The organism is Gordonia westfalica (genome assembly GCF_900105725.1).
GTDB lineage: Bacteria > Actinomycetota > Actinomycetes > Mycobacteriales > Mycobacteriaceae > Gordonia > Gordonia westfalica.
The window spans coordinates 1094591-1152261 of sequence record NZ_FNLM01000034.1 but is presented as its reverse complement, the minus strand read 5'-3'; the positions used below and the strand labels follow the sequence as shown (position 1 = coordinate 1152261).

Here is a 57671-nt window from a genome sequence, read left to right as displayed (position 1 = left end):
ACGGCGTCGCGCATGGGCGTCAGCCCTCCCTCGGGTGGCGGCACCAGGTCGCGGATGCTGTGCTCCGACGCCGTCATCGAATGGTTCAGCGACGTCACGAGTTCCTCGGTGAGCGACGCCGGCACCGGCACGAACATTCCGCCCAGCCGTCCGGCGAGGCGGGTGCTCACCCGAAGACCGGCAGCCGCAGACGTGGGAAGCGGACCGCGGAGATGTACTCGTGCAGGATCGAGATGTAGCGCGCGTGGTCGGGTCCGGAGATGTCGTATTCGCCTGGCGGAAGCGAGGATTCACACGCGGCGACGAGGTAGTGGATGGCGTCGCGGATGGAGATCGGGTCCATCTCGTTGGTGATCCAGTCGGGTTCGGGGATCACCGGCAGGCGGTCGGCCATGTAGCGGATGATCTCGAACGACGTCGACCCGGCGCCGATGATCACGGCCGCGCGCAGCCAGACGAGTTCCGGCCCGTCGTCGACGACGAGCCCCTCGGCGACGTCGGCCCGGCTCTGTAGGTGCGACGAGAGTTCCGCGTCGCCGGGAACGAAACCGCCCAGGTAGATGATGCGCCCGACGTCGGCATCGCGAGCGGCCTCGGCCACGTTGCGTGCCGCGTCGCGATCGGCGTTGGCGAAGCCGGCCTGACCGATTCCGTGGACCAGGTAGTAGATCGCGTCGAGCCGGCCGGCATCGGCCATCGCCTTCTTGACCGAGATCGGGTCGTCGGCGTCCATGGCCACCTTCGTGACGTCCGACGACCAACCGAACCGGTCGAGTTTGCGGGTGTCCCGGGACGTGACCACGACCTCGTGGCCCTTCCTCAGCAATGCGCATACGAGCCGGGAACCCACGTACCCGGTCGCCCCCGTGATGAGTAACCTCATGCTCTCGACCGTAGAGAAGAATCAGCGATTCGGTTGGATGGGCAGGTCAGTGCGGTCAGGACGGGCCGGTCATCGCTCGTCGATAGCGTTCGGCGACCTGGTCGTGATAGTCCGCGACCGCGGCCAGTTCGACGCGGAGTTCGTCGGGTTCGAGGACGGTGAAGTCGGCCCCGAAGGCGTGCATCCAGCGCGCGATCGACGTCATCGACGTGCTGTAGACGGTCACTTCGCAGGTGTGCTCGTCACCGGATTCCAGCGTGCCCCAGGACTGGTGGATCATCGCCGCGACCTCGTCGAGCGGCAGGTGGATGCGAACCCGCGCGGTCGCCCGCTTCTGCAGTGCGCCGAGGCCGCGGGCGACGAAGGCCGCCGCGCCGCCCTCGGGAGGCTCACGCTGGGTGAATCGCGGACCGGTCGGGATCTTCGGTTCCATGCGGTCGACGCGGAACGAACGCCAGTCGGCGCGGGCGAGGTCGAAACCGACCAGGTACCAGCGGTTCCCGTTGCGGACCAGGCGGTACGGTTCGACCTCGCGGCGGCTCTCCTCGCCGTCATTGCGCCGGTAGTCGAAGCGCAGACGCTCGTGGCGATGGCAGGCCGTGGCGATCTCGGTGAGGCGTTCGGCCGGGACTGCGCTCGCCGGTGCCTCCCGGGGGATGGCCTCGATCCTGAGCGCGTCGAGCCGGTGCTGGAGCCGCGACGGCATGACCTGACGCAGTTTCGCGAGCGCACCGGCCGAGGCCTCGGCCATGTCGGCGACCGCGCCCGTCGTCACCGCGTCGAGCCCCAGCGCGACGGCGAGCACTTCCTGATCGTCGAGCAGCAGCGGCGGCATCTCGGCGCCGGCCCCGAGCCGATACCCGCCGCGCGCACCGACATTCGCGTCGACGGGATAGCCGAGCTCGCGGAGCTTGTCGATGTCACGACGCACCGTGCGGGTCGTGATGTCGAGGCGCTCGGCCAGTTCTCTGCCCGACCATTCCCGCCGCGTCTGCAGCAGCGACAGCAGGGCGAGCAGCCGGGCCGAGGTTTCCAACATGCACTCATGTTGCCTCAATAGGCGGACAGGTTCTGTCCTTGTTCGTTGGAGTGGCGGCGAGGCGCGGATTGTCAGTCGAGCTCGACGGAGGGTCTGCCCCGCTAAGGTTGGTGCCGGTCCGGATCTCGCCGGGCGCACGATCGCAAGGAGTTCGACATGCCCACGACCATCCTGCCGCTCGCCGAGGTCACCGAAGGCCTGATCGCCCAGTGGAGCGCGATCGCCGACGTCGCGGCCGGACTCACCGACGAACAGTGGTCGGGGCCGTCGGTGCTGCCCGGATGGACCAACGCCGACGTCGTCGCGCACATCATCGGCACCGAGAGCATGCTCGACGGCCGCGACGTGGAGGCCACCCGCACCGTGAGCGCTCTCGACCACGTGCGGAACCCGATCGGCGAACTGAACGAGAAGTGGGTCGACCACTATCGCCCGAAGCCGCGCGCCGAGGTTCTCGCCGCGCTCGAAGAGATCGTCGCGGTCCGCACCGCTGCGCTGAAGGCCATGACGCAGGAGCAGTTCGAGGCTCCGTCGATGACCCCGGCCGGCGCAGACACCTACGGACGCTTCATGCGCATCCGCATCTTCGACTGCTGGGTTCACGAGATCGACCTGCGCGACAGCGCCGATGGTTCGGCGGTCGCCGATCCCGTCCCGGCGTCGTGGGCGCTCGACGAGATCGGGGCGTCGCTGCCGTTCGTCGTCGGCAAGCGGGCCGACGCCCCCAAGGGGAGCAAGGTGCTCTTCGACATCACCGGCCTGTCGCCCCGGACCGTCCGGATCGACGTCGGCGACCGTGCGTCGCTCGTCGAGGAGTTCGAGGGAGGGGACGCCTCGGCCGATGTGCGGCTGCGGATCGATGCGGCGAACCTGGCGCGGTGCGCCGGCGGACGTCGCGACGCCGACCCGAACGAAGTGGAGATCGAGGGCGATCAGACGCTGGGACAGGCGATCCTCACGCGGATGAACTACGTGATCTGACCCTTCGAGGCTCGCTTCGCTCGCACCTCAGGGAGCGGAGGGGGAGTGCGGTATGGCTGCCGGAAAGCGGCACTGACAACGCACTCTGGCGCGGCGCTACCCGCCGACCGTCGCCTTCTGGATGAGTAGGTTCTGGTTCGGCGGTCCCGACTGCGCACCGGGCTTGGCGGGGGTGAACCCGCCCGCGACGACCTTGTCCAGCACGGCGAGTCCGGCGGGGTCCATGGTGCCGACGACCGAGTACGTGAGCGGCAGATCGGTGTCGTCGGCGAGCATGAAGAACGTCGTCGAGCCGGTGGCACCCTCGTCGTCGGGGAGATCGAGGATGCCGACGGTACCGCGCGGGTAGGTGACCTGCGGAATCCCGTTGGTGTCGGTGCCGGCCGACGGTAGGTTCTCGGGCAGTTCATCGGGGCTGGTCCATCCGGGGTTGGTGCCCTCCTTGCCGCCCGACGACCCGCAGATCAGATATTTCGCCGACGCACGGTGGCATTTGCTGCCGTCGTAGAACCCGGACTTGATCAGCGAGACCATGGCGGCGACGTTGCACGGCGCCTCGGCCCGGTTGAGCGTCATGGTGATGGTGCCCTGCGCGGCGATCGGGATCTGCGCGTCCACGGTGCCGGTGTTCGGCTGGGTCGACGCCGGCGGCGGCTGGGTGATGCCGCCGACCACCGTGCGCGCCGGGTAGTCACAGGCGACCGTGCCCGCGGGCATCGCCTGCGACGAGGTGCCGGGTTCCGGCGGATCGTCTCCACCGCCCGACAGCGCGACGACGATGCCGGTGACCGCAAGGGCGATCACCGCGACGCCGGCGCCGATGGCGATCCCGATGTTGCGTCCCGTCTTCGACTTCCGGGGTGGCGGGGTCGGGGTACCCCACTGGTTGGGCCCTGAGTACGACTGGGGACCCGAATACGACTGTGGCCCTGAATACGCCTGGGGACCTGAGTACGACTGGGGACCCGAATAGGACTGCGGACCTGAGTACGACTGTGGCCCTGAATAGGACTGGGGACCCGAATGCGACTGGGGCCCGGAATGACCTGGGGGAGAGCCGTATCCACCACCCGGGCCGGGGGAATGTTGCGGGCCGGGGACGGTCGGACCCGAACTCAGGCCGCGAACCATCGTCGGGTCCGAGGCCGTGGAGCCGCCGGGGGTCGGATGTGCCGCCGGCTGCTGGGGCGGTCGCGGCGCATAGGTGGGCGGGGTCATGCTCGACGGTGGGAGCGGCTGGGGTACGACGGTGGGCGGCGCCTGCGCGGCCGGCGGTGGCTGCGAACGGCCCGCCGCCGCGGCGTTGCCCGACACGGCGTCGGCGGCCGCGCGGATGAGTTCGCGCGCGCTGGGATAGCGCTGTGCCGGGTCCTTGGCGAGGCCGCGCGTGATCACCGGGTCGAGCGGTCCGCCCGTCTGCGGTGGCGGTTTGGTGATGTGCGCGGTCATCAGACCCTGATCGGTCTTCGCCGGGAACGGGGTCCGGCCGGTGACGCTCTCGTAGAGAACGCAGGCGAGGGCGTAGTTGTCCGATCCCGGGCCGGCCGGCTCGTCGCCGAACCGTTCCGGTGCCATGTAGGCCAGCGTGCCGAGCGCGGTCCCGACCTGCGTCAGACGGCTGTCGGTGGTGCCCTGCGCGATGCCGAAGTCCACGAGGTAGGCGAAGTCGTCGGCGTCGACGAGGATGTTGTCCGGTTTGATGTCGCGGTGGACCAGACCGTCGCGGTGCGCCGCGTCGAGTGCCGCCGCGACCTGGCCCAGGATGCGAACCGCCCGGTCGGGTGCCAGCGGACCGGAGTTGAGGAGCTTACGCAGGTCCTGGCCGTCGACGAGGCGCATGTCGATGAACAGGACGCCGTCCTTCTCACCCCAGTCGTGGATCGGGATGACGTGCGGATCGGAGAGTTTGGCCGCCGTCTTCGACTCGCGTTCGAATCGTTCGCGGAAATCGTTGTCGTGGACCAGATGTGGCGGGAGAACCTTCAGGGCGACTCGACGTTCCCGGACGGTGTCGTAGGCCTCGTACACCTCGCCCATGCCGCCGCGACCCAGCAGTCTGTCGATGCGATACGGGCCCAGGGTGGTGCCCGCTCTCGACGATGGATCGGTCACGTCATCCTCGGTTCCTCGATCGTCAGATCCTCAGCCGGCGGTCGAAACCACCCTAACGAGTGTCGAGCACGTTCGTACATCGACCGGCGCGGCGACGGTCACGACCGGTCCGGCACGACGTCGGCGTCCGCCAGTCCCGGACCGCGCGCGAAGTCGCGGGCCTTGGCACCCGAGAGGATCTGCGCGGGTAGCGGATCGCTCAGCAGGGTGCGGACCAGGGTCGCCGACGCGTCGAGCGGGGCGTCGCTGCCGACGATGACGATGTTGCCGGTGCGACGACCCTTGAACATCGCGGCGTCGGCGATGAGCAGGAGGTGCTCGAAGACCGACGCGACGGTCGCGGCTTCGGCGCGAGCTCCCGCCAGATCTCGACTGTCGCCGCAGTTGGCGAGATACAGTCCGCCCGGTACGAGTACGTCGCGGACGGCGGCGGTGAACTCGCGGGTCGTCAGATGGGCCGGCGTGCGGTCCCCGGCGAAGGCGTCGCGCACGATCACCTCGCGCGTGCCCGGCTGCAGCGATGTCACCACCTCCCGCGCGTCGCCGACCCGGATCCGCAGCCTGGGGGCGCGGGGGAGGTCGAACCACTCGCGCACGAGTCGGGCGAGTTCGCCGTCGACCTCGACGGCCACCTGACGCGCATCGGGGTACCGGTGGTCGAGGTAGCGGGCGAGCGCGCAGGCGGCGCCGCCCAGGTGGAGAACCCGCAGTCGATCCGACGCGGGATGGCGTTCGGCGATGACGGCGGCCATCTGGCGCAGGTACTCGAAGTCGAGCACGGTCGGGTCGTCGGGGTCGATGTGCGAACTGTGGGCCCCGTTGACGGTCAGCAACCACCCGCCGGCGATGGTGTCGCGCGCGAGTTCGGCGACGCCGGTGTCGATGACGTGCCGCCCGGGCGACGGTTCCGCGGATGACCTGGCCACGGGGTCGAGTCTTCCACGAGGGGAGTCGATACCATCGCGCGGTGCCCCTGACCCGTGAACAGCGAAACCGGCCCACCCGACGGGCCCTGTCGACCGCGGCCGGACTCGTCGCGGGCTTCCTCCTCGACGAGGCGCTGGGTGACCCGTCCCGGGGGCATCCGGTCGCCGGTTTCGGCCGCCTGACGTCCGCACTCGAACGCCGCATGTACCGCGACTCGCGCGCGGCGGGCGCCGGTCTGGTCGCGGTGGCCGCCGGCGGTGTGGTGGGAGCGGGACTTGTCGTATCGGCGGGGCGTCGGGCGCCGGCGACGGTGGCGCTGACCGCGGCGTCGACGTGGATCGCGCTCGGCGGGACCACGCTGTGCCGGGTGGGCGACGCGGTCGCCGACGCGCTCGAATCCGACGACATCGACGCCGCACGAGCCCTGATCCCGAGCCTCTGCGGTCGCGATCCCGGGTCGCTCGACGAGGCCGGGATCTGTCGGGCGGCGCTGGAGTCGATCGCCGAGAACACCTCTGACGCGACCGTCGGACCGCTGTTCTGGGGTGCGGTCGCCGGTGTCCCCGGAATCCTCGGCTACCGCGCGATCAACACCCTCGACGCCATGGTCGGGTACCGCAACGAGCGTTATCGCGACTTCGGCTGGGCGGCCGCGCGACTCGACGACGTCGTCAACATCCTGCCCGCACGACTCGCGGGCGCGTTGATCGTCGGTGTCTCCGGAGCACCCCGATGCGCCGCCGAGGCCTGGCGTCGCGACAGCCACGCACATCCGAGCCCCAACGCGGGGGTCGTCGAAGCTGCGTTCGCCGGTGCCCTCGGGGTACAGCTCGGGGGCCGGACCGTGTACCCGCACGGCGTCGAACAACGGCCGACGCTGGGCCGGGGGCCGGCGCCGCGGCCCGCCGACCTACGAGCCGCCGTCGAGCTCTCGCGGAGGGTTCAGCGTGCGACGCTGGCCGCAGGCGTGGCGGGTTGTCTGATCCGGGTCGCGGTCAGCCGCCGTAGCGCCGGCTGAGCTTGTCCCGCACCTCGCCGTCCTGACTCCGGGGATCCGGCGTCGCGTCGCGGACGTCGCCGACGGTGTCCTCGGCGACCGGCCCGTGGCCGATGCGTCCGACATTGTGGACCACCGTGGTGCCGCTTGCGGCGCGCAGTTCCTCACGCATCTGCCGGCGGCGTTCGGCGCGGGAAGCAGAGGCACTCGCCTCCGCGGCCGGCGTGGACTCGGCGACGACGGCGCCACCGGTCCCGGCGGAGTCCTCCGCCGCGGCCGCGACCTTTGCGGCGGAGGCGCGCCGGCGAGTACGGATCTCGGAGATCAGGAAGTACAGGACACCGAGGGGTGCCATGACCCCGAACGCGAGCCACTGCAGGCCGTACGACAGGTACGGGCCGGTGTCGAGCTGGGGGAGCGGGATCTCGCCCAGGGCACCCGGCTGGTCCGGGGACAGCTGGAGGTAGAAGTCGTCCATCGGCGTCGACGTCGCCGTCGCCACCACACCGGGGTTGATCGACGGCACCGTCAGCACGCCGTTGTCGGCGCGGAAGCCGCGGTCGGCGCTGACGCCCTCCGCGGCGCGGATCCGGCCCTCGATGGTCTGCTCACCGGCGGGTGGTGACGGGACGTCGGGGACACCGCCCTCCACCGGGCGGACGAAGCCGCGGTTGATCAGGATCACACGATCCGAACCGTTCACCGCGAACGGGGTGAGCACCACCACGGCCGGGCGTTCCTGGATGTTGCGCAACCGCACCAGGGCCTGCCGGTCCTCGAGATAGCGGCCCGTCACCTCGACCTCGCGCCACTCCGTGGACGGATCGAGCGTCGACGTCGGGGCGATCTCGGCCAGCGGGACGGTCTCCAGCGAGGTCGCGGCACGGATCAGGTCGTTGCGGTGTTCGGTGTCGGAGTTCTTCCCGAGCTGCCATGGCGCGAGGAGCGTGAAACAGGCCACTGCGAACGCCGCGACCACGACGCCGAGGGCGATCCACCCAGGACGCAGGATTGTTCGCAGTACGTGCACAGCACCCAGGTTACCGAGCACGGGTAGCGTGATCGAAATGCGAGACTTCATCTGCTTGAACTGCGGCCAGCGTCTCTCCTTCGAAAACAGTCTCTGCCTGAACTGCAAGAGTGCACTCGGCTTCTGGATCGAGTCGCGCTCCATCCACGTCCTCGACGACAAGGGTCGTGCCGAGGTCGACGGCGTCCTGCTCGAGCGGTGCGCCAACACCAAGGTCGCGCAATGCAACTGGCTGGTGAAGTGGGCCGGCAACCCGGAGCTGTGCCGGTCGTGCCGATTGACACGCACACGTCCGGGCGACGACGACCCCGATGCGTTGGTCGCGTTCGGCCAGGCCGAGACCGCCAAGCGGCGTCTCGTGCTCGAACTCGTCGAGCTCGGGCTGCCGATCGAGAACCGCGACGACAACCCGGAGACAGGACTCGCCTTCGACCTGCTCTCCAGCGCTCAGCAGAATGTCATCACCGGTCACGCCAACGGCGTCATCACGCTGGACCTCGCCGAAGGCGACGACGTCCACCGCGAACAGATGCGCGTCGAACTCGACGAGCCGTATCGCACGGTCCTCGGACACTTCCGGCATGAGATCGGTCACTACTACCAACTCGTGCTGATCACCGACGCTCGTCGGGAGGGTTTCGAGGAGCTGTTCGGCAACCCCGACGACGACTACCAGGCGGCGCTGGATCGTCACTATAACGAGGGTGCCCCCGAAGGATGGCGGAAGAACTACGTCTCCTCCTACGCCACGATGCACCCGGCCGAGGACTTCGCCGAGACCTTCGCGCACTACCTGCACATCCGCGACACCCTCGACACCGCCGCCGCGTTCGCGATGGCGCCGTCGGGTACGACACTGGACAGCGTGCCGCCGGGTGACGTGGGTTTCGACCGCATCATCGGCGAATGGCTACCGCTGACGTGGGCGCTGAACCAGATCAACCGGTCGATGGGTCACCCGGACCTCTACCCGTTCGTGCTGCCGGCACCGGTACTCGACAAGATCCGCTTCGTGCACAACCTGGTGGCGCCCGTCGGCTGAGACCGCGTCACGGGCCGGGCGTGGTCGTCAGGCCACGCCCAGCTGTATGCGCACCCAGTCGAGGAGTCCGGGGACGGCACTCTCGATCTGTTCGCGGGTGGCGACGAAGTCCTCGGTGCCGCCGTAGTACGGGTCGAGCAGGGCGGGGTCGTCGGCGGGAGCCGACGGGTCGAACGACCGCAGCAGTCGCGTCCGGTCACCGAGCCGCTTGCGCTCGAGTTCCCGGACGTGGCCGCCGTCCATCGCCAGGAAGAGATCGGCGTCGAAGTGTTCGGGTCCGAGTAGCGCTGCCACATGCGCGTCGGAATAGCCGTGGGCCAGCAATTCGGTACGGGCGCGGTTGTCTGCCGGTTCCCCGACGTGGAATCCGGTGATCCCGCAACTGGTGACGCGCACCTTGCCCCCAGGCCGGCATCGTCCAGCGCCGTCCGGAAGATGTTCTGCGCCATCGGCGAACGGCAGATGTTGCCGGTGCACACGAAACAGATGTGTAGTTCTTCAGCCACTGGTGTCTACCTCAGCTCGACGTGCCGACGCGCTCGATGGTCGAGGGCGTCGGTCACATACCCAAGACGCCGCGCAACTCGGCTGTGGACTCAACCGCCCAGGCTGCGTCCTGTTCCTCCCCGTGCAGAGAGTAACCCCATCTGACGAGGATCGCTGAGATGCCGAAAGCCGCGGCGCCGTGCACATCGTGGCTGCGGTCGCCGATCATCACCACCGGGGCGGTGACGTGACCGGTGTCGGCGTCGAGGGGAAGTCCCAGTTCGGCGACCGCATGGGCGATGACGTCGGACTTGTGGCGGCGCGAACCGTCGTCGCTGGCGCCGGCGATGTACCGGAAATGGTCGGCGAGGCCGAAGTGCTCGAGGATCCTGCGGGCCGTAGTCTGGTTCTTCGACGTCGCGACCGCGATCGTGCGGCCCGACGAGGCGAGATCCGCCACGACCTCGGCCATCCCGTCGTAGACGGCGTTCTCCCGCCAGCCGATCTCGGTGTAGCGCTCCCGGTAGGCGCGCATCGCCTCGTCGGCGACCTCGGGTGCGAGCCCCAGACCGTTCAGGGTGTCGATCATCGGCGGTCCGACGATGCCCGCGACGACCTCGGGATCGGGCTCGGGCGCGCCGACGGCGGCGAGGGCGTGCCGGAAGCTGTTGGCGATACCGGCGAAGCTGTCGGTGATGGTGCCGTCGAGGTCGAGGAGCAGCACGGTGTCGGGATGGCGGGGATCTGGCGGGGTCGGATCTGGCGGGGTCAACACGCGTCCATCGTGCACGTAAGGTCAATAGACATGACAGCTGGGTATGGCGTGGTGCCCACCGCCGACCTGTCCGATCCGGACCGGCACGGCGATCAGGATGCGGCGCCCGGGCTGGTGGACTTCGCCGTCAATGTGCGTGGCACCCCACCGCCTTTCGTTCTCGAAGCCATCACGCGCGGCCTCGCCGACCTGGCCCGGTATCCCGGCCTCGACGACGAGCGGCGCGCGGTCGACGCCATCGCGGCCACCCACGGGCGCTCGCCCGACGAGGTGCTGCTGCTGTCCGGTGCGGCCGACGGGTTCGAGATGCTGCCGCGCCTCGGCGTGCGACACGCGGCGCTCATGCAGCCGTCGTTCACCGAACCGGAGATCGCGTTGCGGGCCGCCGGGGTACCGATCACGCAGGTGACACTCGACGAGCCGTGGCGGCTCTCGGCGGCCGGGGTGCCGGACAATGCCGACCTGGTGATCCTGGGCAACCCCACCAATCCGACGTCGGTGCTGCACCCGCGGGAGGCGATCGGGGCACTGCGGCGTCCGGGGCGCATCATCGTCGTCGACGAGGCCTTCGCCGATCTCACGCTCGGCGCCGACGGAGTTCTCGAACCGCAGTCGCTGGCCTCGGTCGACTGGCCCGACCTCATCGTGATCCGCAGCGTGACAAAGACATTCGGTCTCGCCGGGCTGCGGGCCGGCTATCTGCTCGCCGCACCCGCGATCCTCGCTCGCCTGCGTGCGGGGCGTCGGCCGTGGGCGCTGTCCACACCGGCACTGGCCGCGTTGACCGCGTGCCTCGGCGACGAGGGACACCGCTACTGCGCAGAGCAGGCGAACCGGGTCGCGGCCGAACGCGCCGAGATGGTCGACGAACTGACCCGGGTCGGGCTCGTCGTCGTGGCGGCACCGACCGCGCCGTTCGTGCTGGTCGAGGTGCCGCGGGCGACGGAGGTCAAGCGGCGTCTCGTCGACCACGGGTTCGCGGTGCGCAGTTGCGCCAACTTCGTCGGACTCGGCGACGACCACCTGCGTCTGGCCGTCCGCCCGCCGGAGCAGGTCCGTGCGCTCACCGCGGCGATCGAGCGGGTACGAGAGGAGATGAGGGATGGGAACGGTGTCGACGCCTGAGGGAGTGACGGTCGGCGGTGTGGTCGACGTCGTCGAACGCGCGTATCCGCCGGCGCTCGCCGAGTCCTGGGACGCCGTCGGACTGGTGTGCGGCGACCGCTCCGAACCGGTGCGTCGTGTGCTGGCGTGTGTCGATGTGACGGACGCCGTGGTCGACGCCGCCGTCGCCGCACGGGCCGACATGGTGATCGCCCATCACCCGTTGCTGATGCGGGGCGTCACGTCGGTGGCCGCCGACACCCCCAAGGGACGCATCGTGCACCGACTGATCCGCAACGGCATCGCGCTGCTGTCGGCCCACACCAACGCCGACAGTGCGCGGCCGGGTGTGTCCGACGCCCTCGCCGACCTCCTCGGGGTGGTCGACACCGCGCCCATCGAACCCAAATCCGCTGCACCACTGGACAAATGGGTGGTGATGGTGCCCGAGGGCAACGTCGAACAGGTCAGTGAGGCCATGTTCGCCGCCGGCGCGGGTGCGATCGGGGACTACCGCGACTGTTCGTGGACGGTCGTGGGCACCGGGCAGTTCGAGGCCCGGGAAGACGCGACGCCGACGATCGGCGAGATCGGCACCCGCACGCACGTCGACGAGGCGCGGGTGGAGATGGTCGCCGCACGATCGATCCGCGGATCGGTGCTCGCGGCGCTGCGCAACGCCCACCCGTACGAGGAACCGGCGTTCGACGTCTTCGAGCTCGCCGACCTCGGCAGTGGTCTGGGCCTCGGTCGGGTCGGTTCGCTCGTCGAGCCGATGACACTGCGCGACTTCACCGCGGTCGCCGCGCGGGCCCTGCGTGCGCCGTCGGGGATTCGGGCGGCCGGTGATCCGGATGCGCTGGTGCGCACGGTCGCGGTGTGCGGCGGTGCGGGCGACTCGCTCCTCGACCGCGTGCGCGGGCTGGGCGTCGACGTCTACGTGACCGGCGACCTGCGGCATCATCCCGCCGACGAGAGCCTGCGCGACGGTGGGCCCGCACTCGTCGACGCCGGGCACTGGGCGACCGAGTTCCCGTGGTGCGCCCAGGTCGCGCAACTGCTGCGCGACGAACTCGACGTGGCGGTGACCGTGTTCGACATCCCCACCGACCCGTTCGGACTGCACAGCTTCGGCTGACGCCCGGAGGAACGCCTGACCAAAGCCCATCCGCCCGCCGAGACGCCGCGACCACCCGCGTACGGTAGGGGAACTTCAGAACTGCAGAGACAGGAGGCCGCAATGAAAGTCGACGCCGGTGTGCAGCGACTGCTGCTCGATCTCGCGGACTCCGATGCCGAGATCAATCGACTCGAGCATCGCCGCAAGAACTTGCCCGAGAACACCGAGATCGCCGAACACGAGAAGGCGATCGATGCTGCCCGTGACGATCTGGTGCGTGCGGAGATCTCCGCCGAGGACCTGGGCCGCGAGTACCGCCGCATCGAGTCCGAGGTGACCGGGATGACCAATCGCGAGGCCAAGGATTCGGCGCTTCTCGCCGCCGGTGGGCTGGCGCCCAAGGCGCTGTCGGAACTCCAGCACGAACTCGCCGGGCTCGGACGCCGCCGCGCGGCCTTCGAGGACGAACTGCTGACGCTCATGGAGCAGCAGGAGGCCGTCGAAGGCGAGCGCGGTCGCGCCGCCGCCACGATCTCCCACCTCGAGGAGAAGGTCGCCGACGCCCGGGTACGCCGGGACGAGTCGCTCGCGGCCATCGAGGCGGACCTCACGCGCGCCCATGAGAAGCGGGACGCTCTCGCCGGGGAGATCGACGCCGGCCTGCTGGCCGTCTACGACAAGCAGCGCGCCAACGGACGGATCGGTGCAGGTCTCCTGCGTGCACGTCGATGTGGTGCGTGCCGGATGGAACTCGACCGGGGCACCATCGCCTCGATCAGTGCGGCGCTTTCCGACGAGGTCATCCGCTGCGAGGAATGCGGCGCGATCCTCGTGCGCACCGCCGAATCGGGGATCTGACGCCTTGAGCGCTGGTGGGAAGGCGCCGTCCTGGCAGGGGCAGCGGAGTTCGCCGACCAGGTTCATCCTGTTGCGTCACGGCCAGACCCCGCTGTCGGTGGATCGTCGCTACTCCGGGCGCGGCAACCCCGAGCTGACCGCGGAGGGCCGACGCCAGGCACGCGCGGCAGCCCAGCGGGTCATGCGCGAGGAGGGGATCTCCGCGATCGTCACCTCGCCGCTGAGCCGGGCTCGCGCGACCGCGGACGAGGTCGCCGCGGTGACCGGGGTCGACGTCGTCGAACATCCCGGACTCATCGAGAACGACTTCGGCGAGTGGGAGGGCCTGACCTTCGTCGAAGCTTCCGAACGGCACCCGGAGATCCATCGCGAGTGGCTGTCGGACATCACCGTGCCGGCGCCGGGCGGAGAGAGTTTCGCGCAGGTCGCCGAGCGGGTGGCGGAGACGAAAGATGATCTGCTGCAGCGCTATCCGGGGCAGACGATCGTGCTCGTCTCGCACGTCACCCCGATCAAGCTGATGCTCCGCGAAGCGCTGGGCGTCGGACCGGAGCTGTTGTTCCGGCTCCACCTCGACCTGGCGTCGGTGTCGATCGCCGAATTCTTCCCCGACGGCGGTTCGGTGGTCCGGCTCGTCAACGACGCCGCGCACTGGCACTGACGGGTGTACGTCGAGTTCTGATCCTGCCGTATCCTGGGTTCGCGAACGAGTCGGCCGGGCGGCCGCGGTGAGCGGAACGGACGGCGACGCCGTCACGCCGCGCACCGAGGAAAGTCCGGACTCCACAGAGCAGGGTGGTTGCTAACGGCAACCCGGGGTGACCCGCGGGACAGTGCCACAGAGAACAGACCGCCGGCCGCAAGGCCGGTAAGGGTGAAACGGTGCGGTAAGAGCGCACCAGCGGCGCGGGTGACCGCGTCGGCTCGGTAAACCCCACCCGGAGCAAGGCCGAAGCATGCACTTCACGGTGCGTGTGCGCGGGTGTTATGAGGGCTGCTCGCCCCAGCCCGCGGGTGGGCCGCTCGAGGTACCCGGCGACGGTGTGCCCAGATGGATGGTCGCCGCCCGCGACGGTCGAGAGACCACGCGGGTACAGGATCCGGCTTACGTGCCGACTCGTTCGCCTTCGGCTCGCCGCCTTCGGTTCAACGGGGGACCCGCGCGCTAGGGTTCCAGACGTGACGCGCTTCCTCTTCGCCCCCGACATCGACTTCGCCGGTATCCGCGACCAACTCGGTGTCGACGAGGCCTACGGTGACGATGCGCTCGCCGAGGCACGCGACGCCGTCGACCGGTTCGCGGATGCCCGCGAAGACCACACCGACGTGCCGTTCGTCACCATCGACCCGCCGACGTCGCGGGACCTCGACCAGGCCGTCCACCTCGTCGCCGACGGCGACGGTTTCGTCGTCGACTACGCCATCGCCGACGTCGCGGCGCTGGTGATCCCCGAAGGTGCGCTCGACCAGGAGAGCCGACGCCGCGGGTCCACCGTGTACTTCCCGGACGGGTCGGTGCCGCTGCATCCGCGGGAACTGTCCGAGGGGATCGGATCGCTTCTGCCCGAACAGGTCCGGCCGTGCGTGCTGTGGACGATCCGGGTCGCGGGGGACGGGACGGTCACCGACGTGCGGGTGCGGCGATCGCGGATTCGATCCGTGGCCCGCTTCGCGCCGGGGTCAGCGCCGACGCCGAGGCCGGCCGACTGCACCCGTCGATCGCCGCGCTACCCGCTTTCGGCGAACTGCGGCAGAGCGTCGCGATGGACCGCGGCGCCGTCGAACTGGATCTGCCGGACCAGCAGGTCTCTCGAACCGAGGCGGGGTGGCGGCTGGATCTCGAACCCCACACCCCGGCCGACATGTGGAACTCGCAGCTCTCGCTGCTGGCGGGGATGTGCGCCGGGACGATCATGGCCGAGGCCGGCATCGGACTGCTGCGGACGCTGCCGCCCGCCGATCCCGAGGCGGTCGAGGATCTGCGCGCCGCCGCGAAGGCGCTCGGCGTCGAATGGCCCGAGGGTGTGGCGGTGGGTCGGTTCCTGGCGGGACTGCCCGGTGACCGGCCGAGCACGCTCGCGATCCAGTCTGCGGCGAGCGGCCTCATGCGGGGCGCCAACTATCTCGCGCTCGACGGCACCGACGAGGCGCGTGCTGTCCCGGACGACAAGAAGCGGCATGGCGCGATCGCAGGTCTCTACGCGCACGTGACCGCACCGCTGCGTCGGCTCGGGGACCGGTTCGCCACCGAGGTGTGCCTGGCGGTCACCGCCGGCGACGAGGTGCCCGACTGGGTCACGCGCGCCCTGCCGACCCTGCCGAAGATCCTGCGCTCCGCCGACACCCTCGGCGCCACCGCCGACCGGGCGAGCATCGACCTCGCCGAGGCCGTCATCCTCGGCGACCGCGTCGGCGAACGCTTCGACGCCGTCGTGACGTCGGCGGCCACCGACCGCAAGCCCGCGCAGATCTTCATCGCCGACCCGCCCGTCGTCGCGGGGTGCGAGGGCGAACTGCGGCCGGGCACCCGGCTCGACGTCGAGCTGGCGACCGCCGACGAGGTGACGCGGACCGTTCGGTTCCGGGCGGTGTAGGGCGCTTTTCCCGCGGGAGCGTTTACCGCGCGCGTGACCGTTTCCCTCCCGCGGGTGCTAGCCAATAAGCGGGAAGTAATCAGTCCCGCGGGAGAAAAATGCTTGCGCGGGAGGTGATCTCACCAGGCCTTCGTGGCTCGTCGCTTGCGCTCCTCGCACCTCAGACAGCGGGGGTGGGGCGGATCACAGGTCCTTGGCGGCCTTGCGGTACTCGGCGACGGCGCGGTGGGCGTCGGCCTCGAGGCGGGCGTCGAGGCGGCCGACGATGAACATGTCGGCGGCACCGAGCTTTCCGTCCTCGACGATCGACGCGAGGCGGGCGCGGTTGATGCGGATGTCGTTGAAGTCGCCGAGGGCGGACTGGATCTTCTTGGCGACCGCGCCGACGTTGCGGTACTTCTTCTTGTTCAGCGGCTCCGTCGCATCGATGCTGTAGCGCAAGCGCTTTGCGCGTTTGCGGATCTTGTGGAGCTGCTCTTGCCACTCGTCCGAACCCTCGGCGAGGTCGGAGAGATCTTTCTGTGCCTTGCGGATGTGCTTGCGGCTCTTCGCTATCGCCGTGTCGATGACTGTGGTGGCAGGGAGTTCGGCATCCGGGCCGGGCGGGGGAGAGGCGATGAGGGCGTCGATGGAGTCGAGGAGGGTGAAGTAGCGCTTCGACGACATCGCGGCGTGCGCGGCGCGGATCGCGCGATCATGGGTCTGCGTTTCGGCGCCGGCGAGCGCGGCGAGCAGCTCGGGGACGCGTTCTCGCCGCGGAGCAGGGACTGGTCGAGGTCGAGCTGCACCTCGGAATCCCGTGCGTCACCGAGTATCCGGGCGAGGAGCTTGAGTTCGGCGCCGACGTGGGCGGTGCGTTCGGCGTCGAGCACCGTGGGGTAACCGGACAGCACGCTGCGCAGGCGACGGCACGCGACCCGCATCTGGTGGACGGCGTCCTCCGCGTCCTCGCGGACGAGCGGGTCGTAGGCGATCAGGCTGTTGCGGTGCAGGGCGATGTCGGTGATGACGAGTTCGAGCGCGGTGGGGCGCTTGGAGAGTCGGGGTTCGTGGACGGTCGGGGTCGAACCGATGGCGCGGGCCAGCTTCGACGCACTCGACGCCGAGCGTGCGCCACCCGCGCGCAGGGCCTTGTCGGCGGCCTTCAGCAGCTTGGTGGTGCCGCCGGAGAGGAGTTCGAACTCCCACTCGGCCCACTGCTGGGAATGCCCGCCCGGTAACAGCGACTGGGCGGTGACCAGGTCCTCGGCGAGTTCGGCCAGCGGCTCGTCGTCGACGCCGAGGAGTCGCGTCACCGTCCGCGTGGTCGAGACGACGGCCACCGGCATGAGGTTCCGGCACCGGGTCAGTGCGCGGACGGGGTTCACCAGGGCGTCGGGGACGTCACCGTCGGCGGGCGCCTCGTCGAAGCCGACCTGGAGTTCGCGGCGCGCTCCGGGGATGTCGGTGGGGCGCTTGAGATGCCAGCCCTGATCGGTGCCCCCGGTCCGGCGGCGCATGGTGATCCGGTTGCCGGCGAGGTCGAGGTTCTCGGTGTCGAAGTAGGTGGCGTCGAGCGAGAACGTCTCGGGTGCGGTCGCCGACACCACTCCGGGAAGGGCCCGCAGGTCCGGGGCCACGTGGCCGGGGTCCACGTCGAACTTGAGTTCCACCTCGACCTGCTCGGATGCGGCCACCTGATCCTCCTGACGACGACGGCGCGGTACTGCTGAGTTCGAGTCTAGTGACCCCGACTGCGGCGGCAGATCATTCCGCGAAGCGGTCGGTCGCCTCGATCAGGTGGTGTTTGATGCCGGCTTCGAACGATGCGTGGCCGGCGTCGTCGACGATGTGGAGATCGGCGGCGGGCCAGGCGCGGTGTAGGTCCCACGCGCTGCGCATCGGGCAGACGACGTCGTAGCGGCCCTGGACGATGACACCGGGGATGTGCGCGATGGCGTCGATGTTGTCGAGCAGCTGCCCGTCGTCGAGGAAGCCGTGGTTGACGAAGTAGTGGTTCTCGATGGACGCGAAGGCGAGGTCGAAGCGGTGGGCCTCGTCGGCGCCCTGGCCCGGCTCCTCGGGGCGGGGGAGGAGATAGCTGGTGGCCTGCTCCCAGCCGGTCCACGCGCGGGCGGCGGCGCGAGCGACCGACGGGTCGTCGGAGGTCAGCAGGCGGTGGTAGGCGGCGACGAGATCGCCGTCGCGCTCGTCGGTCGGGATCGGTTCGAGGTAGGTCTCCCAGACGTCGGGGAAGATGTGCGACGCGCCGCCGTTGTAGTACCAGTCGATCTCGCTGCGGCGCAGCAGGAAGATGCCGCGCAGCACCAGTTCGGTGACCCGGTCGGGATGTGCCTGTGCGTAGGCGAGTCCCAGCGTCGAACCCCAGGAACCGCCGAAGATCTGCCAGCGGTCGATGCCGAGATGGGTACGGAGCTTCTCCATGTCGGCGATGAGGTGGGGCGTCGTGTTGACGCTCAGGTCCGCGCCGTCGGCGATGTGCGGGCGGGACTGTCCGCAACCGCGCTGGTCGAACAGCACGATGCGGTACCTGGCGGGATCGAAGAAGCGCCGCTGGGCGGGCGAGGTTCCGCCACCTGGGCCGCCGTGCACGAAGACCACGGGCTTCCCGTCCGGGTTGCCCGTGGTCTCCCAGTAGATCTGCTGGCCGTCGCCGACATCCAGGTGACCGGACTCGTAGGGTTCGATCTCCGGGTAGAAGTCACGCATGGACGCCAGCGTAGGCGTCGGGGATCAGTAGCTGTGCTCGGGGCCGGGGAACACGCCGCGACGAACTTCGTCGGCGTACTGCTCGGCGGCCGAACGCAATACGGACCCGACGTCGGCGAACCGCTTGACGAACCTCGCGGTCTTGCCGTGGGTGAGGCCGGCCATGTCCTGCCACACGAGCACCTGGGCGTCGGTTTCGTTGCCGGCTCCGATGCCCACGGTCGGGATGGTGAGCTTGCGCGAGATCTGACCGGCCAGGTCGGCGGGGACCATCTCCATGACGACGGCGAAGGCGCCGGCTTCCTGGACGGCGATGGCGTCGGCGATGAGCTGGTCGGCACCGTCGCCGCGACCCTGGACGCGGAAACCGCCGAGTCCGTTGACGCTCTGCGGGGTGAACCCGATGTGCGCCATGACCGGGATGCCGGCGGCGGTGAGGGCCGCGATCTGCGGGGCGACGCGCTCGCCGCCCTCGATCTTGACCGCGTGCGCGCCGGTCTCCTTGAAGATCCGGAAGGCGTTCTCGAGCGCGTGCTGCGGCCCGATCTCGTAACTGCCGAAGGTCATGTCGGCGACGACGAGCGCGTGCGGCGCGCCGCGCACGACGGCGCGGATCAGCGGGATCATCTCGTCGATGCTGACGGGGATGGTGGTGTCGTAGCCGAGTACGACGTTGGCCGCCGAGTCGCCGACGAGCAGCACGGGGATTCCGGCGGCGTCGAAGATGCGGGCCGTCGAGTAGTCGTAGGCGGTGAGCATCGACCACTTCTCGCCTTCGGACTTCATCTGGGCGAGGTGATGGATGCGGGTCACGCGGCGCCTGGGGGCGTCGGCGGCGGGGGTTGCGGTGGATGCACCATAGACCGAGGATTCGGACATCGTTGTCTCTTTTCTGCCTCGAGTCCCGGCTGGCCCGAAGGGGCGCGGCGGGTACCCGGGTTGAACACGGACAAGCGCCATTCTGTCACCGCGGGTATGTGCTGTAACCGCCGGAAGTTATGCGATTGGTCACACCGCTCTGGGGGTCATCTGGACAGGTTGTGGCATGGTCGTCGCGGTCCGAGTGCATCCTGGCTGCTCCGGGGCTTCCCAGTACGCCACTTCGCCGTCTCAGATGGTGGGATGGCGTCGGCAAACCCGCAGGACAGCGAGTTGGTCTCTCGCGTGTAACACGGATTTAACAGCCGACTTCTAATGTCGGCGACCATGGATCGCCAAAAGGAATTCGTGCTGCGGACCCTCGAAGAGCGCGACATCCGTTTCGTTCGACTGTGGTTCACCGACGTACTCGGTTATCTGAAGTCCGTGGCGATCGCGCCGGCCGAGCTCGAAGGTGCCTTCGCCGAGGGCATCGGCTTCGACGGCTCGGCCATCGAGGGCTTCTCCCGTGTGTCGGAGGCCGACACGGTCGCCAAGCCCGATCCGTCGACCTTCCAGATCCTGCCGTGGACCACCTCGGCCGGCCGCCACCATTCGGCGCGCATGTTCTGCGACATCGCGATGCCCGACGGCACCCCGAGCTGGGCCGACTCGCGTCACGTGCTGCGTCGCCAGCTGAACAAGGCCGCCGACCTCGGCTTCAGCTGCTACGTGCACCCCGAGATCGAGTTCTTCCTCCTCAAGGACGCACCGCTCGACGGTTCGGTGCCGACGCCGGCCGACTCCGGCGGCTACTTCGACCAGGCCGTCCACGACGCCGCTCCCAACTTCCGTCGCCACGCGATCGAGGCGCTGGAGTCGATGGGCATCTCGGTGGAGTTCTCGCACCACGAGGGCGCACCCGGCCAGCAGGAGATCGACCTCCGCTACGCCGACGCCCTGTCGATGGCCGACAACGTGATGACCTTCCGCTACCTCATCAAGGAGGTGGCGATCAACGAGGGCGTCTGGGCCACCTTCATGCCCAAGCCGTTCAGCGAGCACCCCGGCTCGGCGATGCACACGCACATGAGCCTGTTCGAGGGTGACATCAACGCCTTCCACAACCCCGACGACCCGATGCAGCTGTCGGCCACCGGCAAGAAGTTCATCGCCGGCATCCTGCACCATGCGTCGGAGATCAGCGCCGTCACCAACCAGTGGGTCAACAGCTACAAGCGCCTGATCCACGGCGGTGAGGCGCCGACCGCGGCGACGTGGGGCGGTGCCAACCGGTCTGCACTCATCCGCCTGCCGCTGTACACGCCCAACAAGGCGTCGTCGCGTCGCATCGAGGTGCGCAGCCCCGACTCGGCCTGCAACCCGTACCTGACCTTCGCCGTGCTACTCGCCGCCGGTCTGAAGGGCATCGAGGAGGACTACGAGCTCCCCGACGAGGCCGAGGACGACGTCTGGGCCCTCACGCCCGCCGAGCGCCGGGCGATGGGGTACCAGGAACTGCCGGGCAGCCTCGCGGAGGCGCTCACGAAGATGGAGAACTCGGAGCTGGTCGCGGAAGCCCTCGGCGAGCACGTGTTCGACTACTTCCTGCGCAACAAGTGGGCCGAGTGGACCGGCTATCGCAGCATGGTCACCCCGTACGAGCTGAAGCATTACCTGCCGCTGTAGGCCTTCGGCGGGTCGTTGGGGACCGCGATGATGTCGAGGGTTATCCGAGTCGCTATTTTTGTGTTGTGACACGACGATCGGGCCGCAGCGCGGTACCCAGCGCGGGACGGTTGGGGCTCCTCGACACCTCCGCGCCGCAGAATCTCGCCGAGCTCGGCTGGAACACGCCCGAGTCCGTCGACGTGCTGTGGGCGTTGTCGCGGGCACCCGACGCCGACCTCGCCCTCCGCACACTGGTCCGCCTCCGCGGGGCCGTCGAGGACGAGTGGTCCGAGATCGACGCGGCGCTGCGCACCGACAAGTCGTTCCGGGGTCGTCTCTTCGGCGTCATCGGATCATCCGACGCCCTCGCCGATCATCTGGTCGCCGAGCCGTCGAGCTGGCGACTGCTGCTCGCCGACGCGTTGCCCGACCGGGACGAGGTCGACCGCCGGATGCTCGAGTCCGTCGGCGCCGAGCCCGATCCGGGTGAGGTCGAGAAGGGCAATCGCGTCCACCGCGCGAAACTCACCGGACCGAAGTCCGTCGTCGCGCTCCGTCTCGCGTACCGCAACCTGATCCTGCAGCTCGCCGCGCACGACGTCGCCTCCACGGTCGAGGACGAACCGGTGATGTGGCTGCCCGAGGTCGGCGCCTACCTGTCGGACCTCGCCGACGCCGCGCTGACCGCGGCACTGGCGGTCGCCATCGCCGAGGTGTGCGGCGACGAGCCCCTCCCGGTCCGGATCGCGGTCATCGCGATGGGCAAATGCGGTGCGCGCGAGCTGAATTACGTGAGCGACGTGGATGTCATCTTCGTCAGCGACCCCGCCGACGCGACCTCCTCGCGCATCGCCGGCGAGATGATGCGGATCGGTTCGCTGGCCTTCTTCGAGGTCGACGCCGCGCTGCGGCCCGAGGGCAAGTCCGGCGCGTTGACCCGCACCCTCGAATCCCACGTCGCGTACTACGAGCGGTGGGCCAAGACCTGGGAGTTCCAGGCCCTGCTCAAGTCCCGCGCGATGACCGGTGACATGGAACTGGCGAACGAGTACATCGCGGCGGTCAAGCCGATGGTGTGGAAGGCCGCCGAGCGTCCCGACTTCGTGCCCGAGGTGCAGAAGATGCGACGCCGCGTGGAATCGCTGGTGCCCGAGGGGGAGCGCGAACGCAATCTCAAACTGGGACAGGGAAGTCTGCGCGACGTCGAGTTCGCGGTGCAGTTGCTGCAGATGGTGCACGGCCGCGTCGACGAGAGCCTCCGGGTCATGCCGACCGTCGACGCACTCGCGGCGCTGACCGCCGGCGGCTACGTCGGACGCGACGACGGCGCGAATCTCAGTGCCTCGTACCAGTTCCTGCGCCTGCTCGAGCATCGGCTGCAGCTGCAGCGGATGAAGCGAACCCATCTCCTCCCGAAGCCCGACGACACCGAGGCCCTGCGCTGGCTCGCACGCGCGGCGCACATCCGTCGTGAGGGGGAGCTCGATGCGACAGGCGTGCTGCGCGAACAGATCCGCCATCAGTCCCTCCGCGTGCGGCGCCTGCACCAGAAGCTGTTCTACCGTCCGCTGCTCGAGGCGGTCACCCGTTTCAAGCCCGACGAGCTGACCCTGAGCGACGAGTCGGCCGAGAGGCGGCTGGCCGCGCTGGGTTACGCCATGCCCGACCGCGCGCTCAGCCATATCCGCGCGCTGTCGAACGCGCCCGGGCGCCGCGGCCAGATCCAGCTGCTCATCCTGCCGCAGCTGCTCGAACACATCGGTGACACACCGGATCCCGACGCCGGCCTGCTCAACTACCGCCGGTTGTGCGAGGCGCTCGAGGACAAGGACTGGTTCCTCCGGCTGCTCCGCGACGACGGCGTCGTGGCCGAGCGGCTGATGAAGGTGCTCGGCACGTCGGAGTTCATCGCGAACATGCTGATGCGGTCGCCGGAGGTGATCCACCAGTACTCCGACGGGCCCGACGGTCCGAAGCTGTGCGAGATCCGGCCCGAGGACGTGGCCAAGGGACTCATCGCCTCGACGGTGCGGCAGCAGGACATGAAACGCGCGGTCGCCGTTGCGCGTTCGCATCGTCGTGCCGAACTGGTCCGCGTCGCCTCGGCCGACGTGCTCGGCCTGATGGACGTGCCGACGGTCTGTAAGGCCCTGTCGAGTGTGTGGGCCGCGGTCCTCAACGCCGCACTCACCGTCGCAATCGACATCTCCGAACGCGACCGCGGAAAGCCCGCGCCCGCGCGCATCGCGGTGATCGGCATGGGCCGGCTCGGTGGCGGCGAACTCGGTTACGGTTCGGACGCCGACGTCCTGTTCGTGTGCCAGCCGAACCGCGACGCCGACGAATCCGAGGCGGTGCGGTGGTCTCAGACCATCGCCGAGACCGTTCGCTCCGCACTCGGCAGCCCCAGCGCCGACCCGCCTCTCGAGGTCGACACCGGGCTGCGGCCGGAGGGGCGCAACGGACCGGTCGTGCGCACGCTGGCGGCCTACTCCGCGTATTACGCGCAGTGGGCGCAGGCGTGGGAGGTGCAGGCGCTCCTGCGGGCCCACCAGGTAGCCGGCGACGAGGCCCTGGGTATCGACTTCCTGCACATGATCGACCACGTGCGTTATCCGGCCGGCGGCGTCAGCAACGAGGCGGTCAAGGAGATCCGGCGCATCAAGGCCCGCGTCGACGCCGAACGGCTGCCGCGCGGAGCCGACCCGGCGACACACACCAAGCTGGGGCGCGGCGGACTCGCCGACATCGAGTGGACGGTGCAGCTGCTCCAGCTGCGCTACGCCCACCGCTACCGTAGTCTCCACAACACCTCGACACTCGAATCGCTCGATGCGATCGGTGCCGCGGAGTTGTTGTCGGAGAACGACGTCGCGCTGCTCAAGAATGCGTGGATCACCGCGACCAAGGCGCGCAACGCATTGGTGCTGGTGCGGGGGAAGCCGGTCGACCAGTTGCCGGGTCCGGGCAAGCAACTGCGCCAGATCGCCTATGCGGCCGGGTGGCCGGAGGACCAGGCGTCGGAGTTCCTGGAGAATTATCTGCGGGTGACGCGCCGGGCGAAGGCCGTGGTGCTCAAGGTCTTCGGCGCGTAGGCGTGCTGTGTAACCGGCGCGTAGGCGCCGCTGCTGTACGGGGGGCAGATGAAGAGATTTCTGTGGGTGGCGGCGTACATCGCCGGCTGGGCGATGCTGGCCGGGGTGGTGCTGGGGGTGTGGCTGCACTTCTATCCCTCGCGCGGGAACGTCGCGCTGTATCTGACGAGTGGGGTGCAGTTCGCGCTCATCCCGGGCCTCGTCGCCATCGTGATCTTCGCCGCGCTGCGTCGCTGGTTCATGCTGGTGATCGCGATCGCGGTGTCCGGTGCCCTGGCCTACACCCAGGTCCCGCTGGTGATCCCGACGAGCGCGCCGGCGGGCGAGGAGTTCACCGTCGTCTCGGCCAACCTGCTGTTCGGCGGCGGCGACATCGGCGCGCTCGAGAAGATCGTGGCCGACGCGGACCCTGACATGGTCTCCCTGCAGGAGGTGACGCCGGAAGCGCTGGAACGTCTTCGCGGCAGTGAGATCGCGCGCCGGTTGCCGAACGAGTTCGCGATCCCGTATCCGCAGGCGGCCGGAACCGCGTTGTTCGCCAAGCGGGCCCTGTCGGATCAGTTCAACATCCCCGACACCATCCTCCACAACCTGCAGGCGCGCACCGACCTGCCCGGCGCGCCCGGTACGCACGTCCTCGCCATTCACCCGGCCGCGCCGCTGTGGGGCAAGAAGGACGGCTGGTTCCACGACATGGACATCCTGGCCGACCATTTCGCGAAGCTGCCGGAGGGTCGCGTGCTCGCGATCGGCGACTTCAACTCCACCTGGAACCACGCGACCTACCGCAAACTGCTGAGCAACGGGCTCGTCGACGGCACGGACATGGCGGGTGCGGGTTTCCTGCCGACGTATCCGACCGACAAGCGGATCGGCAACCGTCCGCTCGTGGCCATCGATCGCGTCATCCTGCGCGGATTCGTGCCCACGTCGATGGACAGTCATCACCTGCCCGGTTCCGATCATCGGGCTCTGGTGGTATCACTGGTGGCATCATGAGCGCCAGCATCTCCGATCCCGGCACCCCGGGACCCAGCATCTCCGATCGTCTTCGCGAGGCCACCGCCGCCGCGCACCGAAGCGCAGAGCACGCGCCCTTCATCGACGACCTGATGTCCGGTCGCCTCGACAGCGGTGAGTACCAGAGGCTGGCGGTCCAGCTGTATTTCGTCTACGAGGCCCTCGAGACGGTCGGAGACCATCTCGCCGACGATCCCGTCGCCGGTGCGGTCATCGACGACAAGTTGCGTCGACTCCCGCGCCTCGGCGCCGATCTCGCCTCGTTCGGGGTCGACCCGGCGTCGAGTGAACCGCTGCCGGCCGTCGCCCGGTACGTCGAGGCCATCGAGGCCACGCGAGATGACCCGGCTCGCTTTGTGGCACACCATTACACGCGGTACCTGGGCGACCTGAGCGGAGGCCAGGTCGTGGCCCACCGCATGCGTGAGCACTACGGTGTCGACGCATCGGGATTGAGCTTCTACACCTTCGACGGGATCGAGAAACTCAAGCGGTACAAGGACGCCTACCGATCCCGACTCGACGCACTGCCCCTCGACGCGGCTGCCGTGGAGCGGCTCGTCGACGAGGCGATCGCCGCATTCGGGCACAACCAAGCGGTGTTCGGCGATCTCGACAGCGCAGGCGCCATCTGAGCGGTGGCGCTGAGGGGGTCTAGTTGACCTGGAGCTTGACGGTGCGGTCCAGCACGACCTCGTGGAGGTCGTCGTTGCCCTTGACCAGTTCTATGCGCAACTGATTGTTCTCGAGCCTGCTGGTGGTGCGAACCACGCGCGGAGTGCCTTCGAGGCTGATGCGATCACCGGGGACAAGGTCTTCGACGTACACGTCTCTGGTCATGCGACCAAACTAAAGCCCTACCTTGTGGTACGGCAGAGCAAGAAGTCACATTTGTGCGGCAGATCACATGGCCCGCTGTTGGGGCGCTCGCAACGGGACGTTCACGCGATCGCGTGTCGCCGTCTGCGCGACGGCTGTTGCACCGAAACACGAGAAGCGTCTGTCGTCGCCTCCTCGGCCCGGTGGCGCGCAACCTGGGCGTCGGGGTGGTCGGTTCCTCGCGATGCCGACAAAACGAAGATCTCGTCCATCTGAGGGGCCTTCGAGGGCACATTGCCCTCGCGTGGTGCTCACGGGGACGAGAACTGTCGCGACAGGACCGCTGCGTCGTCGGAAAACGTTCTCCGACGACGAACGCCCCGCCCGCGAGAACGCGGACGGGGCGTCGTGCTGAAGGAAACGACTCAGCAGTCGTAGTACTCAGCAGTCGTAGTACAGGGAGAACTCGTACGGGTGCGGACGGATCTGCACCGGCTCGATCTCGTTCTCGCGCTTGAGCGCGATCCAGGTCTCGATGAGGTCCTCGGTGAACACGCCACCGGCGGTGAGGTACTCGTGGTCCTCTTCGAGGCGGTCGATGACGGCGGACAGCGAGGTCGGCGCCTGCGGGATCGACTTGGCCTCCTCCGGAGGGAGCTCGTAGAGGTCCTTGTCGACCGGCTCGTGCGGCTCGATCTTGTTCTTGATGCCGTCCAGGCCGGCCATCATCATCGCCGCAAACGCCAGGTACGGGTTGCCCGAGCTGTCCGGGCAACGGAACTCGAGGCGCTTGGCCTTCGGGTTGTTGCCGGTGATCGGGATACGCACGCAGGCCGAACGGTTGCGCTGGCTGTAGACCAGGTTGATCGGTGCCTCGTAGCCCGGGACCAGACGCTTGTAGGAGTTGACCGTCGGGTTGGTGAAGGCCAGCAGCGACGGAGCGTGGTGCAGGATGCCGCCGATGTAGTGGCGAGCCAGATCCGACAGGCCTGCGTAGCCGGCCTCGTCGTGGAACAGCGGCTTGCCGTCCTTCCACAGCGACTGGTGGGCGTGCATGCCCGAGCCGTTGTCACCGAAGAGCGGCTTCGGCATGAAGGTGACCGACTTGTTGTTCTGCCATGCGGTGTTCTTGATGATGTACTTGAACAGCTGCACGTCATCGGCCGCGTGGAGCAGCGTGTTGAACTTGTAGTTGATCTCCGCCTGGCCCGCGGTACCGACCTCGTGGTGGCCGCGCTCGAGCTCGAAGCCCGAGTTCTGCAGGTTGGTCGACATCTCGTCGCGCAGGTCGACGTAGTGGTCGTACGGAGCCACCGGGAAGTAACCACCCTTGGGGCGGACCTTGTAGCCCAGGTTGGGGTTGCCGTTCGGATCGGTGGGTGCGCCGGCGTTCCACCAGCCCGATTCCGACTCGACCTCGTAGTGGGTGCCGTTCATCTCGGAGCTGAAGGACACCGAGTCGAAGATGTAGAACTCGGCCTCGGCGCCGAAGAAGCAGGTGTCGGCGATGCCGGTCGAGGCCAGGTAGTCCTCGGCCTTGCGCGCGACGTTACGCGGGTCGCGGCTGTAGGCCTCGCGGGTGAACGGGTCGTGGACGAAGAAGCTGACGTTCATCGTCTTCGCCTTGCGGAAGGGGTCGATCCGCGCGGTGGCCGGGTCGGGCAGCAGCATCATGTCCGACTCGTTGATCGACTGGAAGCCGCGCACCGACGAACCGTCGAATGCCAGACCGTCCTCGAACACGCTCTCGTCGAACGCCGAAGCGGGGATCGAGAAGTGCTGCATGACACCGGGCAGGTCGCAGAAACGGATGTCGACGTACTCGACACCTTCCTTCTTGATGCCCTCGAGTAGTTCTTCTTTACTGCTGTACACCGTGCGGTGACTCCTTCGTGATCGGGTGGTCAGTCGTACTGACACGCCACACACATCCGCCGCCGAGAAACAGCAGCGGATCTCAGCGGCAACCGTATGGAGGCGAAGTTGCCCAGGCGTCAAGTCCGTGTTTCCCCCGTGTTACGCACTCGGTGTTCTTGGCGGCACACGGCTCATACCTCGGAGAACGCACTCGGCGAATCCCACCCTAGCCCGCGCCGGCGACCGGGGAGGACGGTAGGGGTTACGCCCCCGACTACGATGGACACCATTGAATGCCGTGGTCGTCGACGAGGACGCCACGGTCGCGAGAGGAGTCATCACGATGGGACGAGTCACCGGTTCCTGGTTGTCGGGGCCGCAGATCGGTCCCGAGGACGGCGTCGAGAACGATTTCCGTGGTCAGGATCTAGGGCTGCCCGCGTCCGGACCGGGGTCGCTGGCCACCGGATGGCCACGCGTCGCGGGTCTGCTGGTCGACTGGCTGATCGCCGGCGGGCTCGCGATCCTGTTCGTCGGCTTCGAGTCGTCGATCCTGGGCACGACACAGCTCGGCATCTGGTTCGTGATGGGCATCTTCGCGGTGTCGCTGTTCGGCTTCACCCCTGGCCAGTACGCACTCGGGATGCGCGTTGCCCGCGTCGACTACGGTCCCGAACGCAATTCCGCCGAGGCCGCCGGCAAGGAGACCCCGGCGTCCGTCGGCATCGTGCGTGCCTTCTTCCGACAGCTGCTGATGGTCTTCCTGGTGCCGGCCCTGATCAACGACTACAACGGTCGCGCCCTGCACGACCGCGCGACCGGGACGGCGATCCTCCGTACGCGCTGAGGTGATCGCCACACGGCGACCCGGACGCCGAGGTAAACCCACCTCAAATGCGTAAAGCCGCCACCCGTGAGGGCGGCGGCTTTACGGAAAAAGGGTGGGTTCGCGCAGAAGGTCAGCCGCGACGACGCGCGGTGCGCTGCATGCTCTTCATCTTCGCGTTCCCGGGCAGCGGGCCCTTCGGCATGCCGGGGCCGGGGGCCTTGCTGCTGAGAGCGGCGAGACGACCCTCGAGGGTCTCCATGCGCTTGCGGTCGATGTTGCTGGGCAGCTTGTTGAGGTGACGCTCCAGCTTCGACAGCGGGATCTGACCGTCGTCGTTGCCGACCATGATCTCGTAGATCGGGGTGTCGCCGACGACGCGCGCGGCCTTCTTCTTCTCCTGGTTCAGCAGGGACTTGACGCGGGTGGGGGAGCCCTCACCGACGAGGATCACGCCCGGCTTGCCGATGACGCGGTGCACCGCGTCGAGGTGCGAGGTACCCGACACCGCCTGGGTGACGCGCCACTGGCCGCGCATGTTGCCCAGAGCCCACCCGGCGGCACCGGGCTGGCCCTCGGCCTTGGTGTAGACGTTCTTCTGCACGCGCCGGCCGAAGAGGATGAACGCGCCCAGCACACCCAGCACGACGCCCAGCGGGATGAGCAGCCACGGCGAGCCCAGCAGGAAGCCGAGCGCCGTGAAGACGGCGATGGACAACACGATCACACCCACCATGTAGGGGATGAGTCGCTTGTCTTCCTTGCGCTGCATCTGGAACGCCTGCCACAACTGCTGGCGCCGTTCCTTCGATGCAGCCTTGCGGGCCTGCTTCTTAGCGGCCTTTGCTTCCTTGCTCACGGACTGCGCCTTTGCCATACGGCCAGTTTACGTCCGCTCGTCCGGTGACCTGCCGCATGGTCGGCAGGCGGGGCCGGGGGTGGGTCAGCGGGCGAGGCGCGCCATCAGGCTCGACGCCTCCTGGCTGGCCGAACCCTCGGCGGCGAGGTGAGCGAGCGCAGGCGAGATCTCGCGGCCGTGGTGAGCCATGGCCTGCGCATACAGACGACCCGCACGGTAGGACGACCGCACCAGCGGACCGGCCATGACACCGGCGAACCCGACCTCCTGGGCGAACTCGGAGTGGTCGACGAACTCCTCCGGCTTGACCCACCGCTCGACGGGGTGGTGCCGCGGCGACGGACGCAGGTACTGGGTGATCGTCAGGATGTCGCAGCCCGCCTCGTGCAGGTCGACGATCGCCGACTGCACCTCCTGCGGGGTCTCGCCCATGCCGAGGATCAGGTTCGACTTCGTCACCAGGCCGAAATCACGCGCCGCGGTGATGACCTCGAGCGACCGCTCGTAGCGGAACGCCGGACGGATGCGCTTGAAGATGCGGGGCACCGTCTCGAGATTGTGGGCCAGCACCTCCGGCCGGGCGTCGAACACCTCGGCCAGCAGATCCGGCTTGGCATGGAAATCCGGGATCAGGTTCTCGACGCCGGTGCCCGGGTTGAGCCGGTGGATGGCGCGGACGGTCTCGGCGTAGAGCCAGGCGCCCTCGTCGGGCAGGTCGTCGCGGGCGACGCCGGTGATCGTCGAGTACCGCAGACCCATGGCCTGGACGCTCTCGGCGACACGACGCGGTTCGTCGCGGTCGAGGTCGGCGGGCTTGCCGGTGTCGATCTGGCAGAAGTCGCAGCGTCGGGTGCACTGCTCGCCGCCGATGAGGAAGGTGGCCTCGCGGTCTTCCCAGCACTCGTAGATGTTGGGGCAGCCGGCCTCTTCGCAGACGGTGTGCAAGCCCTCGCGCTTCACGAGTCCCTTGAGTTCGGTGAACTCCGGGCCCATCGTGGCGCGGGTCTTGATCCAGCTGGGCTTGCGCTCGATCGGGGTCTGCGCGTTTCGCACCTCGAGACGCAGCAGTTTGCGGCCTTCGGGGGCGGACGATGCGGGTGCGGGGGTCTTCGGTGCGGGAACCGAGGCCGGGGGTGTGGCGTCGGTGGCACCGGGTCCGGGGGTGAGAGGGGACGCGGTCACCGGACCGATCCTACGCTCGCGGTCGCGGGCTCATCGGATGCCGTCGGGTCGGCCTCCCGCGGGGTGTCCAGCGCGGTCAGAACCGCGGTCGCGGTGGCGTCGAGAAGGGACGCGACCGAAAGCGGTTGTGCCAGTTCACGGGCCAGCGAGGTGACGCCCGCGTCGGCGATCCCGCACGGCACGATGGCCTCGAACGCCGACATGTCGGGGTCGATGTTGAGGGCGAACCCGTGCAGCGCCACCCCGCGTGCCACGCGGATGCCGATCTGGCCGAGCTTGCGTTCGCCCGCGTCGTCGTCGATCCACACGCCCGAGCGGCCCTCGACGCGTCCGGTGACGACGCCGAGGTCGGCGCACACCGAGATGAGGGCGCTCTCGAGGCGTCGTACGTATTCGACGACGTCGAGCGGTTCGGCGAGCTTCACGATCGGGTAGCCGACGAGCTGCCCGGGGCCGTGCCAGGTGATGCGTCCACCGCGGTCGACGTCGACGACCGGCGCGCCGTTGGTGGGCCGGTCGGCGTCCTCGGTGCGCTTGCCCGCGGTGTAGGTCGACGGGTGTTCGAGCAGGAGCAGCACGTCATGATCGAGGATGCCGTCGGCTCGCTCGGTGGCCAGCTGGTGCTGCATCTCGTAGGCATCGCGGTACTCGACGGTGCCCAGGCGCCGGACCTCGACGGGCGAGGAATCGGCGCGGACGGAACGGTGGGTCATGATGCCGGCTTCGTCGCGTAGGCCAGGGCCTCGCGGATCTGGGGATGGTTGAACGTGAATCCGTGGTCGGTGAGCACGTGGGGTTCAACGCGTTGACTGAACAGAATCATTTCCTCGGCCATCTCACCGCCGACGCGGCGGGCGACGAACCCGGGTACCTGGAGGAGGGCGGGGCGGTGCACGGCCTTGCCGAGGGCCTTGCAGAACTCGCCGAAGGGGAGCGATCCGGGAGCACTCAGGTTGACCGGGCCGGCGATGTCGGGGGAGTCGAGGAGGAACTCGATAGCCCGCACCTCGTCGATGAGGCTGATCCAGGAAAAGTACTGCTTCCCGTCGCCGATCGGACCGCCGAGCCCCAGCTTGAACAGCGGACGCAGCTTGCCGAGCAGCCCGCCCTGCGCGCTGAGGACCGGCGCGGTCCGCAGCAGGACGACGCGGGTGCCCGGACCTGCGTTGGCGGTGGCCGCCCTTTCCCAGTCGACGACCAGCTCGGCGAGGAAACCCTCACCGGGACCGTCGGTTTCGACCGCGGCCCGGTTCCCGGTGTCACCGTAGAAGCCGGTCGCGCTGGCGCTGATGAACGTCGGGATGCCCAATTCGCGGACGGCCTCGGCGAGCACCTCGGTCGGCGCGATGCGCGAGTCGCGAAGCTCCTGTTTGAAACGACCGGTCCACCGGCTGTTGCCGACACCGACGCCCCCGAGGGAGACCACCGCGTCGACGCCGTCGAGGCTCTCGGCGGGCATCCCGATGGTCTCGGGATCCCAGCTGAACTCGTCGTCGGCGAGTGCCTCGCGGCGGACCAGACGGATGACCGTGTGGCCCGCCGCGCGCAGCGAGTTGACCAGGGCGTTACCGATGAGCCCCTGTGAACCTGCGACGGCTATGCGCATCGCTTGCCTCGACGTCGTCGTCTCGGCGCGAACCTAGAGACCCAGGTCCGCGGCGAACGAGGCCTCTTCGAGACGCTTCTTCACGGTGGTGAGGAAGCGGCCCGCGTCGGCGCCGTCGATGAGGCGGTGATCGTAGGTCAGCGGCAGGTACGACATCGACCGCACCGCGATCGACTCCGAACCGTCCTCGCCGGTGATGACGACCGGACGCTTGACGATCGCACCGGTGCCCAGCATCGCCGCCTGCGGCGGGACCAGGATCGGGGTGTCGAACAGGGCGCCCTGGCTGCCGATGTTGGTGATGGTGAAGGTGCCGCCGGCGAGCTCGTCGGGCTTGAGGCCGTTGGAACGTGCACGCGCCGCGATGTCGGCGATCGCGCGGGCGAGACCCGCTACCGACAGGTCGTCGGCGTTGTGGATGACCGGCGACAGGAGACCCTGCGGGGTGTCGACGGCGATGCCGAGGTGCACCTTGTCGTAGTAGGTGATCTCCTTGGCGTCCTCGTTGATCGACGCGTTCACGTTCGGGTGCGCCTTCAGTGCTTCGACGACGGCCTTCGCGATGAACGGGAGGTAGGTGAGGTTGACACCCTCGGACGCCTTGAAGCTCTCCTTGGCCGCCTTGCGCAGTCCGGCGATCTTGGTCATGTCGACCTCGAAGACCTGCGTGAGCTGAGCGGACTGCTGCAGCGACTCGCGGGTCTTCTTGGCGGTGATCTGGCGGATGCGGTTGACCTTCTGGGTGGTGCCGCGCAGCTCGGCGAGCTCGGGACGGATCTCCGGCGAAGCCGACGGGGCGGCGGACGCGGCGGCCGGCTCTGCCTTCTTCTCCGGCGCGGCGGCCGGCTTCTTTGCGGCCTCGGCCGCGGCCAGCACGTCCTGCTTGCGGATACGGCCACCGACACCGGTGCCCTTGATCGAGTTCAGGTCGATGTCGTTCTCCGCGGCCAGCTTGCGCACCAGCGGGGTCACGTACGGGGTCGACTCGACGGTCGGGGGAGCCGACTTCGCAGCGGCCTCTGCCTTGGGTTCGGGCTTGGGCTCTTCCTTCGGCTCCGGCTCGGGCTCTGCCTTCGGCTCTTCCTTCGGCTCTTCCTTGGCCTCGGGCTCGGGCTCGGGCTCCGGCTCGGGCTCGGGCTCCGGTGCGGGCTCCTTCTCGGACGGTGCGGCCGAGGCGTCGCCGATCACGGCCAGCTTGCCGCCGACCTCGACGACGTCGTCCTCCTGCGCGAGGATCTCGAGCAGGGTGCCGGCGACCGGCGAGGGGATCTCGGTGTCGACCTTGTCGGTGGAGACCTCGAGCAGCGGCTCGTCGGCGGCGACCTCGTCACCGACGGCCTTGAGCCAGTTGGTCACCGTGCCCTCGGTGACGGACTCACCGAGTTCGGGCATCAGGACGTCGGTGCCCTCGGCCGAGCCGGAACCGGTGTCCGCGGTCGGCTTCTCGGCGGGTGCTTCTTCCTCGGTGGAGGGCTCCTCGGCGGCCTGCTCGGGCTCGGGCTCCGGGGCTGCCTCGGTGGGCTCGTCGCCCCCGGCGGAGTCGTCGGAGCCGGAATCGTCGGAACCGGCCTCGTCGGCGTCGCCGATCAGTGCGAGTTCACCACCGACCTCGACGACGTCGTCCTCCTGGGCGATGATCTTCGTCAGCACACCCGCGGTGGGGGCCGGGATCTCGGTGTCGACCTTGTCGGTCGACACCTCCAGCAAGGGCTCGTCGGCCTCGACGGTGTCGCCCTCCTCCTTCAGCCACCGGGTGACTGTCCCCTCGGTGACACTTTCACCAAGGGCGGGCATCTGGACGGAGAAGGCCATCGTTGTGAACTCCTGAACTCGACGTGGTGGTCTGTAGGTGTGGCCCGTCGGTGTGTGCTCCGTGGGCACGGGGGTGGGAAGCGGTCAGGGGACCGCCGAGATGAGTGGCGGGTCAGCCACTCATCCCCGCGGATCACCCTACCCGCACGCCGCTTTGCCGACCGGGTTCGGCTCGTACTCGGCGGTAACGATTCTCAACCGTTGGCCGCGATGTCCTCGAGGACGGCGGCGATCGTCCGAACGGGTACGCCCGTGCCGCCCTTCGTCGTGTAGCCCCACGGGCCGCCGGTGTTGAACGCCGGTCCCGCGATGTCGATGTGGGCCCATGCGACACCCTCCGGCACGAATTCCTTGAGGAAGATGCCGGCGGCGAGCATGCCGCCCCAGCGATGCGGGGTGACGTTCGCGAGATCGGCCACCCGGGATTTCAGGTCGGCACGCAGTTCGGCGGGCAACGGCATCGCCCAGGCGTTCTCGCCGACCTCGGCCGACCGGGCGGCCACCCGATCGCGGAACTCGTCGGTGCCCATGACCCCCGGTGTGCGGGTGCCGAGCGCGACCATCTGCGCCCCGGTCAGGGTCGCGGTGTCGATGAGGTAGTCCGGGTCGTCCTCCGCTGCGCGCACGATCGCGTCGGCGAGGATCAGCCGGCCCTCGGCGTCGGTGTTGAGGACCTCGACCGTGCGTCCGCCGTACTGGGTCAGCACGTCGCCGGGACGCTGGGCGGTGGACGACGGCATGTTCTCGGCCATCGGCACGGTCGCGGTGACCGACACGTCGAGGTCGAGGCGGGCGGCCAGGATGGTCGCGGCGATGACCGCGGCCGCACCGCCCATGTCCGAGGTCATCTGATCCATGTTCGCGGCCGGCTTGATGGAGATGCCGCCGGTGTCGAAGGTGATGCCCTTGCCGACGAGTGCGACCTTCTTGGCCGACTTCTTGCCGGTGTGGGTCAGCCGCACCAGGCGCGGCAGCCGCGAGGAACCCTTTCCGACGCCGATGATGCCGCCGTACCCCTGCGCCTCGAGCTCCTTGTCGTCGAGGATCTCGACCTTCAGGCCGGCCTTGCTGCCGAGTGTGCGGGCGCGCGCCGCGAACTCCTCGGGGAAGAGGTGGCTGGGCGGGGTGTTGACGAAGTCGCGGGCGATGGCGACGGAGTCGGCGACCGCGATCGCGCGGTCGAGCTCGGCCTTGGCCTCCTTGGACTTCGACTCCACCAGCAGCGTGATGTGTTGCGGCGGTGTCTTCTTCGGCTTCGACGACTCGGAGCGGAACTCGTCGAACCGGTACGCGCCGAGGAACAGGCCTTCGGCGGCGGCGGCGAGGTTCACCGAGGAGAGGGTGGTCGCGACGGACTCGAAGCCGTCGAGTTCGCGGGCGACGATGCCCGCGGCCTGACGGACCTGTTCGTCGTCGTCGAGGTTGTCGGCGTCGCCGAGTCCGACCGCGACGACGACGTCGACGGGCAACGACTCGGGCGCGGCCAGGCGGGTGACCTCGCCGTGGGAGCCGGAGGCCCCGAGGGCGGTCAGTGCGGCGGTGATCGCCGCGGCCTGGGCGTCGTCGAGGACACCGTCGCCGATGGCGAGTGTCGGCTCGGCGGTGGACTCACCGTTGTCGCCGGCCCCCTCGTCGCCGCCCGGCGCGCTGATCAGGCCGATGACCAGGGCGGCGTCGCCCTTGCCGATCGAGGTGGACAGGTCGAATTCGGGGCCGCGCACGCGGTCGACGGTGTCGTTCTTGCTCATCCGCTCAACTCTGCCACAGCGCGCCGGACGGCGGCGGCGAGCGCGGGACCGCTCTGGTCCGCGTGTCCGGCCCGATACCGTAGGGCCCATGAGTGAACTCCTGGCCGGTCCCATCGCCGATCGTCACGCCGCACTCGGTGCGAGTTTCGCCGAGTTCGGCGGCTGGAACATGCCGGTGTCCTATGCGGGCACCGTCGCCGAGCACACCGCGGTTCGCGAGGCCGTGGCGATCTTCGACGTCAGCCACCTCGGCAAGGCGCTGGTGTCGGGGCCCGGCGCGGCCGAGTTCGTGAACTCGACCCTCACCAACGATCTCGGCAAGATCGTTCCCGGCAAGGCGCAGTACACGTTGTGCTGCAACTCCTCCGGCGGCGTCGTCGACGACCTCATCACCTACCTCGTGAGTGACGACGAGGTGTTCCTGGTGCCCAACGCGGCGAACACCGCGGCCGTCGTCGCGCAGATGTCCGCCGTTGCGCCCGAACAGATCTCGATCACCGATCAGCATCGCGAGTTCGCGGTGTTCGCGGTACAGGGCCCGCGGTCGCCGGAGGTCCTCGCCGGGCTGGGGCTGCCCGCGGACATGGAATACATGGCCTTCGCCGACGCCGAGCTCTCGACCGCGGACGGGAACAAGTCGGTGCGCGTGTGCCGCACCGGCTACACCGGGGAACGCGGCTACGAGATCCTGCCGAGGTGGGACGACGCCGGCGCCGTCTTCGACGTGCTGCTCGAGGCGATCACCGCCGCCGGCGGGCAGGCCGCGGGTCTCGGCGCGCGCGACACCCTGCGGACCGAGATGGGTTACGCCCTCCACGGTCACGAACTGAGCCCGGAGATCACCCCGGTGCAGGCGCGTTCGAGCTGGGCCGTCGGCTGGGACAAGCCGTCGTTCTTCGGTCGCGACGCACTGTTCGCCGAGAAGGAGGCCGGACCGGCGCGTCGACTCTACGGACTCAAGGCCACCGGGCGCGGCGTGCCGCGCGCCGACTGTCCGGTCCGACTCGGGGACACGCAGATCGGTGTGGTCACCTCCGGGACGTTCTCGCCGACCCTCAAACAGGGCATCGCGCTGGCACTCCTGGACACCGCATCGGGCGTCGCCAAGGGCGATCAGGTGATCCTCGACGTCCGAGGGCGTGACCTGCCGTGTGAGGTGGTCATCCCGCCGTTCGTGCCCTCGCACGTCTGACCCCGGACGTCTGACCCTGCTCCGCGGGTCGTCCCACACACGCCGGACGGGCTCGTAAATGCTTTTGGACCCGGCGGTACCATGGGCGCCATGACCTTGGAGTTCAACCGTACCGAGCATCCCCATCCGGTGTCGGAGAACCGTCGCGCGGAGATCCTCTCCGCCCCGGGCTTCGGCCAGTACTTCACCGACAACATGGTGATGATCGACTACGACAAGGACCAGGGCTGGCACAACGCGCAGGTACGGCCGTACGGGCCGATCGCGCTCGATCCCTCGGCGATGGTGCTCCACTACGGCCAGGAGGTCTTCGAAGGCCTGAAGGCCTACCGGCAGCCCGACGGTTCGATCGCCGCATTCCGTCCGGAGGCCAACGCCGAGCGCCTGCAGCGCAGCGCCGAGCGCCTGGCGATGGCGTCGCTGCCCGTCGAGGATTTCATCGGATCGCTCAAAGCGCTTCTCGCCGCCGACAACGCGTGGGTTCCGCCGTCAGGCGGTGAGGAGTCGCTCTACCTGCGGCCCTTCATGTTCGCCTCGCAGGCGGGCCTCGGCGTCAACGCGCCGTCGTCGCAGTACATCTACTCCGTCATCGCCTCGCCGGCCGGTGCCTACTTCTCCGGCGGCATCAAGCCGGTGAGCGTGTGGCTGTCCACGGAGTACGTCCGCGCCGCCCCGGGCGGTACCGGCTTCGCCAAGTGCGGCGGCAACTACGCCGCGGCCTTCCTCGCGCAGCGGCAGGCCACCGAGCAGGGCTGCGACCAGGTCGTCTGGCTCGACGCCATCGAGCGCCGCTACATCGAGGAGATGGGCGGCATGAACCTGTTCTTCGTGTTCGGGTCCGGTGCCGACGCACGCCTCGTCACCCCGGAACTGACGGGTTCGCTGCTCCCGGGCATCACCCGGTCGTCGCTGCTGACGCTGGCCACCGACGCCGGGTTCGCGGTCGAGGAACGCAAGATCACCACCGAGGAGCTCCGCAAGGGCGTCGCCTCGGGCGACATCACCGAGGTCTTCGCCTGTGGCACCGCCGCAGTGATCACCCCGGTCGGCCGCGTCCGGGGCGTGGGCGAGGACTACACGATCAACAACGGTGCGACCGGTGAGGTCACGCAGGCTCTGCGCGACACCCTCACAGGTATCCAGCGCGGCACCTTCGCCGACACCCACGGGTGGATGACGGAGCTGTACCGCCCGTAAGGGATACGCGACGAGGTCGACGATTCGCGTCGCCACCCTCGCTCCCTGAGCCTGAATCTTTCACGGTTGAGTGGGTTTTCGCTGATCGGTTGTCGGTTCGGTGTGCGGTGGTCGGTACTGGTGTGTGGGCGGGGTGGATCGCCAGCGTTCGGTTCGCTGGTTGTTCGGGTTCCTGGGGCGGGGGGTGGGGGCGGCTGTGACCGGGTGCGTTGACCGGGGGGCTGGTTACGCGGCGAGGCGTTGCCAGCCGTGGCGTATGTGGTGGTTGTAGGGCCAGTCGGTGGGTAGTTGCAGGGTGGTGGTGCGGGCGTGGGTGATGATTTTGCCGGCGACGGTGAGCAGGCGGTGGCGCAGGCGTTTGGGTTCCCAGCGGCGGATGGGGTGGTGGCGGTGGTAGCCCAGGGTTTGGGTCCAGGCGAGCAGGTCGGAGGCCAGGGCGACGATGTCGAGCCAGAGTTGATTTTTGGCGAATGAGTCGAAGGGCAGGTTGGCCATGCCGGTGTCTTTGAGGCAGCGGATACGGTCTTCGGCGCGGGCGCGTTGGCGGTGACGTAGTTCCAGGGTCGGCAGGGTCCAGCCGCGGCCGCGGGTGTTGGTGGCGAACACGGTGTAGCGGCGGCCCTCGATGTCGGTGATGAGGTGTTGGGCTCCGTTGTGGGGGTATTCGCGGCGCACGATCAGCCGCATCCCGGGTGGCCAGGGTTCGTAGGCGGTTTCTCCATCACGGACCGGGCGCGGCAGGGTGATCTCGGCGACCTGGGCATCAGCGCGTGGATCGGCATCGTCGTTGGTGATCGCGGTGACCCAGGCAGCTTCAGACAGCATGGCCAACGCGTCTTTGACCAGTTCGGAGATGGTGAACCCGACCGAGTACTGCAGATTCTGCTCGGCCAGGTGGGCCAGGAACTTCTTGGCACACCCGGCCGAATCGGTACGTATGAGCACCTGGGCGCGTTCGGCGGCGGGTAGCTGGGCCAACGCCGCCTCGAGGGCCGCGATGTGCATGTCGGCACCCTTGGGTGAGGCACCTCCACGCCGTAGGTCCAGGTGCAGGGTCTCCCCGGTGCCGAAGGCGCCGTGGTCGACGAACGAACACATCGGGGAATGCCCGAACACCCGTTTATAGGTTTTCTGGGCCTGTTCTTTCGCCGAGCCGGCCGTCACGGTCGTGGCATCGAGATCGACGATCACCAGCCCGCCATCGACGCTGCCCGCGATGCCCTCCAACGGGCGGGCGGTGGCCCACACCCGCTCCCGCGCTGCGGCGCGAGCCGCACTGATCGCGGTACTGACTGCCTCGACATCAGCAGCTAGCCGGGTGATCACCCGCGACATCGTGGGATCCGAGGCCACCTGCCCGTACACCTGTGGCTGAGCCCGGACCGCGGCCACATCGGCCACGCAGTCACCACCGGCGGCCAAGGTCATCGCCAGATCCAGCACGATCTTGGCCGGGTCGTGGACGGCGGCCGTTGTCCGCCACGGCGCCATGGCCGCGGTCAGGTCAGCGCCCAGGCCCGAGACGTCCACGGTTTTCGTCAGCAACACTGCGCCCGAGGTCGTCACCACCGACTCCGTGCGCGTGGGGTCCACCATCATCTTGGGATACAAGTTATTCTTCACCTGCGAGGTGCCTTTCTCCCTGTGACTATTTGTTTGTGGTGAATCAATAATCACAAGGCAGACAGGCACTTTCGCGTATCACACGCCGGACGTCAGCAACATCAGTGAAATATCCAGGCTGAATCACCCCAGGTTTGATACCGCTTCCTTCTGAGTCAGGAAGGATGAGCACATGCCTAAGAAAATCGACCCGGAGGTCCGTTCGAGGGCCTTGCGGTTGCTGGAGACCCACGGCGGCGAGTACACGTCGTTGACTGCCGCGGCCGAAGCGATCGCCAAGCAGGTCGGTGTCGGCGGGGAGACGGTACGTCGATGGGCCGTACAAGCCCAGATCGATGCCGGCGCCCGCTCCGGGACCACTACGAAGGAGTCCGCCGAGATCAAGCGCCTCAAGGCCGAGAACAAGCAGTTACGAGAAGACGTTGCCATTCTGAAAGCAGCGACAACTTTCTTCGCGGGGGAACTCGACCCCCGCAACCGATGATCGTGGCGTTCATAGATCAAATGCGCGCCAACGGGTTTGCGGTCGAGTCGATCTGCCGGGTCCTGCGTGGGCAGGGCTGCCAGATTGCCGCACGAACCTACCGGGCATGGCGATCACGCACGCCTGCCGCACGGACGGTCTCTGATGCCCACGTCGTCGATGCGGTGCGCACTGTCGTCTGGCGCACCGGTGACGACGGCCGGCGGAAGATGACTCCCGAGGGCCTCTACGGGCGGGTGAAGATGCGCGCCCATCTGCATCGCACAACTCTGCCTGGGGTGTCCTATGGCGCCGTTGATCGAGCGATGAAAGTGTTAGGCCACCAAGGAATTCGACGGTCGAAGGGAGTCCGAACGACCGTCAGATCCGCTGATGGTGTCCGCGCGGAGGATCTGTTGAACCGACAGTTCAGTGCTGCCGAACCGAACCGGGTTTGGGTGACCGATTTCACCTACTGCCGGACCTGGGCTGGGTGGGTGTATGTGGTGTTCATCATCGACGTGTTCTCCCGTCGAATCGTGGCATGGCATGCCTCGACATCGAAGTCGGTGGAGTTGGTGACAGTCCCGCTTCGGATGGCACTGTGGCAGCGCAATCGGGAAGGGCATCCGGTGAAAGCTGCTGAGCTTATTCATCATTCGGATGCCGGAAGTCAGTACACATCGGTTACACTGACTGAGCGTCTGCGACTCGAAGACATCGCAGCGTCGATCGGATCGGTCGGGGACGCCTACGACAACGCGCTGGCCGAGTCGGTGAACGGCTTGTACAAGACCGAGTGCATCCGGACCACGATCTTCCACTCCGGCCCGTACCGGACGATCTCCGACGTCGAGTTCGCGACCGCTGGTTGGGTCGACTGGTACAACAACAGCAGGTTGCACTCGAGTATTGGCCAGATTCCCCCGACCGAGTTCGAAACGCTCCACTACGCTGGCCTCGGCCCCGAGGACCAGCCCACATTGGAGGCGGCACAAAACCTAGGGTGATTCAGGCTGAGGTGCGAGGAGCGTTCGCGTCGCCACCCTCGCTCCCTGAGCCTGGATCCGTGGACGGGTTGTCGGGAGGTGTAGTTTGGGCTGCTTCTGTGGTTGATCAGGTTGTGGGCGTGGGGTATTCGCTGATCTTTGTCAGCTTTTTCACTGGGGTTCCTGGTGGTGGGTGGATGTGTTGGGGTGTTGGGGTCAGGGGGTGTTCACCGCGGTCCACAGGGTGGTGAATGCGTGGTGCCAGGGCCAGTGTCGGGGTAGGTGCAGGATGGGTGTTCGTGCTGGTCGGGCCAGTCGGGCGGGTACGGCGACCAGGGTGCGTCGTAGTGTCGCTCCGCGCGCGGCGCGCAGTCTGGCCGAGCTGGTGAGCGCGGCGAGGGTGCGCATGAGGTTGTGGCTGATGGCGGTCAGGGCCAGCCAGGCGGCGTTGGCGCCGAAGACGCCGGAGGGTAGATGGGCCAGTGGTCCGTCGATGAGGTCGGCGAACACGGTCTCGATGACGGCGTGGGCGCGGTGATTGATGTCGGCGGTGATGGTGTCGTCGGTGGTGTTGGTGAAAAACGAGTGATACCGCCATGCCGGCATCAGGGTGTCGGTGTCGGCAGGGTGGTGTGCTTTGACTCGCCGCACGATGAGTCGGGCGGTGATCGGGTGTGGCGAGAGTGGTCTGACCGTGTAGGTGGTTTCGGCGATTTCGGCATCAGAGATCAACGCGCCGGTGTCGGGGTCGGTGACCGCCCCGGGATAGACCACTGGGGTCCAGGCATCCTCGCCGATGGCTGAGATCGCGCGGGTGATCGCGGTGTTGGTCCGTAGGACCAGCGAGAACGTGGCTCCCAGGCGTTGGCAGGTAGCCATCACCTCAGCTGATCCGTAGGCCGCATCAGCGCGCACGGTGATCTCACCGGCGGCCCCGCAACGCCGGGCGGTGGCGATGGTTTGCGCGATCATCGTTGCGGCCCCGGCACCGGAGGCGGCGCGGCCGGCGCGCAGCCAGGCGTTAGCGATCACCGGTGGGTACTCGGGTGCGCTGAGGGTGGCGATCAGCGGCGACAGACCCCGACGCAGCAGTTCACGTCCGGCGATCTTGGCGTGTCCGTAGGAGGCGCCGGTCTTCTGATAGCCATAGACCGGACGCAGCAGGGAATCGATATCGACGAACACTCGGGCACCGTTAGTGGGCAACAACCCTGCCCGGGCGCACATCGCCGGCAGGGAGCGGGTCATCACGGCGTTGAGTTGTCGGGCATGCCCGGGAGTGAACTCACGCAGGGTTTGTCCGATCGTGGCCGGGGCGTACACGCGGTCGAACAAGCGTCGGTGCCCGCCGCTGCGGACGATGCCGAGGTCGTCGATACTGTCCGCGCCGCAACATAACCCGGCGATCACGGTCAGCAGTTTCGCTTCCAAGTTGGCTCCGGCTGAGGCGACCCGGGTGGTGCCCAGATCGACCCGTTTGGCCAGCAGCGCGGCCACCCCGGTCGAGCGCGCCAATTCCATCACCGGTACCAGCCCGGCATGCGACACGAGATTGTCGTCGTCAAAGAGTGCGGACGTGGCCGAGAAGCTGTGTGATACTTTCACTGAAAGTGCCTTCTGAGCTGGGATGTTTTGTGTCTCAACACCACCAATCATCCCAGCTCAGAGGGCACTTTTATGTCACCGACACCCCACACCCCTCCACGGATCCAGGCTCAGGGAGCAGCGTGTCGCTTCGCTCGCACCTCGGGGAGCAGCGTGTCGCTTCGCGCGCACCTCGGGGAGCAGTGGGTCGCTTCGCGCGCATCTCAGGGAGCAGCGTGTCGCTTCGCTCGCACCGTGGAGCTGAGGTGCGCACTCCCGCAAGGGTTTTCCGGGTCGTCAGATGAGCAGGCCGACGACGGCCAGGGCGACACCGAGTTCGATGGTCGCGCCCAGGACGTCGCCGTTCAGTCCGCCCATGCGCCGTGCACAGTGCCGGGTGAACACCCACGCGAACGCCACGACCGCGAGGACGACGAGGAGTCCCTGTGCGACGGCGGCGAGATCGACGCCGGACCCGTTGTCGCGCAGACCGATCGGGACCGCGGCCGCGGCGGCGACCAGGCACCACACCGGGATCGAGAGTCGTTGGGTGCCGGCGACGAGGGCGCCGAAACCGTTCGGATGGGCGGGGGAGATCGACCTCCGGGTGCCGACCACGGCGCCGATCCTTCCCAGGGCGACGGCGAAAGCGATCTCATACCAACGTGATTCGCCGACGAGGCCGGTGAATCCGGCTGCCTGCACGCCCAGGGCGAGAACCAGGGTCGCGACACCGAACGGGCCGACGGTCCCGCTGCGCATGACCTCGGCGACCCGCTCCGGCGGTCCGTAGCATCCGAGCCCGTCGGCGGTGTCGGCCAGACCGTCGAGATGCATTCCGCGAGTGAGCGCTGCACACAGGACGACGACCAGGATGCCGACGAGTGCGACCGGCGCGTCGGTGTACGACAGTCCGAGAGCCAGGACCGATGCGGCGGCACCCACCACGATGCCGACGACGGGGAGCGCGGACATCACCGCACCGCCCAGTGGGCGATCGGGAGCCTCGTCCGGGCAGGTACCCGTGCCGACGGGGAGGACGGTCATCCAGCACAGCGCGGTCCGAACGGCCCGGAGTGGCGCGATCATCGCCGAACCGGCCGTCTCATGCGGTCACCGACGACGCCATGTCCAGCGGTCAGATCGACTCGGGGGCGGCTTCGGGTCCGGCGGAGTCGTCGCGGTCGGTCACGCCGGCCTCGGCGAAGGTCGCCATCGAGATGAGGATGTCGGCGGCCGACTGCACGACCGGCAACGCGAGGACCGCCCCGCTGCCCTCGCCGAGTCGCATCGACAGGTCGAGGACCGGCTCGAGGTCGAGGTGATCGAGCGCGATCTGGTGCGCGGGTTCGACCGAGCGGTGGCCGGAGATCCACCAGCGCATCGCACCGGGGGCCAGCTCGTTGGCGACCATCGCGGCCGCGGTGATCACGACGCCGTCGAGGATCACGGGTGTGCGACGGAGCGCGGCCTGGGCGAGGAAGCCCGCGGTGGCCGTCAGGTCCGCGCCGCCCACTGCGGCGAGCAGGGCGAGCGGATCGTGGACCACCTTGCGGGCGCGGCGCATCCCGTCGCGGATCGCGGCGGTCTTCCGCATCCAACCGTGGTCGTCGATACCCGTTCCGCGCCCGACGATCTCGACCGGCTCGCGCCGTGTGAGCGCACCGATCAGAACGGTCGCCGGGGTGGTGTTGCCGATGCCCATCTCGCCGGCGATCAGCAGGTCGCTGCCCGAGTCGATGAGCCGATCGGCGATCGCCCGGCCGGCGGCCAGCGCCGCGCGGGCCTCGGCGAGGCTGATCGAGTCGGTGGTGCGCAGGTCCTCGCTGCTGCGGCGGACCTTGAACGTCGAGAGGTGGGGAGCGGTGTCGGCGTCGACGGACATGTCCACGACCGTGACCGTGGCCCCGACACGAGCGGCCATCACGTTGACCGCGGCTCCACCGGACTCGATGTTCGCGACCATCTGCGCGGTGACCTCGGGCGGGAACGCGGAGACACCACCGCGGGCGACGCCGTGGTCGCCGGCGAAGACGACGACGCTCGGCGAGGTGATCGGGGCGGGCGGGCACTGACCCTGGCAAGCGGAGATCCAGACGCCGATCTCCTCGAGGCGTCCCAGCGAACCCGGCGGCTTGGTCAGCGTCGCCTGGCGTTCGCGGGCTTCGAGGGCGATCGCCTCGCTCGGGGGAGTGATCGGTCCGAAGACCTCGGCGTCGGTGGGATCGGGGAGCTCGCCGTCGGTCGTGACCGGCGTGGGTTCGGTGACCGGCCCGGGCGTGACCGGGGCCGGGGTGGCAACCGGTGCGATGGTGACCGGCGCCGCGGCGGAAACCGTTGCGCGGGCGGAGTCTTCGGCAGTCGAAGCGCGCGGCAGGTCGAGCACGCGGCCCGCGACCACGAGCGACACCCGGTCGGACACCTGCGCGACCGCCGAGTTGAGCGTGCCCAGCAGATCCTGGAACAGCCGGCCCGCAGGGGTCGGGGGGACCAGGGAGAGTCCGACCTCGGAACTGATCAGCACCACGTCGGCGTCCATCGCCCGCAGCGCCTCGCAGAGTTCGGCGATGTCGGCGTCGAGGTCGATCTCCGAGCCCGAATCCCAACCGTCGACGGCGTCGATCCGGGCGGTGAGCCAGTTCCCGAGGTCGTCGATGAGTGCCGGGATGTCGGGTGCGGCACGCAATGCCCCGACGAGATCGGTGGTCTCGATCGTCGTGTACCGGTCGTCGCGACGTCGGCGGTGGGTGTCGACCCGCGCCGTCCACTCGGCGTCGGAGGTGGTCACCGGGCCGGTGGCCAGGTAACGGATCTGCTGATGCGCGCGGAGGAGCGACTCGCCGTATGCGGATTTACCCGAACGCACACCGCCCAGGACGAGTGTGCGCGTAGCGCGATCGGCCATCGATCAGACTTCGTCGCCGCGCGACACCGAAGGCTTGGGCGCACGCATCTTCCGGAGCTGCATGGCTCGGGTGAACGCGTACCAGCCGAGCTTGAACCCGCCGTCCGCCGAGTCCGGATAGCGTTCGGCCACACGACGATTCACGAGACGGCCGAGGATCACACCGTCGACGGCCATCAGCACGACGAAGGCGACGAGGATCAGGTTGGTAAGGGCCGCCGCCTGCGGCACCAGGAACATCAGCACGATCAGCAGGATCGCGAACGGCATGAACAGGCCGGCGAAGTTGCGTCGTGAGTCGACCATGTCGCGGGTGTAGCGACGGACCGGGCCCTTGTCGCGGGGCATGAGGTAGGCCTCGTCGCCCTCCATCATCCGCTCACGCTGCTCGAGACGCTTGGCGCGCCGCTCCGCGGAGAGCTGCTTCTTCTCCTCCTTGGTGAGGGTGCTCTTCAGCTCCTTCTTGCGTGCGCGGGCCTCGGACCGGTTGGTCGGGGGCGGCGCGACGGGACCACGGCGCTTCTCGGCCTCACGACGCTTCGGCGTCGGGCGCCCCTTGCCGGGGGTGGTCTTGCTGCCCTTGACCGGCGCGGAGTCCTCGGTGGCCGCGTCGTCCGCGACGAACGTGGTCACCGAGCTCTCGCCGGATTCCTCCGACGTTTCGTCCTTTTTCCATGGCAGCTTCACGTCTACGAGGGTAGGTGATCGCGATTGCGGTCGAAACGCGTGGTCGTCGCTTTTCGGTGGACCCTTCCGGTAGCCCGAATCGGTCACCCTGCCGGGTGACCGCGGCGTCCCTATACTTCGTGCTCATGACCCCGGACGGAAGTCGGCGATTGCGCATCCTGATCGCGCCGGATTCCTTCGGCGACACCATGTCCGCCGTCGTCGCATCGGCCGCGATCTCCCGCGGCTGGGCGGCCGCCCGACCGGACGACACGCTCGTCCTCGCGCCGCAATCCGACGGCGGGCCGGGGTTCGTCGACGTTCTGGCCTCGCGGTTCGGCGAGATCGTCGCCGAGGACGTGCACGGTCCGCTCGGTGCCGGCGTCACCGCGCACTGGCTCTTCGACGACGCGTCGTCGACCGCCTACGTCGAATGCGCCCAGGCCTGTGGTCTTCATCAACTGGGCGGGCGTCCGACCCCGCGGACCGCGGTCGCGGCCACCACGCACGGAGTCGGCGAGCTCGTGGCGGCGGCACTCGCGCGTGGCGCACGACACCTCGTCGTCGGACTCGGCGGCAGCGCCACCACCGACGGCGGCGCGGGACTCGTCGACGCGCTCGGCGGACCGGAGCGGGCGCGCGAACGACTTGCCGGCGTCGAGATCGTCGTGGCGTCGGATGTGGAGAACCCGCTGCTCGGTTCGCTGGGCGCCGCCGCGGTGTTCGGACCGCAGAAAGGCGCCGACCCCGAGACCGTCCAACTGCTCGAGAAACGCCTGACGGAGTGGTCGGTCACGCTGAACGAGCTCGCCGGGCGCGACGTCACCGCCGACGCCGGTGCCGGCGCAGCGGGTGGGCTGGGAGCCGCCCTCATTGCTCTCGGTGGCAGCCGGGTGTCCGGGGCGACCGTCGTCGCCGACGCCACCGACCTGACCGCCGACGTCGCTGCCGCCGACCTCGTCATCACCGGCGAGGGCAGGTTCGACTCGCAGACACTGCGCGGAAAGGTGGTCTCGGCCCTGCACAACGCGGCGTCGACCTCCGGTGCGTCGGGTGCCGGAGCGCAGACGGTGGTGCTCGCGGGGCAGGTCACGCTCTCGCCGGCGGAGATCGCGGAGTCGGGCATAGTCGGTGCGCATGCCATCGTCGACGTCGCCGGCTCGGTGGAAGTCGCCATGGACGACGCGGAGAACCAACTCGTCCGGCTCGCGGAGAAGGTCGCCGGGTCGGTTGCGGGGCGCTGACCTCGATACGCGGCGTCCTCACTGCGTTCGGTCGGCGCTACTCGGCCGGCGGTGGTTCACGCCGGACGAGTCATTGCGACGAGCGCCGGGTTCTCTCGCTGGTTGTGTAGGCGAGGAGCTTGGGACCGGGCGCTGGGTTGTGTCGCTGGTTGAGTGGGCGAGGCGCTTGGGACCGGGCGCTGGGTTGTGTCGCTGGTTGAGTGGGCGAGGCGCTTGGGACCGGGCGCTGGGTTGTGTCGCTGGTTGAGTGGGCGAGGCGCTTGGGACCGGGCGCTGGGTTGTGTCGCTGGTTGAGTGGGCGAGGCGCTTGGGACCGGGCGCTGGGTTCTCTCGCTGGTTGAGTAGGCGAGGCGCTTGGGACCGGGCGCTGGGTTCTCTCGCTGGTTGAGTAGGCGAGGAGCTTGCGACGAGCCGTATCGAAACCAGGTACGAGTCGGCGGGAATACCGCAGGAGGGAGTACGGTTGTACGCACGGGCACAACCGGTCGACCTCCCGGCGAGCGGGGTGTTTCCCGATCATGTGCGGGGCAGCGGGTCCCGCGACGCGATCGGGCCACGTCACACCGGGACCACACCACTACAGGAGCATCAATGACCGTGCAGAACGAAACGGGCACTGCCACCGGCATCATCCTCAGCGATGCAGCCGCTGTGAAGGCAAAGGCACTGCTCGACCAGGAAGGTCGCGACGACCTCGCGCTGCGCATCGCCGTGCAGCCCGGTGGATGCGCTGGTCTGCGCTACCAGCTCTTCTTCGACGATCGCACCCTCGACGGCGACATCACCTCCGACTTCGGCGGCGTCACGCTGGCCGTCGACCGGATGAGCGCGCCCTATGTGCAGGGTGCCACCATCGACTTCGTCGACACCATCGAGAAGCAGGGCTTCACCATCGACAACCCGAACGCCACCGGCAGCTGCGCCTGCGGCGACTCGTTCAACTGAGTCGATCACATTCTCTGACACCGGCCGTATCCCCTTTCGGGATGCGGCCGGTGTCGTATGTCGGGGGAGTGGGTAGCGTGGACAGCTGTCCGACCAAACATCTGAAGGGCTGAGAACGCTAGTGGCAATCGTTGTATGCGGGTCCATCGCAACCGACCATCTGATGAAGTTCCCCGGCAAGTTCTCCGAGCAGCTGCTCGGAGACCACCTCGAACACATCTCGCTCAGCTTCCTCGTGGAGGACCTCGTCGTGCGCCGCGGCGGCGTCGGCGGCAACATCTGCTACGCCATGGGCCAGCTCGGCGGCAATCCGGTGCTCGTCGGAGCGGTCGGTTCGGACTTCCACGACTACCGGAAGTGGCTCGAGTCCAACGGCGTCGACTGCCGCGGCGTCCGGGTCTCGGAGACCCACCACACCGCCCGCTTCATGTGCACGACCGACGAGACGATGGCGCAGCTCGCCACCTTCTACGCGGGCGCCATGAGCGAGAGCCGCGACATCTCCCTCGCCGACGTCATCGCCGAGACCGGTGCACCGGAACTCGTGCTCATCGGCGCCGACGACCCGGCCGGCATGCTCAGCCACACCGAGGCGTGCCGCTCGGCGGACATCCCGTTCGCCGCCGACCCGAGCCAGCAGCTCGCCCGCCTCGACGGCGAGCAGGCCCGGACCCTGATCGACGGCGCCGCCTACCTGTTCACCAACGAATACGAGTGGGGCCTGCTGCGCCAGAAGGCCGGCCTGTCCGAGGCGCAGGTCGCGCAGATGGTCGGCGTCCGCATCACGACCCTCGGCAAGGACGGCGTCGAGATCGTCGAGCGCGACGGCACCCGCATCCATGTCCCCGTCGTGCCGGAGACCGCCAAGGTCGACCCGACCGGCGTCGGCGACGGCTTCCGCGCCGGCTTCCTGTCGGCCCTGTCCAAGGGGCTCGGCTTCGAACGCGCCGCACAGGTCGGCTCGATGGTCGCCGTCCTGGTCCTCGAGACCGTGTCGACACAGGACTGGTCCTGGGACGCAGAATCGGCGTTCGCACGCATCGAGGGTGCCTACGGCGCCGAAGCGGCTGCGGAGATCAAAGCCGCTTTCTGAGACGTTTCGTTCGCGGACGGGTGGTGCAGGCTACGGCCGGCACCACCCGTTTTGCCGTTCAGGGGCTGGTGACCGGTCTGACATTGCCGCCGGAAGCCGCCGTGTGACAGCGTGGAGGCAGAGTCCGCTCTTCTGGACTCCCGGACGAGGGGTGCTGTACCCGGTGAGCGACAAGACGGCCCGCAGGAGGCTGTCATGTCGTGGTTGATCCTGGTGGTGTCCGGTGTTCTCGAAGCCGTGTGGGCCACCGCGCTGGGCAAATCCGAGGGCTTCACCAAGCTCGCGCCGTCGGTGGTCTTCTTCGTGGCGCTGGGCGCCAGCATGGCCGGCCTGGCCTATGCGATGCGCGATCTGCCGGTCGGCACCGCCTACGCCGTGTGGGTCGGCATCGGCGCGGTGCTGACCGTCGTCTACGCGATGGCGACCGGTGAGCAGCCGGTTTCGCTGGTCCAGGCGCTGTGCCTGGTGATGATCGTCGGCGGCGTCATCGGCCTCAAACTGGCCCACTGAGCGCGCGCCTGACCACTGAAAACCGCCCCTGGTAAGCGCCCTTCAGAGGCTCGCCGAACGCACTATCGGGCCCGAATTTTGCCTCAGCCCGCTATGTCGTCGGTTCGTCTGGCGAGGGTCGTTTCCAGGGGCGGTTTCCAGGGGTGGTTTTCGGGGCCGGGGCGACAGGGGCTAGAGGCGGACCGGATACGTGTGGTCGACGATGTCCGGCACGATCGTGCCCTCGACGAAGATCCCGTGCCAGATCATGAAGATCAGCACCGTCCACAGGCGACGGCTGTTGTCGACCACGCCTTCCCGATGCTCGTTCAGCATCGCGATCACCGCGTTCTTGTCGAAGATGTGATCGGTCTGACTTCTGGTGATCGTGTCGTGCGCCCAGTCGTACATCTCGGTGCCCGCCAGCCAGTGCCGGATAGGGACCGGGAAGCCGAGCTTCTTGCGGTGCAGGACGTGTGCCGGGACGATCTGCTCGAGCGCCTTGCGCAGCGCGTACTTGGTGGTGCCGTGCGAGATCTTCTCGTCGTGCGGCAGTCGCTCGGCGATGGCGAAGACCTCCGGATCGAGGAACGGCACACGCAGCTCGAGTGAGTTGGCCATGGTGATCTTGTCGGCCTTCACGAGGATGTCGCCGCGCAGCCACGTGAACAGATCGAGATGCTGCATGCGGGCCACCGGATCCCAGCCCTCGCTCATCGCGTAGATCGGTGCGGTGACGTCGGTGTGGGTCCACTCGGGCCGGTAGTCGCGCAGCACCGCGCGCAGCCGCGCGTCGTCGAAGCTGCGGGCGTTGCCGTAGTAGCGCTCCTCGAGGGTGAGCGAGCCGCGGTGCAGCAGGCTCTTGCCGCGGGTGCCCTCCGGGATGCGGTCGGAGATCTTGCCGGCCGCGCGGCGCAGCGGGCGGGGAGACGGTCGAAGGCCGCGAGCGACAGCGGTTCCTTGTAGATCGTGTAGCCGCCGAAGAGTTCGTCGGCGCCCTCACCGGACAGCACGACCTTCACGTGCTTGCGTGCCTCCGCGGCGACGAAGTACAGCGGGACGAGAGCGGGGTCGGCGACCGGGTCGTCGAGATACCAGACGATCGACGGCAGCGCCTCGATGAACTCCGACGGTCCGACGACCTTGACGACGTGCTTCGCGCCGATCGCCTCGGCCGACTCGGCGGCCACGTCGACCTCCGAATAGCCCTCACGCTCGAAACCGGTGGTGAAGGTGATCAGGTCGGGGTTGTGGCGGATCGCCAGCGCGGCGATCGCCGTCGAGTCGATGCCGCCCGACAGGAACGAGCCGACCGTCACGTCGGCGCGCATGTGCTTCGCCACCGAATCCGCGAGCACGTCCGCGATCTCGTCGTAGCGCTTCTGCCGTGTGGCGTCGGTGACCGGACGCACACCGAACTGCGGCGTGAAGTAGCGGCGGATCGACAGCGGGCTGCCGGGGGTGGCGGTGGCGTGGCACCCCGACTCCAGTCGGCGGATCGACGCGTGGATGGTCTCGGGTTCCGGGACGTACTGCAGCACGGTGTAGTGCTCGACCGCGCGCGGGTCCAGTTCCTTGGTCAGGCCGACGCGCTCGATCAGTTCGAGGAGGGACTTCTTCTCGCTGCCGAAGACCAGGCCGCCGGGGCCCGACGCGACGAACAGCGGCTTGATGCCGAACGGGTCGCGGGCGAGGAACAGCGACCGGTTCTCGGTGTCCCAGATGGCGAACGCGAACATGCCGCGGAGGCGCCGCACCGCGTCGGGACCCCAGTGGTGGAAGGCGGCGACGATCGCCTCGCCGTCACCCTCGGTGCGGAAGATCGCTCCCTCGTCCCTGGTGAGCTCCGCCCGGATCTCCAGGTAGTTGTAGATCTCGCCGTTGAAGACCAGCGCGTAGCGGTTCGGGTTCTCCGGCGGTCCCCAGCGCAGCGGCTGATGCGAGTGCTCGATGTCGATGATCGACAGGCGGTTGAATCCGAAGACGATGTTCTCGTCATGCCAGGTGCCGGGCTCGTCGGGGCCGCGATGCCGCATGCAGTGCGAGGCCACCGCCACCGCGTCGACGACCTCGGCGGCCGTCCGGTCGGATGTCAGAAGGCCGAGCAGACCACACACGTTGGTTTCTCCCCAATCTCGTCGCGATGAACAGGTCCCGACGCACATCGGGTCGCGTCCGAGTATGCCTGAGCCACCTGCGCGATTCCGACCTGGAGTGCTCGGACACGGCCGGATCAAACCCCAATCACGAAAGCTTCTCCGGGTTGGTCTACGCTGCGTAGTACTAGGTGCAAGACTTCGTTGTGTGTCCACGGCGGGGCCTTGCCCTTGCAGGTCATGTGGCATGCACTCACTACGGCGCACGGGCGCCGGTGAGCGAGCAGGAAGGCGTGAAATTGGCACACGGTGGACGGCCCCGAGCGCGGCGTGTCTCATCCGCGTCGCAGACGATGAAGCGACTGGGAATCGTCGTCGCTCTCGGACTCGGCGCACTGCTGATGTCGGGATGCGACGCCAATGAGGCGATGCGTTTCGGTTGGCCTGAGGGCGTCACGCCCCAGGGTAAGAAGATGGTCGATCTCTGGACCTGGTCCGTCATCGCCGCACTCGTCATGGGCATTCTGGTCTGGGCGCTGATCTTCTGGACGATCACGTTCCACCGCGCGAACGACGCCAAGAAGGGCGTGTTCCCGCGTCAGACCGCGTACAACGTCCCGTTGGAGCTCACCTACACGGCGATTCCGTTCGTCATCATCGCGGTGCTGTTCTACTTCACCGTGATCGTGCAGAACGACGTCGAGGGCAAGAACGACGACTCCAAGGTCGTGGTCGACGTGACCGCGTTCCAGTGGAACTGGAAGTTCGGCTACAACAAGGTCGTCTTCGACGACGGATCGACCTACGACGGCTTCGAGGCCGCGGGCAACCCGTTCCAGGTTCAGCAGCAGGCGGGCAAGACCGTCGCCGAGCCCGAGGTCGAGCACGGCGGCGAACACGGCGAAGAGCTGCCCGGTCCCGCCGGCGGCCGTGACGACGACATCCGCGACTACCTGAAGTTCAACAAGATCGAGACCCTCGGCTCGTCGTCGGAGATCCCGGTCCTGGTGCTGCCGACCGGTAAGCGCATTGAGTTCAACATCGCCTCGGCCGACGTCATCCACTCCTTCTGGGTGCCGGAGTTCCTGTACAAGCGCGACGTGATGCCGTTCCCGGAGCAGAACTCGACCGACCCGATCTTCCAGATCGGCGCGATCGACCGCACCGGAGCCTTCGTCGGCCGCTGCGCCGAGATGTGCGGCACCTACCACTCGATGATGAACTTCGAGGTCCGCGCGGTCACGCCGGAAGACTTCGACAGCTACATCCGGTTCCGCCAGTCGAACCCGCAGGCGACCAACGCCGAGGCGCTCGCGTCGATCTGTCAGGCGCCGGAAGCCGTCACCACGGTTCCGTTCGACACCCGTCGCAAGTCCGACGGTTCGGTGACCGCCAGCGGCAACCCGGATGACCCGACCCTCGCCAACTGCACCAAGAAGGAGAGCTGACGATGAAAATCGAAGCACGCCTCTTCGAGATGTTGACAGCCTTCTTCGCGCTGACAGGTGTCGCGTACACCCTGTTCACCGCGTTCACCAGCAAGGGCATCGAGTGGGTCGGCGTCGTCGGCCTGTTCTTCGCCGCCGGTCTGACGCTGATCGCGGGCACGTTCTTCCGCTTCGTGTCGCGCCGCGTCGAGATTCGGCCCGAGGACTACGAAGATGCCGAGATCGAGGACGGCGCAGGCGAGTTGGGCTTCTTCAGCCCGCACTCCTGGTGGCCCATCCTGATCGCGCTCGGTGCCTCGACCTTCGCCGTGGGCTTCGCCTCAGGCAACTGGTGGCTCTCGATCTTCGCGGTCGCGGTGATCCTGGGTACCGCGGCCGGACTGGTCTTCGAGTACCACGTCGGTCCCGAGAAGCACTGACTTCTCAGTAGAACCAACAGAGACGACGCCCCACCTTCCCGGTGGGGCGTCGTCTTGTCGTATGCGGGGCCCGATACTCGTGTCGGTCCATCGGTCCCGTCAGAAGCGCGGTGAGCGCGCCGGCGAGTACACCTTGAGCCTGCGGTAGTCCACACGGAAATGGGCGTCCGTGAAGCTGTCTTCGACCTCGCCGTCGTGCGACACCGCGACCGGGCCGTCGACCGTGGTGAAGCGGAACTCGGGTACCTGCATCTCGTGGTACAGCCGGGACCGCTCCAAGCGGCCGCCGGCCAGGGACCCCAACAGGCGCAGGGTCGCCCAGCGGTGTCCCGTCTCCAGAATCCGGACGTCGAGCAGGCCGTCGTCGAGCCGGAGGCGTCGGGTGGGGAGAAAACCCGTCGGTTGATAGATCGAGTTCCCGATCAGGAACAGGGAGACGTCGAGAACCTGCCCTTCCACTTCGATGCGAACGTTCGCTTCCTTGCGGATCACCCGGAAGATCGCGGTGGCGGTGGCGAGAGGACGGCTGATGCGATGCCGGAGGCGCTCCCGGATCCGGACGAAGTGCGGGTAGGCCCCGATACTGGCGGTGTTGAGGATGAGTCGAGAGTCGTTGAGCCACACCGCATCGACCTTGATCACGGACCCGGAGGCGACGGCGTCGACGGTGGCCTCGACCGTCCCGCAGCCGATGTCGCGAGCGAAGTGGTTGAAGGTGCCCGCCGGGAAGACCGCCAGTGGTAGATCCGCATGGATGGCGGCACCGGCCGCACAGGCCACGGTGCCGTCCCCACCTGCGACGCCGATGATCGACGCGCGTGCCGCGACATCGGCGAACACCGATGCGATGTCGTCGTTCTCGTCGAGCACGACAACCTCTGCCGCGGGAAGTGCGTCGCGGATGGCGTCGAGGACCTGGCGTCCGCGGCCGTCCCCGGATGTCGGGTTCACCACCACGACCAGTCCGGCGCCGTCCGGGCGGGGTTCGGCGTCGACGGTGGTCGGATCGGCGAGAGACAGGGAGGGTCGGGTGATCGGCGGTACCACGCGGGTCCCCACGGTCGCGATGGCAGCACCGATCCCGAGACCGGCCACCACGTCGCCGGGGTAGTGGGCGCCGGTGGCGACCCGGGACAGGCCGACGAGTCCGGCGAGCGCCCCCAACACCAGGCCTGCGGGTGGGCTCTCGGCGGCGACGCCGACCGCAAAGGCCGCGGCACTGGCCGAATGGCCGGAGGGCAGCGAGTTCGACGTCGGCTGTCTGCGACCGCGTCGGGGGACAGGTATGAGTCCGGTGGAAGGGCGCGGACGGCGGCGAATCCGCTTGGCCGCCTGGTTCGTCACGAGACTGGTGGCCGCGAGAGAGACGATGCCGCGGGCAGCACCGCGCTGGAGCGACGGTCGGCCGGAGACGGCGAGTCCGGCGGCGATCGCCATCCAGAGCTTCGAATGATCGGCCGCGTGGGTCAGTACGGGCATCGTCTTGTCGAGCAACGGGCTCGGCGACCGGGCGATCGAGTCGTAGATCTCGGCGTCGAGAGTGCCCATCCCACGGGTGATCTGGGACAGACCGGAAGCACGATGACGTAACCGGCGCATGGTGTCCACCGTGCCACATCCGCGCCGCGGCCGTGGGAGCGGACGCGCTCCTCCTGGTGGGGGAGGGGAGGGGTACAAAAACAGCGGGCCGTCGTGCACCTGATGGTGCGCGACGGCCCGCTGTCTCGTGTGGCTACTACTCGTCGAAGGGGTTGCCACCCTTGGCCTGGAGCTCGCGGAGAGCCTTGCGCTCCGCGGCCTCGAGCTCGTGCTCGGCCTTGACGTGACCCAACTGCTCCTCCGGCGGATCGGCGGTCAGGATCGAACCCGTACCCGGGGCACCGGCGGAGCCGAGCTTGTTCATCCGCTTCGGCAGCGCAGCACCCTCGTAGGGGAGCGGGATCGGGTGACCGTGATCGTCGACCGGGCCGAGCGGCTGGTGCAGCTCGATGTACTCACCCTGCGGCAGGCGCTTGATGATGCCGGTCTCGATGCCGTGTGCCAGGACCTCACGGTCGCTGCGCTGCAACGAGATCGCCCAGCGGTATGCGATGAAGTACACCAGCGGCGGCAGGATGATCAGACCGATGCGACCGATCCACGTCGTCGCGTTGAGCGAGATGTGGAACTTGAACGCGATGATGTCGTTCATGCACGCCAGCGTCAGCAGGATGTAGAACGAGAACGCCATCGCACCGATCGCGGTACGCACCGGGGTGTCACGCGGACGCTGCAGCAGGTTGTGGTGAGCGTCGTCGCCGGTGAGCCGCTTCTCGATCCACGGGTAGGCGAACATCAGGCCGAACATCACGGTCATGATCAGGACGACCCAGTTCGACATCACCACGGTGTAGTTGCCCAGGTACAGCTCCCATGCCGGGAACAGACGTATCAAACCGTCGGTCCATTGCATGTAGATGTCCGGCTGCGAGCCCGCAGACACCTGTGCCGGGTTGTACGGGCCGATGTTCCAGACCGGGTTGATCTGGAAGATGCCCGCCATGATGGCCAGCACACCGGTGACGAAGGCGAACATCGCGCCGGCCTTGGCCGCGAACACCGGCATGATCCGGACACCGACGACGTTCTTCTCGGTGCGGCCGGGGCCGGGGAACTGCGTGTGCTTCTGGTACCAGACGAGCGCCAGGTGAGCACCGATCAGAGCCAGGATGATGCCCGGGAACAGCAGGATGTGCAGCACGTACAGACGCGGGATGATGATGTCGCCGGGGAAGTCCCCGCCGAACAGCGCCCAGTGAATCCAGGTACCGACGACCGGGATGCCGAGGACGATGCCGCTCATCGCGGCGCGGACGCCGGTGCCCGAGAGCAGGTCGTCGGGGAGCGAGTAGCCGAAGAAGCCCTCGAACATGGCCAGGATCAGCAGCAGGCAGCCGATGATCCAGTTGGCCTCACGCGGACGACGGAACGCACCGGTGAAGAAGATGCGAGCCATGTGGATGATGATCGACGCCGCGAACAGCAGGGCTGCCCAGTGGTGGATCTGGCGGACGAACAGGCCACCGCGCACCTCGAAGGAGAGGTCCAGGGTGGTCTCGTACGCCTTGGTCATCATGACGCCGTTGAGCGGCTGGTACGCGCCGTCGTAGACCACGTGAGTCATGGACGGATCGAAGAACAGCGACAGGTAGACACCCGAGATCAACAGGATGATGAAGCTGTACAGCGCGATCTCACCCAGCATGAACGACCAGTGGGTGGGGAAGACCTTGTTGATCTGGCGACGCATACCCGCGGCGAGGTGATAC

General features: G+C 68.3%; 43 protein-coding genes, 1 other RNA gene, 5 pseudogenes, 1 riboswitch and 1 other annotated feature (2 of these 51 running past the window's edge). Of the genes and pseudogenes, 23 read left to right on the top strand and 26 right to left on the bottom strand.

Features of this window, described 5'->3' with window-relative positions:
• Positions 1 to 883 (bottom strand): annotated as a pseudogene (locus BLU62_RS10580) (NAD(P)H-binding protein) (it extends 193 nt beyond the left edge of the window).
• 55 nt (positions 884 to 938) lie between these two features.
• Complete coding sequence (locus BLU62_RS10575) at positions 939 to 1922, bottom strand: helix-turn-helix transcriptional regulator (RefSeq protein WP_074849439.1); 984 nt, start codon at positions 1920 to 1922, stop codon at positions 939 to 941.
• Positions 1923 to 2078: 156 nt separating this feature from the next.
• On the opposite strand from BLU62_RS10575, the gene BLU62_RS10570 reads away from it, so the two are divergent.
• On the top strand, positions 2079 to 2903 hold the full coding sequence (locus tag BLU62_RS10570) for a maleylpyruvate isomerase family mycothiol-dependent enzyme (protein WP_074849437.1): 825 nt from the start codon (positions 2079 to 2081) through the stop codon (positions 2901 to 2903).
• A gap of 96 nt (positions 2904 to 2999) precedes the next feature.
• Here the strand turns inward: BLU62_RS10570 and BLU62_RS10565 are convergent, their stop codons facing one another.
• Together BLU62_RS10565 and BLU62_RS10560 are read right to left on the bottom strand one after the other, a co-directional pair.
• Positions 3000 to 5015 (bottom strand): protein kinase domain-containing protein, encoded by a 2016-nt coding sequence (locus BLU62_RS10565; RefSeq protein ID WP_074849435.1) that lies wholly within the window; start codon positions 5013 to 5015, stop codon positions 3000 to 3002.
• 98 nt (positions 5016 to 5113) lie between these two features.
• Entirely contained in the window at positions 5114 to 5941 is an 828-nt protein-coding gene (locus BLU62_RS10560; RefSeq protein WP_074849433.1) for a spermidine synthase, read from the bottom strand.
• A 41-nt stretch (positions 5942 to 5982) separates the two neighbouring features.
• Here BLU62_RS10560 and BLU62_RS10555 point away from each other — a divergent pair, with 41 nt between their 5' ends.
• Positions 5983 to 6960, top strand: coding sequence for a cobalamin biosynthesis protein (locus BLU62_RS10555; RefSeq protein ID WP_074849432.1), 978 nt, complete (start codon positions 5983 to 5985; stop codon positions 6958 to 6960).
• On the opposite strand, the gene BLU62_RS10550 is transcribed toward BLU62_RS10555, so the two are convergent.
• Positions 6938 to 7969, bottom strand: coding sequence for an SURF1 family cytochrome oxidase biogenesis protein (locus BLU62_RS10550; RefSeq protein ID WP_208863624.1), 1032 nt, complete (start codon positions 7967 to 7969; stop codon positions 6938 to 6940). The two genes, BLU62_RS10555 and BLU62_RS10550, sit on opposite strands and share 23 nt — an antisense overlap.
• Positions 7970 to 8006: 37 nt before the next feature.
• On the opposite strand from BLU62_RS10550, the gene BLU62_RS10545 reads away from it, so the two are divergent.
• The gene (locus BLU62_RS10545; protein ID WP_074849430.1) at positions 8007 to 9011 is read left to right on the top strand and encodes a zinc-binding metallopeptidase family protein; all 1005 of its coding nucleotides are present in this window, start codon (positions 8007 to 8009) and stop codon (positions 9009 to 9011) included.
• A 27-nt stretch (positions 9012 to 9038) separates the two neighbouring features.
• Here BLU62_RS10545 and BLU62_RS10540 read toward each other — a convergent pair.
• Positions 9039 to 9517, bottom strand: a pseudogene (locus tag BLU62_RS10540) (low molecular weight protein-tyrosine-phosphatase).
• Between the two features lie 53 nt (positions 9518 to 9570).
• On the bottom strand, positions 9571 to 10287 hold the full coding sequence (locus tag BLU62_RS10535; RefSeq protein WP_074849428.1) for an HAD hydrolase-like protein: 717 nt from the start codon (positions 10285 to 10287) through the stop codon (positions 9571 to 9573).
• Between the two features lie 15 nt (positions 10288 to 10302).
• Between BLU62_RS10535 and cobC the strand changes: the two genes are divergently transcribed.
• From cobC to BLU62_RS10505, 6 genes and pseudogenes are all read left to right on the top strand, one after another.
• The gene (gene cobC / locus BLU62_RS10530; RefSeq protein WP_074849427.1) at positions 10303 to 11397 is read left to right on the top strand and encodes an Rv2231c family histidinol phosphate aminotransferase CobC; all 1095 of its coding nucleotides are present in this window, start codon (positions 10303 to 10305) and stop codon (positions 11395 to 11397) included.
• Positions 11375 to 12514, top strand: coding sequence for a Nif3-like dinuclear metal center hexameric protein (locus tag BLU62_RS10525; RefSeq protein ID WP_074849426.1), 1140 nt, complete (start codon positions 11375 to 11377; stop codon positions 12512 to 12514). Before cobC ends, BLU62_RS10525 begins: the two co-directional genes overlap by 23 nt.
• Before the next feature lie 102 nt (positions 12515 to 12616).
• Entirely contained in the window at positions 12617 to 13354 is a 738-nt protein-coding gene (locus BLU62_RS10520; protein ID WP_074849424.1) for a zinc ribbon domain-containing protein, read from the top strand.
• 4 nt (positions 13355 to 13358) lie between these two features.
• Entirely contained in the window at positions 13359 to 14015 is a 657-nt protein-coding gene (locus tag BLU62_RS10515) for a histidine phosphatase family protein (RefSeq protein WP_074849422.1), read from the top strand.
• Between the two features lie 46 nt (positions 14016 to 14061).
• Positions 14062 to 14478, top strand: an RNA gene (gene rnpB, locus BLU62_RS10510) — RNase P RNA component class A.
• A 55-nt stretch (positions 14479 to 14533) separates the two neighbouring features.
• Positions 14534 to 15948: pseudogene (locus tag BLU62_RS10505) on the top strand (RNB domain-containing ribonuclease).
• Between the two features lie 183 nt (positions 15949 to 16131).
• Here BLU62_RS10505 and BLU62_RS10500 read toward each other — a convergent pair.
• The 3 genes and pseudogenes from BLU62_RS10500 to panB form a co-directional block, all read right to left on the bottom strand.
• Positions 16132 to 17624: pseudogene (locus tag BLU62_RS10500) on the bottom strand (CYTH and CHAD domain-containing protein).
• 70 nt (positions 17625 to 17694) lie between these two features.
• Positions 17695 to 18657 (bottom strand): prolyl aminopeptidase, encoded by a 963-nt coding sequence (pip, locus tag BLU62_RS10495; protein WP_074849421.1) that lies wholly within the window; start codon positions 18655 to 18657, stop codon positions 17695 to 17697.
• A gap of 24 nt (positions 18658 to 18681) precedes the next feature.
• Positions 18682 to 19536, bottom strand: a complete 855-nt coding sequence (gene panB / locus BLU62_RS10490) for a 3-methyl-2-oxobutanoate hydroxymethyltransferase (RefSeq protein ID WP_074849419.1) — start codon at positions 19534 to 19536, stop codon at positions 18682 to 18684.
• A gap of 327 nt (positions 19537 to 19863) precedes the next feature.
• Between panB and glnA (BLU62_RS10485) the strand changes: the two genes are divergently transcribed.
• From glnA (BLU62_RS10485) to BLU62_RS10470, 4 genes are all read left to right on the top strand, one after another.
• Positions 19864 to 21204, top strand: coding sequence for a type I glutamate--ammonia ligase (glnA, locus tag BLU62_RS10485; RefSeq protein ID WP_074852821.1), 1341 nt, complete (start codon positions 19864 to 19866; stop codon positions 21202 to 21204).
• A gap of 65 nt (positions 21205 to 21269) precedes the next feature.
• Complete coding sequence (locus tag BLU62_RS10480; protein ID WP_074849417.1) at positions 21270 to 24281, top strand: bifunctional [glutamine synthetase] adenylyltransferase/[glutamine synthetase]-adenylyl-L-tyrosine phosphorylase; 3012 nt, start codon at positions 21270 to 21272, stop codon at positions 24279 to 24281.
• Positions 24282 to 24329: 48 nt separating this feature from the next.
• The gene (locus BLU62_RS10475; protein ID WP_074849415.1) at positions 24330 to 25280 is read left to right on the top strand and encodes an endonuclease/exonuclease/phosphatase family protein; all 951 of its coding nucleotides are present in this window, start codon (positions 24330 to 24332) and stop codon (positions 25278 to 25280) included.
• The gene (locus BLU62_RS10470) at positions 25277 to 25936 is read left to right on the top strand and encodes a biliverdin-producing heme oxygenase (RefSeq protein WP_074849413.1); all 660 of its coding nucleotides are present in this window, start codon (positions 25277 to 25279) and stop codon (positions 25934 to 25936) included. Before BLU62_RS10475 ends, BLU62_RS10470 begins: the two co-directional genes overlap by 4 nt.
• 19 nt (positions 25937 to 25955) lie before the next feature.
• Here the strand turns inward: BLU62_RS10470 and BLU62_RS10465 are convergent, their stop codons facing one another.
• Both BLU62_RS10465 and glnA (BLU62_RS10460) read right to left on the bottom strand, forming a co-directional pair.
• Positions 25956 to 26141 (bottom strand): hypothetical protein, encoded by a 186-nt coding sequence (locus BLU62_RS10465; RefSeq protein ID WP_074849411.1) that lies wholly within the window; start codon positions 26139 to 26141, stop codon positions 25956 to 25958.
• 420 nt (positions 26142 to 26561) lie between these two features.
• The gene (gene glnA / locus BLU62_RS10460; RefSeq protein WP_074849409.1) at positions 26562 to 27995 is read right to left on the bottom strand and encodes a type I glutamate--ammonia ligase; all 1434 of its coding nucleotides are present in this window, start codon (positions 27993 to 27995) and stop codon (positions 26562 to 26564) included.
• A gap of 325 nt (positions 27996 to 28320) precedes the next feature.
• On the opposite strand from glnA (BLU62_RS10460), the gene BLU62_RS10455 reads away from it, so the two are divergent.
• Complete coding sequence (locus BLU62_RS10455) at positions 28321 to 28824, top strand: RDD family protein (RefSeq protein WP_074852820.1); 504 nt, start codon at positions 28321 to 28323, stop codon at positions 28822 to 28824.
• A 112-nt stretch (positions 28825 to 28936) separates the two neighbouring features.
• On the opposite strand, the gene BLU62_RS10450 is transcribed toward BLU62_RS10455, so the two are convergent.
• The 6 genes from BLU62_RS10450 to BLU62_RS10425 all read right to left on the bottom strand — a co-directional run bounded on the left by BLU62_RS10450 (position 28937) and on the right by BLU62_RS10425 (position 36010).
• Positions 28937 to 29680 (bottom strand): DUF4191 domain-containing protein, encoded by a 744-nt coding sequence (locus BLU62_RS10450; RefSeq protein WP_074849407.1) that lies wholly within the window; start codon positions 29678 to 29680, stop codon positions 28937 to 28939.
• Between the two features lie 66 nt (positions 29681 to 29746).
• Positions 29747 to 30844: a lipoyl synthase gene (gene lipA, locus BLU62_RS10445; protein ID WP_074849405.1), complete on the bottom strand. Its 1098-nt coding sequence runs from the start codon at positions 30842 to 30844 to the stop codon at positions 29747 to 29749.
• The gene (gene lipB / locus BLU62_RS10440) at positions 30841 to 31557 is read right to left on the bottom strand and encodes a lipoyl(octanoyl) transferase LipB (protein ID WP_074849403.1); all 717 of its coding nucleotides are present in this window, start codon (positions 31555 to 31557) and stop codon (positions 30841 to 30843) included. Before lipB ends, lipA begins: the two co-directional genes overlap by 4 nt.
• On the bottom strand, positions 31554 to 32450 hold the full coding sequence (locus BLU62_RS10435) for a TIGR01777 family oxidoreductase (protein ID WP_074849401.1): 897 nt from the start codon (positions 32448 to 32450) through the stop codon (positions 31554 to 31556). The genes lipB and BLU62_RS10435 overlap by 4 nt, the downstream gene beginning before the upstream one ends.
• A gap of 33 nt (positions 32451 to 32483) precedes the next feature.
• Positions 32484 to 34262: a 2-oxoglutarate dehydrogenase, E2 component, dihydrolipoamide succinyltransferase gene (sucB, locus tag BLU62_RS10430; protein ID WP_074849400.1), complete on the bottom strand. Its 1779-nt coding sequence runs from the start codon at positions 34260 to 34262 to the stop codon at positions 32484 to 32486.
• 194 nt (positions 34263 to 34456) lie between these two features.
• The gene (locus BLU62_RS10425) at positions 34457 to 36010 is read right to left on the bottom strand and encodes a leucyl aminopeptidase (RefSeq protein ID WP_074849399.1); all 1554 of its coding nucleotides are present in this window, start codon (positions 36008 to 36010) and stop codon (positions 34457 to 34459) included.
• An 88-nt stretch (positions 36011 to 36098) separates the two neighbouring features.
• On the opposite strand from BLU62_RS10425, the gene gcvT reads away from it, so the two are divergent.
• Both gcvT and BLU62_RS10415 read left to right on the top strand, forming a co-directional pair.
• Entirely contained in the window at positions 36099 to 37202 is a 1104-nt protein-coding gene (gcvT, locus tag BLU62_RS10420) for a glycine cleavage system aminomethyltransferase GcvT (RefSeq protein ID WP_074849398.1), read from the top strand.
• 90 nt (positions 37203 to 37292) lie between these two features.
• Complete coding sequence (locus BLU62_RS10415) at positions 37293 to 38399, top strand: branched-chain amino acid aminotransferase (protein WP_074852819.1); 1107 nt, start codon at positions 37293 to 37295, stop codon at positions 38397 to 38399.
• Between the two features lie 225 nt (positions 38400 to 38624).
• Here BLU62_RS10415 and BLU62_RS10410 read toward each other — a convergent pair whose 3' ends face one another.
• Complete coding sequence (locus BLU62_RS10410; protein WP_342028655.1) at positions 38625 to 39998, bottom strand: IS1380 family transposase; 1374 nt, start codon at positions 39996 to 39998, stop codon at positions 38625 to 38627.
• Between the two features lie 196 nt (positions 39999 to 40194).
• Between BLU62_RS10410 and BLU62_RS10400 the strand changes: the two genes are divergently transcribed.
• A protein-coding gene (locus tag BLU62_RS10400; protein WP_099047828.1) for an IS3 family transposase occupies positions 40195 to 41495 on the top strand; the annotation gives its coding sequence in 2 pieces (ribosomal slippage) (positions 40195 to 40468 and positions 40468 to 41495; 1302 coding nt in all).
• Positions 40467 to 40598, top strand: a sequence feature (AL1L pseudoknot). (Overlaps the previous gene by 132 nt.)
• Positions 41496 to 41690: 195 nt before the next feature.
• On the opposite strand, the gene BLU62_RS10395 is transcribed toward BLU62_RS10400, so the two are convergent.
• The 4 genes from BLU62_RS10395 to BLU62_RS10380 all read right to left on the bottom strand — a co-directional run bounded on the left by BLU62_RS10395 (position 41691) and on the right by BLU62_RS10380 (position 46650).
• On the bottom strand, positions 41691 to 43079 hold the full coding sequence (locus BLU62_RS10395; RefSeq protein ID WP_084811776.1) for an IS1380 family transposase: 1389 nt from the start codon (positions 43077 to 43079) through the stop codon (positions 41691 to 41693).
• Positions 43080 to 43355: 276 nt separating this feature from the next.
• Entirely contained in the window at positions 43356 to 44147 is a 792-nt protein-coding gene (locus BLU62_RS10390; protein WP_074849396.1) for an adenosylcobinamide-GDP ribazoletransferase, read from the bottom strand.
• 49 nt (positions 44148 to 44196) lie between these two features.
• Positions 44197 to 45963: a nicotinate-nucleotide--dimethylbenzimidazole phosphoribosyltransferase gene (gene cobT, locus BLU62_RS10385; RefSeq protein ID WP_074849395.1), complete on the bottom strand. Its 1767-nt coding sequence runs from the start codon at positions 45961 to 45963 to the stop codon at positions 44197 to 44199.
• A 3-nt stretch (positions 45964 to 45966) separates the two neighbouring features.
• A complete protein-coding gene (locus BLU62_RS10380) occupies positions 45967 to 46650 on the bottom strand; it encodes a DUF3043 domain-containing protein (RefSeq protein ID WP_074849394.1) in 684 nt (227 codons plus the stop codon).
• A 149-nt stretch (positions 46651 to 46799) separates the two neighbouring features.
• On the opposite strand from BLU62_RS10380, the gene BLU62_RS10375 reads away from it, so the two are divergent.
• The 4 genes from BLU62_RS10375 (at position 46800) to BLU62_RS10360 (ending at position 50421) form a co-directional block, all read left to right on the top strand.
• Complete coding sequence (locus BLU62_RS10375; protein ID WP_074852817.1) at positions 46800 to 47873, top strand: glycerate kinase family protein; 1074 nt, start codon at positions 46800 to 46802, stop codon at positions 47871 to 47873.
• 591 nt (positions 47874 to 48464) lie between these two features.
• Positions 48465 to 48818 (top strand): HesB/IscA family protein, encoded by a 354-nt coding sequence (locus BLU62_RS10370; RefSeq protein ID WP_074849393.1) that lies wholly within the window; start codon positions 48465 to 48467, stop codon positions 48816 to 48818.
• A gap of 121 nt (positions 48819 to 48939) precedes the next feature.
• Positions 48940 to 49911, top strand: a complete 972-nt coding sequence (locus BLU62_RS10365; RefSeq protein WP_208863623.1) for a carbohydrate kinase family protein — start codon at positions 48940 to 48942, stop codon at positions 49909 to 49911.
• A 117-nt stretch (positions 49912 to 50028) separates the two neighbouring features.
• Positions 50029 to 50096, top strand: a riboswitch (guanidine-III (ykkC-III) riboswitch).
• A gap of 10 nt (positions 50097 to 50106) precedes the next feature.
• Positions 50107 to 50421: a DMT family transporter gene (locus BLU62_RS10360; protein ID WP_074849391.1), complete on the top strand. Its 315-nt coding sequence runs from the start codon at positions 50107 to 50109 to the stop codon at positions 50419 to 50421.
• Positions 50422 to 50592: 171 nt separating this feature from the next.
• Here BLU62_RS10360 and asnB read toward each other — a convergent pair.
• A pseudogene (asnB, locus tag BLU62_RS10355) lies at positions 50593 to 52565 on the bottom strand (asparagine synthase (glutamine-hydrolyzing)).
• Positions 52566 to 52849: 284 nt separating this feature from the next.
• On the opposite strand from asnB, the gene ctaC reads away from it, so the two are divergent.
• Both ctaC and BLU62_RS10345 read left to right on the top strand, forming a co-directional pair.
• Positions 52850 to 53944, top strand: coding sequence for an aa3-type cytochrome oxidase subunit II (ctaC, locus tag BLU62_RS10350; protein ID WP_074849390.1), 1095 nt, complete (start codon positions 52850 to 52852; stop codon positions 53942 to 53944).
• 2 nt (positions 53945 to 53946) lie between these two features.
• On the top strand, positions 53947 to 54363 hold the full coding sequence (locus BLU62_RS10345; protein ID WP_074849389.1) for a cytochrome c oxidase subunit 4: 417 nt from the start codon (positions 53947 to 53949) through the stop codon (positions 54361 to 54363).
• Positions 54364 to 54462: 99 nt separating this feature from the next.
• Here the strand turns inward: BLU62_RS10345 and BLU62_RS10340 are convergent, their stop codons facing one another.
• Both BLU62_RS10340 and qcrB read right to left on the bottom strand, forming a co-directional pair.
• The gene (locus tag BLU62_RS10340; RefSeq protein WP_425284599.1) at positions 54463 to 55962 is read right to left on the bottom strand and encodes a bifunctional phosphatase PAP2/diacylglycerol kinase family protein; all 1500 of its coding nucleotides are present in this window, start codon (positions 55960 to 55962) and stop codon (positions 54463 to 54465) included.
• A gap of 136 nt (positions 55963 to 56098) precedes the next feature.
• On the bottom strand, positions 56099 to 57671 hold the 3' portion of the coding sequence (gene qcrB / locus BLU62_RS10335) for a cytochrome bc1 complex cytochrome b subunit (RefSeq protein ID WP_074849387.1). 50 nt of this gene lie beyond the right edge of the window; the window shows 1573 of its 1623 coding nt (coding positions 51-1623); the start codon falls outside the window, past its right edge; the stop codon is at positions 56099 to 56101.

What these genes read in the sequence shown, in the direction of transcription:
- BLU62_RS10570 (WP_074849437.1), top strand. Translation starts at nt 2,079, where the DNA reads ATGCCCACGACCATCCTGCCGCTCGCCGAGGTCACCGAAGGCCTGATC.
- BLU62_RS10410 (WP_342028655.1), bottom strand. Translation starts at nt 39,998, where the DNA reads ATGATGGTGGACCCCACGCGCACGGAGTCGGTGGTGACGACCTCGGGC.
- BLU62_RS10415 (WP_074852819.1), top strand. Translation starts at nt 37,293, where the DNA reads ATGACCTTGGAGTTCAACCGTACCGAGCATCCCCATCCGGTGTCGGAG.
- sucB (WP_074849400.1), bottom strand. Translation starts at nt 34,262, where the DNA reads ATGGCCTTCTCCGTCCAGATGCCCGCCCTTGGTGAAAGTGTCACCGAG.
- ctaC (WP_074849390.1), top strand. Translation starts at nt 52,850, where the DNA reads ATGAAGCGACTGGGAATCGTCGTCGCTCTCGGACTCGGCGCACTGCTG.
- BLU62_RS10345 (WP_074849389.1), top strand. Translation starts at nt 53,947, where the DNA reads ATGAAAATCGAAGCACGCCTCTTCGAGATGTTGACAGCCTTCTTCGCG.
- BLU62_RS10545 (WP_074849430.1), top strand. Translation starts at nt 8,007, where the DNA reads ATGCGAGACTTCATCTGCTTGAACTGCGGCCAGCGTCTCTCCTTCGAA.
- BLU62_RS10525 (WP_074849426.1), top strand. Translation starts at nt 11,375, where the DNA reads ATGGGAACGGTGTCGACGCCTGAGGGAGTGACGGTCGGCGGTGTGGTC.
- BLU62_RS10340 (WP_425284599.1), bottom strand. Translation starts at nt 55,962, where the DNA reads ATGCGCCGGTTACGTCATCGTGCTTCCGGTCTGTCCCAGATCACCCGT.
- gcvT (WP_074849398.1), top strand. Translation starts at nt 36,099, where the DNA reads ATGAGTGAACTCCTGGCCGGTCCCATCGCCGATCGTCACGCCGCACTC.
- BLU62_RS10475 (WP_074849415.1), top strand. Translation starts at nt 24,330, where the DNA reads ATGAAGAGATTTCTGTGGGTGGCGGCGTACATCGCCGGCTGGGCGATG.
- pip (WP_074849421.1), bottom strand. Translation starts at nt 18,657, where the DNA reads ATGCGTGACTTCTACCCGGAGATCGAACCCTACGAGTCCGGTCACCTG.
- BLU62_RS10455 (WP_074852820.1), top strand. Translation starts at nt 28,321, where the DNA reads ATGGGACGAGTCACCGGTTCCTGGTTGTCGGGGCCGCAGATCGGTCCC.
- BLU62_RS10470 (WP_074849413.1), top strand. Translation starts at nt 25,277, where the DNA reads ATGAGCGCCAGCATCTCCGATCCCGGCACCCCGGGACCCAGCATCTCC.
- cobT (WP_074849395.1), bottom strand. Translation starts at nt 45,963, where the DNA reads ATGGCCGATCGCGCTACGCGCACACTCGTCCTGGGCGGTGTGCGTTCG.
- BLU62_RS10425 (WP_074849399.1), bottom strand. Translation starts at nt 36,010, where the DNA reads ATGAGCAAGAACGACACCGTCGACCGCGTGCGCGGCCCCGAATTCGAC.
- glnA (WP_074852821.1), top strand. Translation starts at nt 19,864, where the DNA reads ATGGATCGCCAAAAGGAATTCGTGCTGCGGACCCTCGAAGAGCGCGAC.
- BLU62_RS10520 (WP_074849424.1), top strand. Translation starts at nt 12,617, where the DNA reads ATGAAAGTCGACGCCGGTGTGCAGCGACTGCTGCTCGATCTCGCGGAC.
- BLU62_RS10465 (WP_074849411.1), bottom strand. Translation starts at nt 26,141, where the DNA reads ATGACCAGAGACGTGTACGTCGAAGACCTTGTCCCCGGTGATCGCATC.
- BLU62_RS10435 (WP_074849401.1), bottom strand. Translation starts at nt 32,450, where the DNA reads ATGCGCATAGCCGTCGCAGGTTCACAGGGGCTCATCGGTAACGCCCTG.
- BLU62_RS10575 (WP_074849439.1), bottom strand. Translation starts at nt 1,922, where the DNA reads ATGTTGGAAACCTCGGCCCGGCTGCTCGCCCTGCTGTCGCTGCTGCAG.
- lipB (WP_074849403.1), bottom strand. Translation starts at nt 31,557, where the DNA reads ATGACCCACCGTTCCGTCCGCGCCGATTCCTCGCCCGTCGAGGTCCGG.
- BLU62_RS10370 (WP_074849393.1), top strand. Translation starts at nt 48,465, where the DNA reads ATGACCGTGCAGAACGAAACGGGCACTGCCACCGGCATCATCCTCAGC.
- BLU62_RS10360 (WP_074849391.1), top strand. Translation starts at nt 50,107, where the DNA reads ATGTCGTGGTTGATCCTGGTGGTGTCCGGTGTTCTCGAAGCCGTGTGG.
- BLU62_RS10450 (WP_074849407.1), bottom strand. Translation starts at nt 29,680, where the DNA reads ATGGCAAAGGCGCAGTCCGTGAGCAAGGAAGCAAAGGCCGCTAAGAAG.
- cobC (WP_074849427.1), top strand. Translation starts at nt 10,303, where the DNA reads ATGACAGCTGGGTATGGCGTGGTGCCCACCGCCGACCTGTCCGATCCG.
- panB (WP_074849419.1), bottom strand. Translation starts at nt 19,536, where the DNA reads ATGTCCGAATCCTCGGTCTATGGTGCATCCACCGCAACCCCCGCCGCC.
- BLU62_RS10390 (WP_074849396.1), bottom strand. Translation starts at nt 44,147, where the DNA reads ATGATCGCGCCACTCCGGGCCGTTCGGACCGCGCTGTGCTGGATGACC.